The organism is Sporosarcina sp. P3, from assembly GCF_002743415.1.
Lineage (GTDB): Bacteria > Bacillota > Bacilli > Bacillales_A > Planococcaceae > Sporosarcina > Sporosarcina ureae_A.
This window is the reverse complement of record NZ_PDZE01000006.1, coordinates 115,343-173,013: the sequence shown is the minus strand read 5'-3', so window position 1 is coordinate 173,013 and position 57,671 is coordinate 115,343. Positions and strand designations below refer to the sequence as shown.

At 40.3% G+C, this 57,671-nt stretch carries 54 protein-coding genes, 2 tRNA genes and 1 pseudogene (2 of these 57 running past the window's edge); 52 read left to right on the top strand and 5 right to left on the bottom strand.

Annotation, left to right across the window (positions count from 1 at the left end):
• The 12 genes from uvrC to CSV61_RS09705 form a co-directional block, all read left to right on the top strand.
• Positions 1-542, top strand: the end of a protein-coding gene (gene uvrC / locus CSV61_RS09760; RefSeq protein WP_099639061.1) for an excinuclease ABC subunit UvrC. Its footprint begins 1,261 nt before the window's first position; the window shows 542 of its 1,803 coding nt (coding positions 1,262-1,803); its start codon lies beyond the left edge, outside the window; its stop codon occupies positions 540-542.
• 416 nt (positions 543-958) lie between these two features.
• Positions 959-1,567, top strand: a complete 609-nt coding sequence (locus CSV61_RS09755; RefSeq protein WP_083032070.1) for a succinate dehydrogenase cytochrome b558 subunit — start codon at positions 959-961, stop codon at positions 1,565-1,567.
• 49 nt (positions 1,568-1,616) lie between these two features.
• Positions 1,617-3,371, top strand: coding sequence for a succinate dehydrogenase flavoprotein subunit (gene sdhA, locus CSV61_RS09750; RefSeq protein ID WP_099639060.1), 1,755 nt, complete (start codon positions 1,617-1,619; stop codon positions 3,369-3,371).
• Positions 3,368-4,162 carry a succinate dehydrogenase iron-sulfur subunit gene (gene sdhB / locus CSV61_RS09745; RefSeq protein WP_199173611.1) on the top strand — a complete coding sequence of 265 codons (795 nt, stop codon included), beginning with the start codon at positions 3,368-3,370 and terminating at the stop codon, positions 4,160-4,162. The genes sdhA and sdhB overlap by 4 nt, the downstream gene beginning before the upstream one ends.
• A 280-nt stretch (positions 4,163-4,442) precedes the next feature.
• A complete protein-coding gene (locus CSV61_RS09740) occupies positions 4,443-4,892 on the top strand; it encodes an acyl-CoA thioesterase (RefSeq protein WP_099639059.1) in 450 nt (149 codons plus the stop codon).
• 75 nt (positions 4,893-4,967) lie between these two features.
• The gene (locus tag CSV61_RS09735; RefSeq protein WP_037561560.1) at positions 4,968-5,180 is read left to right on the top strand and encodes a helix-turn-helix domain-containing protein; all 213 of its coding nucleotides are present in this window, start codon (positions 4,968-4,970) and stop codon (positions 5,178-5,180) included.
• A gap of 190 nt (positions 5,181-5,370) precedes the next feature.
• On the top strand, positions 5,371-5,778 hold the full coding sequence (locus CSV61_RS09730; protein ID WP_099639101.1) for a MarR family winged helix-turn-helix transcriptional regulator: 408 nt from the start codon (positions 5,371-5,373) through the stop codon (positions 5,776-5,778).
• Between the two features lie 9 nt (positions 5,779-5,787).
• Positions 5,788-6,576, top strand: a complete 789-nt coding sequence (racE, locus tag CSV61_RS09725; RefSeq protein ID WP_083032060.1) for a glutamate racemase — start codon at positions 5,788-5,790, stop codon at positions 6,574-6,576.
• Between the two features lie 129 nt (positions 6,577-6,705).
• A complete protein-coding gene (rph, locus tag CSV61_RS09720) occupies positions 6,706-7,464 on the top strand; it encodes a ribonuclease PH (RefSeq protein WP_099639058.1) in 759 nt (252 codons plus the stop codon).
• On the top strand, positions 7,461-8,075 hold the full coding sequence (locus CSV61_RS09715) for an XTP/dITP diphosphatase (RefSeq protein ID WP_099639057.1): 615 nt from the start codon (positions 7,461-7,463) through the stop codon (positions 8,073-8,075). Before rph ends, CSV61_RS09715 begins: the two co-directional genes overlap by 4 nt.
• A complete protein-coding gene (locus CSV61_RS09710; RefSeq protein WP_099639056.1) occupies positions 8,072-8,563 on the top strand; it encodes a metallophosphoesterase in 492 nt (163 codons plus the stop codon). The genes CSV61_RS09715 and CSV61_RS09710 overlap by 4 nt, the downstream gene beginning before the upstream one ends.
• A 73-nt stretch (positions 8,564-8,636) precedes the next feature.
• Positions 8,637-8,710 (top strand) — tRNA-Arg (locus CSV61_RS09705).
• A 453-nt stretch (positions 8,711-9,163) separates the two neighbouring features.
• Here the strand turns inward: CSV61_RS09705 and CSV61_RS09700 are convergent.
• On the bottom strand, positions 9,164-10,972 hold the full coding sequence (locus tag CSV61_RS09700; RefSeq protein ID WP_099639055.1) for a helix-turn-helix domain-containing protein: 1,809 nt from the start codon (positions 10,970-10,972) through the stop codon (positions 9,164-9,166).
• Positions 10,973-11,210: 238 nt separating this feature from the next.
• Between CSV61_RS09700 and CSV61_RS09695 the strand changes: the two genes are divergently transcribed.
• The 15 genes from CSV61_RS09695 (at position 11,211) to CSV61_RS09625 (ending at position 26,810) form a co-directional block, all read left to right on the top strand.
• Positions 11,211-12,350, top strand: a complete 1,140-nt coding sequence (locus CSV61_RS09695; protein WP_099639054.1) for an acyl-CoA dehydrogenase — start codon at positions 11,211-11,213, stop codon at positions 12,348-12,350.
• A gap of 42 nt (positions 12,351-12,392) precedes the next feature.
• Positions 12,393-14,360 carry an acetate--CoA ligase gene (locus tag CSV61_RS09690; RefSeq protein ID WP_099639053.1) on the top strand — a complete coding sequence of 656 codons (1,968 nt, stop codon included), beginning with the start codon at positions 12,393-12,395 and terminating at the stop codon, positions 14,358-14,360.
• Positions 14,361-14,459: 99 nt separating this feature from the next.
• Positions 14,460-15,821, top strand: coding sequence for an acetyl-CoA carboxylase biotin carboxylase subunit (locus CSV61_RS09685; protein ID WP_099639052.1), 1,362 nt, complete (start codon positions 14,460-14,462; stop codon positions 15,819-15,821).
• Positions 15,822-15,839: 18 nt separating this feature from the next.
• Positions 15,840-16,052 (top strand): acetyl-CoA carboxylase biotin carboxyl carrier protein subunit, encoded by a 213-nt coding sequence (locus CSV61_RS09680; protein ID WP_083032037.1) that lies wholly within the window; start codon positions 15,840-15,842, stop codon positions 16,050-16,052.
• Between the two features lie 23 nt (positions 16,053-16,075).
• The gene (locus tag CSV61_RS09675) at positions 16,076-16,981 is read left to right on the top strand and encodes a hydroxymethylglutaryl-CoA lyase (protein ID WP_199173612.1); all 906 of its coding nucleotides are present in this window, start codon (positions 16,076-16,078) and stop codon (positions 16,979-16,981) included.
• 13 nt (positions 16,982-16,994) lie between these two features.
• Positions 16,995-17,777, top strand: a complete 783-nt coding sequence (locus CSV61_RS09670; RefSeq protein ID WP_099639100.1) for an enoyl-CoA hydratase — start codon at positions 16,995-16,997, stop codon at positions 17,775-17,777.
• 26 nt (positions 17,778-17,803) lie between these two features.
• Complete coding sequence (locus CSV61_RS09665) at positions 17,804-19,348, top strand: acyl-CoA carboxylase subunit beta (protein WP_099639050.1); 1,545 nt, start codon at positions 17,804-17,806, stop codon at positions 19,346-19,348.
• 395 nt (positions 19,349-19,743) lie between these two features.
• On the top strand, positions 19,744-20,154 hold the full coding sequence (locus CSV61_RS09660; RefSeq protein WP_099639049.1) for an SRPBCC family protein: 411 nt from the start codon (positions 19,744-19,746) through the stop codon (positions 20,152-20,154).
• Between the two features lie 277 nt (positions 20,155-20,431).
• Positions 20,432-20,803: an iron chaperone gene (locus tag CSV61_RS09655; protein ID WP_099639099.1), complete on the top strand. Its 372-nt coding sequence runs from the start codon at positions 20,432-20,434 to the stop codon at positions 20,801-20,803.
• 42 nt (positions 20,804-20,845) lie between these two features.
• The gene (locus tag CSV61_RS09650) at positions 20,846-21,244 is read left to right on the top strand and encodes a VOC family protein (protein WP_099639048.1); all 399 of its coding nucleotides are present in this window, start codon (positions 20,846-20,848) and stop codon (positions 21,242-21,244) included.
• A gap of 318 nt (positions 21,245-21,562) precedes the next feature.
• Complete coding sequence (locus tag CSV61_RS09645; protein ID WP_099639047.1) at positions 21,563-22,054, top strand: DUF2975 domain-containing protein; 492 nt, start codon at positions 21,563-21,565, stop codon at positions 22,052-22,054.
• A 15-nt stretch (positions 22,055-22,069) separates the two neighbouring features.
• Complete coding sequence (locus CSV61_RS09640) at positions 22,070-22,300, top strand: helix-turn-helix domain-containing protein (RefSeq protein WP_099639046.1); 231 nt, start codon at positions 22,070-22,072, stop codon at positions 22,298-22,300.
• A 278-nt stretch (positions 22,301-22,578) separates the two neighbouring features.
• Complete coding sequence (locus CSV61_RS09635; protein WP_099639045.1) at positions 22,579-24,531, top strand: hypothetical protein; 1,953 nt, start codon at positions 22,579-22,581, stop codon at positions 24,529-24,531.
• A 107-nt stretch (positions 24,532-24,638) separates the two neighbouring features.
• Positions 24,639-26,327 (top strand): FAD-dependent oxidoreductase, encoded by a 1,689-nt coding sequence (locus tag CSV61_RS09630; protein WP_099639044.1) that lies wholly within the window; start codon positions 24,639-24,641, stop codon positions 26,325-26,327.
• Between the two features lie 129 nt (positions 26,328-26,456).
• Positions 26,457-26,810, top strand: a complete 354-nt coding sequence (locus tag CSV61_RS09625; protein WP_099639043.1) for a DoxX family protein — start codon at positions 26,457-26,459, stop codon at positions 26,808-26,810.
• A gap of 53 nt (positions 26,811-26,863) precedes the next feature.
• Here the strand turns inward: CSV61_RS09625 and CSV61_RS09620 are convergent, their stop codons facing one another.
• Positions 26,864-27,706: an Rv1352/Rv1906c domain-containing protein gene (locus tag CSV61_RS09620; RefSeq protein ID WP_099639042.1), complete on the bottom strand. Its 843-nt coding sequence runs from the start codon at positions 27,704-27,706 to the stop codon at positions 26,864-26,866.
• A 190-nt stretch (positions 27,707-27,896) separates the two neighbouring features.
• Here CSV61_RS09620 and CSV61_RS09615 point away from each other — a divergent pair, with 190 nt between their 5' ends.
• From CSV61_RS09615 to CSV61_RS09580, 8 genes and pseudogenes are all read left to right on the top strand, one after another.
• On the top strand, positions 27,897-28,856 hold the full coding sequence (locus CSV61_RS09615; protein ID WP_099639041.1) for a ring-cleaving dioxygenase: 960 nt from the start codon (positions 27,897-27,899) through the stop codon (positions 28,854-28,856).
• Between the two features lie 149 nt (positions 28,857-29,005).
• Positions 29,006-29,650: pseudogene (locus CSV61_RS09610) on the top strand (DUF3885 domain-containing protein).
• A 221-nt stretch (positions 29,651-29,871) separates the two neighbouring features.
• The gene (locus CSV61_RS09605) at positions 29,872-30,270 is read left to right on the top strand and encodes an SET domain-containing protein (RefSeq protein WP_099639040.1); all 399 of its coding nucleotides are present in this window, start codon (positions 29,872-29,874) and stop codon (positions 30,268-30,270) included.
• A gap of 61 nt (positions 30,271-30,331) precedes the next feature.
• Positions 30,332-30,405 (top strand) — tRNA-Arg (locus CSV61_RS09600).
• A 944-nt stretch (positions 30,406-31,349) separates the two neighbouring features.
• Positions 31,350-33,806: a penicillin acylase family protein gene (locus CSV61_RS09595; protein WP_099639039.1), complete on the top strand. Its 2,457-nt coding sequence runs from the start codon at positions 31,350-31,352 to the stop codon at positions 33,804-33,806.
• A gap of 759 nt (positions 33,807-34,565) precedes the next feature.
• Complete coding sequence (locus CSV61_RS09590; protein WP_099639038.1) at positions 34,566-35,342, top strand: SDR family oxidoreductase; 777 nt, start codon at positions 34,566-34,568, stop codon at positions 35,340-35,342.
• 57 nt (positions 35,343-35,399) lie between these two features.
• Positions 35,400-37,172 carry an acyl-CoA dehydrogenase family protein gene (locus CSV61_RS09585; protein WP_099639037.1) on the top strand — a complete coding sequence of 591 codons (1,773 nt, stop codon included), beginning with the start codon at positions 35,400-35,402 and terminating at the stop codon, positions 37,170-37,172.
• Positions 37,173-37,185: 13 nt separating this feature from the next.
• Positions 37,186-38,160 carry a quinone oxidoreductase family protein gene (locus CSV61_RS09580; RefSeq protein WP_099639036.1) on the top strand — a complete coding sequence of 325 codons (975 nt, stop codon included), beginning with the start codon at positions 37,186-37,188 and terminating at the stop codon, positions 38,158-38,160.
• A gap of 192 nt (positions 38,161-38,352) precedes the next feature.
• Here CSV61_RS09580 and CSV61_RS09575 read toward each other — a convergent pair whose 3' ends face one another.
• On the bottom strand, positions 38,353-39,429 hold the full coding sequence (locus CSV61_RS09575) for an LCP family protein (protein WP_099639035.1): 1,077 nt from the start codon (positions 39,427-39,429) through the stop codon (positions 38,353-38,355).
• Between the two features lie 23 nt (positions 39,430-39,452).
• Positions 39,453-40,088 carry a DUF1232 domain-containing protein gene (locus CSV61_RS09570; protein WP_099639034.1) on the bottom strand — a complete coding sequence of 212 codons (636 nt, stop codon included), beginning with the start codon at positions 40,086-40,088 and terminating at the stop codon, positions 39,453-39,455.
• Between the two features lie 485 nt (positions 40,089-40,573).
• Between CSV61_RS09570 and CSV61_RS09565 the strand changes: the two genes are divergently transcribed.
• Positions 40,574-41,200: an HD domain-containing protein gene (locus CSV61_RS09565; RefSeq protein WP_099639033.1), complete on the top strand. Its 627-nt coding sequence runs from the start codon at positions 40,574-40,576 to the stop codon at positions 41,198-41,200.
• Between the two features lie 375 nt (positions 41,201-41,575).
• Here CSV61_RS09565 and CSV61_RS09560 read toward each other — a convergent pair whose 3' ends face one another.
• Positions 41,576-41,764, bottom strand: a complete 189-nt coding sequence (locus tag CSV61_RS09560; protein WP_099639032.1) for a hypothetical protein — start codon at positions 41,762-41,764, stop codon at positions 41,576-41,578.
• A gap of 139 nt (positions 41,765-41,903) precedes the next feature.
• On the opposite strand from CSV61_RS09560, the gene CSV61_RS09555 reads away from it, so the two are divergent.
• The 16 genes from CSV61_RS09555 to lon all read left to right on the top strand — a co-directional run.
• Positions 41,904-42,533, top strand: a complete 630-nt coding sequence (locus CSV61_RS09555; RefSeq protein WP_099639031.1) for an SIMPL domain-containing protein — start codon at positions 41,904-41,906, stop codon at positions 42,531-42,533.
• A gap of 57 nt (positions 42,534-42,590) precedes the next feature.
• The gene (locus tag CSV61_RS09550; protein ID WP_158233826.1) at positions 42,591-43,094 is read left to right on the top strand and encodes a diacylglycerol/lipid kinase family protein; all 504 of its coding nucleotides are present in this window, start codon (positions 42,591-42,593) and stop codon (positions 43,092-43,094) included.
• On the top strand, positions 43,081-43,548 hold the full coding sequence (locus tag CSV61_RS09545; RefSeq protein WP_099639029.1) for a diacylglycerol/lipid kinase family protein: 468 nt from the start codon (positions 43,081-43,083) through the stop codon (positions 43,546-43,548). Before CSV61_RS09550 ends, CSV61_RS09545 begins: the two co-directional genes overlap by 14 nt.
• 290 nt (positions 43,549-43,838) lie before the next feature.
• Entirely contained in the window at positions 43,839-44,840 is a 1,002-nt protein-coding gene (locus CSV61_RS09540) for a LacI family DNA-binding transcriptional regulator (protein ID WP_099639028.1), read from the top strand.
• Positions 44,841-44,857: 17 nt separating this feature from the next.
• Positions 44,858-45,814 (top strand): sugar kinase, encoded by a 957-nt coding sequence (locus CSV61_RS09535; protein ID WP_099639027.1) that lies wholly within the window; start codon positions 44,858-44,860, stop codon positions 45,812-45,814.
• Positions 45,815-45,891: 77 nt separating this feature from the next.
• Entirely contained in the window at positions 45,892-46,896 is a 1,005-nt protein-coding gene (locus tag CSV61_RS09530) for a TRAP transporter substrate-binding protein (RefSeq protein ID WP_099639026.1), read from the top strand.
• A gap of 71 nt (positions 46,897-46,967) precedes the next feature.
• Positions 46,968-47,450: a TRAP transporter small permease gene (locus CSV61_RS09525; RefSeq protein WP_099639025.1), complete on the top strand. Its 483-nt coding sequence runs from the start codon at positions 46,968-46,970 to the stop codon at positions 47,448-47,450.
• Positions 47,447-48,721, top strand: a complete 1,275-nt coding sequence (locus CSV61_RS09520) for a TRAP transporter large permease (protein WP_099639024.1) — start codon at positions 47,447-47,449, stop codon at positions 48,719-48,721. Before CSV61_RS09525 ends, CSV61_RS09520 begins: the two co-directional genes overlap by 4 nt.
• Before the next feature lie 15 nt (positions 48,722-48,736).
• The gene (locus CSV61_RS09515; RefSeq protein WP_099639098.1) at positions 48,737-49,756 is read left to right on the top strand and encodes a zinc-binding alcohol dehydrogenase family protein; all 1,020 of its coding nucleotides are present in this window, start codon (positions 48,737-48,739) and stop codon (positions 49,754-49,756) included.
• A gap of 12 nt (positions 49,757-49,768) precedes the next feature.
• Positions 49,769-50,398: a bifunctional 2-keto-4-hydroxyglutarate aldolase/2-keto-3-deoxy-6-phosphogluconate aldolase gene (locus CSV61_RS09510; protein WP_199173610.1), complete on the top strand. Its 630-nt coding sequence runs from the start codon at positions 49,769-49,771 to the stop codon at positions 50,396-50,398.
• 2 nt (positions 50,399-50,400) lie between these two features.
• Positions 50,401-51,471 carry a mannonate dehydratase gene (gene uxuA, locus CSV61_RS09505; RefSeq protein WP_099639022.1) on the top strand — a complete coding sequence of 357 codons (1,071 nt, stop codon included), beginning with the start codon at positions 50,401-50,403 and terminating at the stop codon, positions 51,469-51,471.
• A gap of 2 nt (positions 51,472-51,473) precedes the next feature.
• Positions 51,474-52,310 (top strand): SDR family oxidoreductase, encoded by an 837-nt coding sequence (locus tag CSV61_RS09500; protein WP_099639021.1) that lies wholly within the window; start codon positions 51,474-51,476, stop codon positions 52,308-52,310.
• Between the two features lie 149 nt (positions 52,311-52,459).
• Positions 52,460-53,425, top strand: coding sequence for a hypothetical protein (locus CSV61_RS09495; RefSeq protein WP_099639020.1), 966 nt, complete (start codon positions 52,460-52,462; stop codon positions 53,423-53,425).
• Between the two features lie 243 nt (positions 53,426-53,668).
• Positions 53,669-54,955: a trigger factor gene (gene tig / locus CSV61_RS09490; RefSeq protein ID WP_099639019.1), complete on the top strand. Its 1,287-nt coding sequence runs from the start codon at positions 53,669-53,671 to the stop codon at positions 54,953-54,955.
• A gap of 210 nt (positions 54,956-55,165) precedes the next feature.
• Entirely contained in the window at positions 55,166-56,434 is a 1,269-nt protein-coding gene (gene clpX, locus CSV61_RS09485; protein ID WP_099639018.1) for an ATP-dependent protease ATP-binding subunit ClpX, read from the top strand.
• A 130-nt stretch (positions 56,435-56,564) separates the two neighbouring features.
• Positions 56,565-57,671: the start of an endopeptidase La gene (lon, locus tag CSV61_RS09480; RefSeq protein ID WP_099639017.1), read on the top strand. Its footprint extends 1,215 nt past the window's final position; only the first 1,107 of its 2,322 coding nucleotides appear in the window; its start codon is at positions 56,565-56,567; its stop codon lies beyond the right edge, outside the window.

The window sequence follows — 57,671 nt, the reverse complement described above, 5'->3', positions numbered from 1 at the left end:
CACATGACGACTACGGTGCAATGCGTGAAGTCGTGAGAAGACGCTATACACGTGTATTAAAGGATCAATTGCCTTTGCCTGATTTAATCGTTATTGATGGTGGAAAAGGACAGATGGAAATTGCTCGGGAAGTGCTAGAGGATGAACTAGGCCTCTCCATTCCGATAGCTGGATTGGCGAAAGATGATAAACATAATACAGCACAGTTGCTATATGGTCATCCGCCAGAGATTGTTCCGTTAAAGAAGACAAGTGAGGCATTTTATTTGCTGCAACGTGTTCAAGATGAGGTCCATCGATTTGCTATTACATTCCACAGACAGCGGCGGGGGGCGTCTTCACTAACTTCTTCACTGGATGGAATTGAAGGGGTTGGCCCGAAACGTAAACAGCAATTACTGAAACACTTTAAAACAGTGAAGGCCATTCGTGAAGCAACACCTGAACAATTGAAAGAAGCAGGGATGCCAAAGAAAGTCGCCGATGAGTTACTTGCCCATTTCCAACAACCTGAGACAGCTGAAAAGCCCCTTACTGAATAAAGTCGAGGGGCTTTCATTGACATATAATGTTTTTCTTCCATATTATTGCTAGGCGTTTATTTTCACTACACATTCTGAGAATAATTGGTGAATTAAATTAAAAGCGTAAATTTCATGAATAAATGAGTGGAGTAGGGTATTGGAAATAAACGCTAATCTCTCAAATCCTTATTTCTATGGGCTTCAAACTATGTCAAGCAGTGTCGGATCGTAAGAAAAGCAACGCGTTATTCGACGTTGTTAGAAAAATCATAATCTACTATAAAAAGCACACAGCGTCTTGACCTGTCCAATACAGAGGAGTACAATATACATGTTATCATATTGTACCATGAAGAGAGATACTGGCGAATGCGAACTAGATAGAGAACCGCATCATGACAGTATAATCTCAGAAATAAGGGAGGGTAAAAGACTTGTCGAAAGAAACAGATTTTTTCTTACGCCGTCTACATTCGTTGCTTGGTGTAATTCCAGTTGGACTATTTGTTGCCCAACACTTAGTTATTAACCATTTTGCAACGCGCGGTGAGGAAGCATTCAACACAGCATCTAATTTTATGGGGAACTTGCCGTTTGTATTGTTCTTGGAATGGTTTATTATTTACATTCCACTCATGTTCCACGCGTTTTACGGAGTGTACATAGCTTTCTCAGCGAAATACAATGTGGGCAGTTATAGCACTTTTCGTAACTGGATGTTCACATTCCAACGTTTCACGGGTGTATTCCTTGTCATCTTCATTGCTTGGCACGTATACGAAACTCGTATTCAAAAAGCGCTTGGAGCTGAAGTAGACTTCAACATGATGGCCGATATCTTATCGAACCCACTTATGCTTGTATTCTACATCCTAGGTATTCTATCTGCTACTTTCCACTTAGCAAATGGACTTTGGTCTTTCTGTGTTACATGGGGAATTGCACAATCACCAAGATCACAAAAAATCGTATCGTATATTACAATCATTGTATTCCTAGTACTTTCTGTAATTGGAATTCAAGCACTTCTAGCTTTTGTGTGAATAACTAACTAACTAATGAAATTACGTATAATTGAGGAGTGACACAATAATGGCAAAAGGCAGATTGATTGTCGTCGGTGGAGGACTAGCTGGACTAATGGCTACCATCAAATCAGCAGAAGCTGGTGTACCGGTTGACTTGTTCTCGCTAGTACCAGTAAAACGTTCCCACTCCGTATGTGCCCAAGGCGGCATTAACGGTGCTGTAAACACGAAAGGTGAAGGCGACTCGGTCGACATTCACTTTGACGATACAGTTTACGGTGGAGACTTCCTAGCGAATCAAAAACCAGTACAAGCAATGACGGCAGCAGCTCCTGGAATCATCCATTTGTTGGACCGTATGGGCGTTATGTTTAACCGTACGCCAGAAGGTCTCTTGGATTTCCGTCGTTTCGGTGGTACACTTCACCACCGTACAGCGTATGCAGGTGCGACAACTGGACAACAGTTACTTTATGCTCTTGACGAACAAGTGCGTTCGCATGAGGTATCTGGATTAGTACAAAAATACGAGCATTGGGAATTCCTTGGAATCATCAAAGATGAAGAGGGAACATGCCGCGGTATTAAAGCACAAAACATGAAGACAATGGAAATCCAAGCATTTAAAGCGGATGCTGTCATCATGGCAACGGGTGGCCCTGGTATTATTTTCGGTAAGTCTACGAACTCTGTAATCAATACAGGTTCTGCGGCATCGATCGTATATCAACAAGGTGCAAAATATGCAAATGGTGAATTTATTCAAATCCACCCAACAGCAATTCCTGGGGACGACAAACTTCGTCTCATGAGCGAATCAGCACGTGGTGAAGGTGGGCGTATTTGGACATATAAAGATGGGAAGCCTTGGTACTTCTTGGAAGAAAAATATCCGGACTACGGTAACTTAGTTCCTCGGGATATCGCAACACGTGAAATCTTTGATGTATGCGTAAACCAAAAACTAGGTATCAACGGTGAGAACATGGTGTACTTGGATCTATCCCACAAGGATCCTAAAGAACTTGATATTAAACTCGGTGGAATCATCGAGATTTATGAAAAGTTCACAGGAGACGATCCGCGTAAATTGCCAATGAAGATTTTCCCAGCTGTTCACTATTCAATGGGTGGACTATGGGTAGATGATCATCAGCAAACAAGTATCCCTGGCCTATTCGCAGCAGGTGAATGTGACTTCTCGCAACACGGTGCAAACCGTTTGGGAGCGAACTCCTTACTATCTGCAATCTATGGTGGTATGGTCGCAGGACCGTACGCAATTGATTACATGAAACATTTGAAGAGAACAGCTGATGAATTACCAGCAACGATCTTCGAAGAAGCAGTGAAAGAAGAACAGCAGAAATGGGAAGACACTCTCAAGATGAATGGTACAGAGAATGCGTACGTACTTCACAGAGAGCTAGGCGAATGGATGACTGACAACGTAACGGTTGTTCGTTTCAATGATAAACTGAAGCAGACAGACGATAAAATTGTCGAGTTACTTGAGCGTTATGAAAATATTAATATTACGGATACACAGCAATGGTCAAACCAAGGAGCTATGTTTACACGCCAGCTGAAAAACATGCTTTATCTAGCACGTGTAATTACTTTAGGCGCATTGAATCGTGATGAAAGCCGTGGCGCGCACTATAAGCCAGAATTCCCGAATCGTGACGATGAGAACTTCTTGAAAACAACAATTGCGGAATTTGACGGAGTTTCTGCACCAATTATTTCGTATGAAGATGTAGATACATCTCTTATTCCTCCACGTATCCGTGATTACTCAGCGAAGAAAGGAGATTGATAAAAGTGAGCGAACAACAAACTGCAACTGCTACAAAAACTGTCGTATTTGACATTCAACGTCAAGATACTGCCACTTCAAGCCCTTATGTAGAAAGATTTGAAGTTCCATACCGTCCGAATATGAACGTAATTTCGGCTCTAATGGAAATCAGACGTAACCCAGTAAATGCCAAAGGTGAAAAAACAACTCCTATTAACTGGGATATGAACTGTTTGGAAGAAGTTTGTGGCGCATGTTCAATGGTGATCAACGGTCGTCCTCGTCAGTCATGTACTGCGCTGGTTGATCAGTTAACACAACCTATTAAACTTGAGCCTATGCGTACATTCCCAGTCGTTCGTGACTTGGTTGTTGACCGTGAATTCATGTTCGATTCGTTAAAGCGTATCAAAGCATGGGTTCCGATCGATGGTACGTATGACCTTGGTGAAGGTCCTCGTATGCCTGAACGTAAACGTCAATGGGCATATGAACTATCTAAATGTATGACTTGCGGTGTATGTCTAGAAGCTTGTCCGAACGTAAACGACAAGACGAATTTCATGGGTCCTGCATTAATGTCACAAGTGCGTCTATTCAACGCACATCCAACTGGTTCAATGAACAAAGACGAGCGTTTGGCTACTGTTATGGGAGACGGAGGAATCACTGAGTGTGGTAACGCACAAAACTGTGTAGTTGCATGTCCTAAAGGTATTCCGTTAACGACTTCTATTGGAGCAATTGGCAGAGCAACAACAATCCAAATGTTTAAGGACTTCTTCGGAAGTGACCATCAAGTAGATTGATTTCTATAAATAAAGCTGTCCAGGAAGTCTATGACTTTCTTGGACAGCTTTTTTAGTGTTTACTGCTTTTCAATTTATGGTAGGGAGAATAGGTTGATGAATGGATATAGAAGTCTAAGGTTGCTCCCTTAGAGAATGCTCTTTGTTTGAGCTATTATTTCCGCCTGGTAACCAATTGACATTGCGTTAACAGTAGCGTCATAAATGTTATTTGACGTCAATTTGTATTTTGCTATAATAAAGTAATGAATAGTTATTCATTATGAAGGAGTGCGGATCAATGAGAGAAAGTTATATTGAGGATTTGGAGCAATGGGTCGAAGGATTTCATTTTCACGCCAATGTTTCCGTTCGTTTTTCAGAGACGGATATGTATGGGCATCTGAACAATACAAAGGTATTTGCCTATTTTGAATATGCTCGAATCGAGTATTTGAAACATGTAAATCTTATGGAAAAGTGGATTGATCCAAAGGGCACAACTATTCCAATAGTAGCGGATTTACAATGCGATTTCGCAAAGCAAGTGTACTTTGACGAAAAGTTACAAATCCATGTGAAAGCCAATAGTATGGGTACGAGTTCAGTTGATTTGCATTATATGGCTAAGAATGAACGTAATGAAATCGTCTTAACAGGTAGAGGTGCTATCGTTCAAGTGGGTAAAGGTGATGGAAGACCCGTAGCATGGATGGAAGAAGAGAGAAGGATGTTCCTAGAAAACTCGTAAAAGCCTACACAGACGCCCTTACGCTTACATATCCTAAGGGGAAAGCGTAAAGAGGAGGGGCGCATCTTGGATGAAATGCAAAACCGTTCTTTATTAACAAATCGAGAACGACAGATTTTCACTTTGCTGGTAGATGATTTTACAACAAAAGAAATTGCTGGACAATTGACTATTAGTGAGAAAACCGTACGAAATCATATTTCAAATACGATTCAAAAACTGGGTGTATCAGGTAGAGCACAAGCAATCGTCGAATTATTGCGATTGGGAGAATTACGGCTGAACTAAAATGATGTTCAACTTAGAACAGTAAACCAATTTAGTGCAATCCGTGTCAATTATTTCTTCTCTAATATAAAACAAAGGAAAAATTGTTGCGTTCATCAATGAAAACGGTACAATGAAAAGATAGGACTCATTTCAGGGAGCTGATTTTTTGTTGAATGAACAACAAAACGTACCAACTGATATCGTAAAAATGGAAAAAGACTTGCGATACATTGCGTCCATCATCAAGGAACAAGGTCGAAAAATATTAAAGAAGTCTACCATTACACCTCCACAATTCAGCGCTCTTCAATGGTTATTAGAACATGGTGATATGACCATTGGAGATCTATCCAATAGAATGTTCTTAGCATTTAGCACAACGACTGACTTAGTAGACCGGATGGAAAATAGTCAGCTAGTGAAACGTGTGCGAGATGACCAGGACCGCCGGGTTGTTCGTGTTCATTTATTACCTGAAGGAATACGGATTATTGAAGAGGTCATACAGAAGAGACAAGAGTATTTGCAAGATGTTTTTGTGAATTCAAATGAGCAGGAAATTCAGCGATTTTCAGAATTGCTAGCCACACTACATGAACAGATGACAAAAGATTGAGGGATTACATTGAACGCACCTATTGGAGTAATTGATTCGGGAGTTGGCGGACTGACAGTTGTAAGAGAGTTACGCAACTACCTACCGAATGAACCTATTATTTACATTGGCGATGATGCACGTTGTCCGTACGGTCCTCGACCAGCGGAAGAAGTGTTGCAATTTACAATGGACATGGTCAACAGCTTAGCGCAAATGGGTATAAAAATGCTCGTTATTGCGTGTAACACCGCGACTGCTATCGCGCTAGAAGAAGTACGACAGCAATTTGATTTTCCTGTTGTCGGTGTAATTGAACCAGGGGCCAGGGCGGCTGTCAACGCGTCTGAAACAGACGAAATTGCTGTGCTTGGTACGGAAGGCACCGTGAAAAGTAAAGCGTATGATCAAGCAATACACAGTCTAAAACCAGAAGCCAAAGTTCATTCACTTGCGTGTCCGGAATTTGTGCCAATTGTTGAAAATGGGGAATACCGTACACAGGCAGCTAGAGACATAGTCGATCAGACGTTACTGCCTTTGCGTAACTATCCATTTGATTCTGTGATTCTTGGCTGTACGCATTATCCATTATTACAAGAACATATTGAAGCGCATTTCTCTAATCATAAGAATGTTATTTCTTCAGCGGCGGAGACTGTGATTGATGTGGAACGGATTCTTGCAGCAAAACAATTACGATCCACTTCAGCAGAAGAGCCGATATTTTACACAACAGGCTCAATAGAAAAGTTTCAAGCTATCGTTGAAGATTGGCTTGCTATTCCACAGCCAGACGTCCGTAATCTGACTTTATAACAAGTAGTGCAGTACCCGAAAACAGTACATCGTTTTCGGGTTTTTTGCTGTGAATATGGTAAGATGGATTGAATGTAGATTAGATGAACTAATCACACCAAATAAATGTATCTAAATGGAGGATATTGCATGCGACACGATGGAAGAGCGACTGAAGATATTCGAACAGTAACAATTGAGAAAGATTATTTGATTCACCCAGAAGGTTCCGTACTGATATCAGTTGGAAATACGAAAGTGATTTGTACAGCGACGATTGAAGAGCGTGTACCGCCATTTATGCGAAATAGTGGAAAAGGGTGGATCTCAGCTGAATATTCCATGTTGCCACGCGCTACAGGACAACGGACAATCCGAGAATCTTCTCGTGGTAAAGTGGGCGGTCGCACGATGGAAATTCAGCGTCTGATAGGACGAGCTTTGCGTGCAGTCGTTGATTTGGATGCGATTGGAGAGCGTACGATTTGGATCGATTGCGATGTCATTCAGGCGGATGGAGGAACGCGTACATCATCCATTACAGGTGCATTCGTTGCATTGGTCATTGCTGCAAATAAATTGCAAACTGAAAAAAAGCTACCCGTATTTCCGGTTCGTGATTTCTTAGCTGCTACAAGTGTAGGGAAACTATCTGACGGTCAATTGATCACGGATCTCGATTATGTAGAAGATTCTTCAGCTGACGTAGATATGAACGTGGTGATGACCGGACAAGGCCAATTCGTGGAACTACAAGGAACAGGCGAAGAAGCTACTTTTTCTCGCGCAGAAATGAATGATTTATTGACATTGGCTGAATCGGGAATCGAACAATTGATTGCGATTCAAAAAGAGGTATTAGGGGAATTGGCGGATAAGATCGGACAACAGGCAGGCGATGCACTGTGAAAGAAGTATTGATCGCAACGAATAATAAAGGGAAGGCGAAAGACTTTGAAGTTCTCTTTCGCCCGTTAGGTATCACGGTGCTAACATTGCAAGATATCGAGAAATCGATTGATGTAGAAGAGACGGGAACCACTTTTGTTGAAAATGCTGTACTAAAAGCCGAAACTGTTGCAAACTTACTGGGAAAAGTAGTGATCGCGGATGACAGCGGGCTGGAAGTTGATGCACTGAATGGGGAACCAGGCGTTTACTCTGCGCGCTATGCAGGCGAGCCTTCGGACGATGAAGCGAATATCGATAAGTTGCTAGCTAACCTTGTGGAAGTGCCTCAAACGAAGCGGCAAGCTCGTTTTCGATGTGTTTTGGCGATTGCGGGTCCTGGTATCCAGACGACTACCTATTCTGGTAGCTGTGAAGGTGTCATTACAGATCAAAGACAAGGAACAAATGGATTCGGCTATGATCCAATATTTTATGTACCTAGTAAAGAAAAAACGATGGCAGAATTATCTGCAGAAGAGAAAAGTGCCATCTCTCATCGCGGGGCAGCTTTAACCCAGTTAAAAGAACAACTACCAGAATTTATCACACGGATAGAGGGAATGAAATGAAATTACTTGTTTTAAGTGATTCACATGGCGACTTGCATACAGTGGAGCAGATTAAATCTTTGCAAGCAGACGCAATCTTCCATTGTGGCGACAGTGAATTATCGGCAACAAATCCACTGCTAAATGGAATCCATATTGTTCGTGGTAACTGTGACAATGATGATCGATTGCCAGCAACTATTGTACAGAAAGTGGGCGATGAGACGGTATTCATCGTCCATGGCCATGAACACGACGTCAAGCGCTCTATGCTCACCCTTTCTTACGCGGCAGCTGAGCAACAAGCAACCATCGCTTTATTTGGACATTCACATTTATATGGAGCGGAGATGATTAATGGTGTGTTGTTTGTTAATCCGGGAAGCACCATTCAACCACGTGGCGGTCGGGAAGCATCATACGCAGTCATTGAAATTGCCGATGGTTATACTGTGAGTTTTTATAGTATGAACCACGATTTATTAGACCGAACTAAATTAAATAAATAGTTTTTTGAAATAGTGTTGACTTTTATTTGCGTTATGCATATAATAGTTCTTGTGCCTGTGGTTGCAGGTGTTTGTCTCAGTAGCTCAGCTGGATAGAGCAATGCCCTTCTAAGGCATCGGTCGGGGGTTCGAATCCCTCCTGGGACGTAATGAAGTCTGTAGAGATAGATAAATTAAAAAGCGCTGTAAACGTTGAGAAACTAACGTTTACAGCGCTTTTTACTGTGATGGTTACGTATCATAATACTATTTAACATTCGTCCGGCCAGACAGGGAGGCGAGGACAAAAAGACTGTCGCAAAATCCTGCCTAACAGAATACCGTAGCGATGAGACAATCCAGTTTTTTTCTCATTCCTATTTAGCAATTTCAAGCCGAATGGTATTTTATACAAAAAAAGTTTTGAACGTTAGTACGATAACTTCCCTGAGACATAGATTGATGAATGCTTCGTATCTATTGTGTAAGTCGCTAGTAGCACCGCTGAATGACCAGCAGTATGGAGTTGGTTATGGCTTACAAAGTTCATAATGTGAAGGAACTGAGATGTATGCTTTCCAACGATATGAGAAAAAACAGTAACAAGGAGCCGGTCCCTTGTTACTGTTTGATATAGTGGTAAATATTCCCGGCCAATTGAATGTTAAACAATTGCTGGCCATCTGTCAGGTCGGTTGAAAGAATTTCCTCAATCCGTTTCAGGCGGTAGTTCAGCGTGTTTGTGTGGATATGAAGGGCGACAGCGGTTCGTTTGATGTTTTGGTTTTGACGGAAATAGGTCAGTAATGTTTGCAGCAAGTCCCCTTTACGAGCTTGTTCGTATTGGATGAGCGGGCCGATGACTTCATGCACGAAATCGAGCAGCTCTTCTTCAGAATTCCGTAAGATGAAGCGCTGGATACCAAGGTCTGTGTAGGACAGTGCGCGTTCTTCGAAATGGTAGTTTTTCATGAATGTGATGCATTTTTCAGCCTCTTTGAATGATTCGTGTACATCAGCGAGGTTTGGCTTCATTCTGCCAATACCGATCGTGATGTCGATTTCGCTGTATATTTTTTCGATTTCCTGCTGCAAGTGCAAGGCGAGTTGTTTAATGCTGCCTACTGGGTTTGCTACCTGCAGTTTGGCAGGGAAGGAGAATAGAGCAGCGATCTTGTTTTGGTCAATGAGCGCAGCGCCTTGCGAGTTCTTTCCTAGGAAGCATTTATTCGTCATATGAAACAGATCGTTGATGACGTTTTCGCTAATAGCTCCGCGCTGCAGGTTATCTTTATTTTCGACGCTGACGCTGACAGCGATGTAGTTGCGGTTCAAGTCGAACTGTAGATTTTTTGCCTGCTTCATTAATGTGTCATCGATTGTTTGGCCCGATAAAATTTTCGCCATGAATTCGCCTTGTAGGCGCTGCTGTGTTTCGCAGACAGCCTGTTCTTTGACGAGCTCGAGCATGATGACCGTACAGATGTGTTCGAGCGCGTTGATTTCGGCTTCTCCAATAGGGTCTTTTGAGACGATGATGAGCGTGCCGAGTGGCTTTCTTTTCGATTGCAACGGTAGCCCAATGAATTGATAGTTTTCTAGGCCTAGCGTAATATCTGAGACGCTATACGGACTGTTGAGCGACTGGGCGTTTTGTTTCGCAAAATGTAGCAGTTCGCTTTTCATTTCACTTGAAATAGGCGTGCGGCAGGCAGAAGCGGTCAGTTCGTCCATCTCATTGAATAGGAAAATATGTTCACCGATCGTTTGGTAAATATAATCTATGATAGACTGGATTCCCTCTCCGTTAACGACGAGATTAGCGATATTGCGTTGTGTTTCGATTGAGCGGGACAGCTCTTGGACAGTTTTTTTCTCTTTATGATGAATACTTGATTTTTCAAGCGCAATGGCGGCTTGCTGGGCAATTGCTTCTAACAGCTGCATATCCTCTTTTTTGAAGTGAAGCGATTGATCGAATGAATCAAGCGTAATGACACCGATGCATGTTCCTTTCAATAAAATCGGAGATGAAATGACTGAAGTGAAATGAAAACTACTTGAAATAGATTCATCGAGCAGCATCCGATTGCTAGGAGTAAGTGTATCAAGCGCCTGTTTAATTTCTTCTTCATTTTTGAACACTAGCCCTTTTTCCGCTTGAAATGTCATGCCTGTCATCGATTCACCGCTGCTTAATTCAATCGATTTAAAGATTTGCGGATAAAATAAACCTTGTGCTGATTTGGCCATCAAGCACTGTTGTTGCTGGTCGAAAACCCAAATTGAACCGCCTCCTGCTGCTTCTACTGCGGAAATTGCTTCATCAATAATCGAATCGAAAATCGTTTCGATATCTAATGAAGAGTTAATGACAGTGGAAACATGTACAAGAGATTTGAGCTGCCGGCGAGTTAAAGTGTCTTGCATAATTGATCATCCTAACTCTATAGTATTTTGTGGTTTTTGTGTAAAACACACAAATTCTTTCGGGAAATTACACATAGAATTAATTGTTTGTATTGTTTATAATTATAGGTGAATTGGAAATAAAATGAAAGCTTGTGTATTGAAAATATACGCATAGATGAAAGCGTTTGCAATGTGTGTGCTAACGGAACGATGTATGGCAATGAGGGAACGTAAAAGAAGAATGGAGGTATTTACTATGAATTTTGATTTGACGGATGAACAACAAATGGTGCGCAAGCTGGTTCGCGAGTTTGCGGAAGCGGAAGTGGCGCCTGGTGCGGATGAGCGTGATCGTACAGGAGAATTTCCGAAAGAGATTTTTGAAAAGTTTTCGGAGCTCGGTTTGATGGGGCTACCTTTCCCGGAGGAGTATGACGGGGGTGGGGCGGATACGACGAGTTTTGCAATCGTCACGGAAGAATTGAGCCGTGTCTGTGCATCGACAGGTATCACATATTCTGCGCATATTTCACTTGGCGGAGCGCCGCTTCACTTATTCGGCACACCAGAGCAAAAAAAGAAATATTTAACACCGATTTGTACAGGCGAATCGTTCGGAGCGTTTGGATTGACGGAGCCGAATGCAGGGTCAGATGCGGGCGGTACAGAAACGACAGCTGTTCTTGAAGGCGATGAGTGGGTCCTTAACGGTTCGAAATGTTTCATTACGAATGCGAGCTATGCGAAACATCTTGCTGTGACAGCGATTACAGACCGCTCGAAAGGTACGGACGGCATCAGCGCATTTATCGTGCCGACTGATGCACCAGGGTTCACGGTCATTTCAAACTATGAAAAAATGGGACTTCATTCTTCTAATACGACGGAATTGATTTTGGAAAACGTCCGTGTCCCGAAAGAAAATCTTCTTGGCGAACTTGGAAACGGTTACAAACAATTTTTGGCGACGCTTGACGGCGGACGGATTGGTATCGGTGCGATGGCTGTTGGCTTAGCGCAAGGAGCGTACGAGAAGGCATTGAATTACGCACAAGAGCGAAAACAGTTCGGCAGAAGCATTTCAAATTTCCAGGCGATTCAGTTCAAACTTGCGGATATGGCGATGAATATCGAACTGGCACGTAATATGGTCTACAAAGCAGCGTGGCTAAAAGATCAAGGCCGCCCATTCAAAAAAGAAGCGGCGTTTGCGAAATTATTCGCTTCTGAAATGTGTATGCGCGTTTGCGATCAAGCGGTTCAAATTCACGGTGGCTACGGCTATATTAAAGAATACCAAGTCGAGCGTTTCTTCCGCGATGCGAAACTTTTAGAAATTGGCGAAGGCACGTCCGAAGTTCAGCGCATGGTCATTGCGAAACAAATCGGCTGCTGATTTTTGATGGGATTTTCAATGAATTGATAAAGGAGCGATTGAATGGATATTGAACGAGTTTTACAAGTAGCGGCGAATAGTAAACTTATTTATCCTAGTGAAGAAAAGGCGCGCTCGACTTCAATTGGTAGCGCAGAAGCTTTCCAAGAACTTCTCCGGCAATCCCAAGAAGATCCAGCTACATTTTGGGATCAGCAAGCCCGTGAGCTCGAATGGTATGAACCGTGGACAGAGACGATCAGCGGCACGCTTCCTGATTTCAAATTTTTCGTTGACGGTATGACGAATCCGAGCATCAATTTACTTGATCGGCATATACAAAACGGTGCCGGTAACCGGACAGCACTCATTTGGGAAAGCGAGAACGGTGATTCGAAGTTTTACACGTATTCGATGCTTCTTGCGGAAGTGAACCGTTTTTCCAATGTTCTTCGATCGTTCGGCGTGAAAAAAGGCGATTGTGTCGCGATTTATCTCCCGAACTTGGCGGAAGCGGTCATAGCGGTGCTTGCGTGTTTCCGTGTCGGAGCGATTTACAACGCAGTTTTTTCAGGCTATTCCGAGCGTTCTTTATCCGACCGGCTAGCAAGCTTTGAACCGAAAGTCATCGTCACAGCGGATGCGACAGTGCGTCGCGGCAAAGAAATCCGCTTGAAAGAAAAAGTCGATCAAGTGGCGCCTTCTACTTCTTCAGTTGAAGCAGTCATTGTCGTCAATCGGATGGGCATTGATATTGATATGCAAGAAGGCCGCGATTACTGGTGGCATGAGCTGACGGAAAAAGCGAGCATTCATTGTGAACCCGAGCGCCTTGAAGCCAATGAGAATGGCATCGTTTTCTATACGAGCGGCACAACAGGTAAGCCGAAAGGGATCGTGCATTCAGGAACGGCATTCGTCGTGCAGAACTATGTCTATGCGAAGTACCATCTCGATCATCGCGATGATGACGTATTTTGGTGCACGGCGGATATCGGCTGGCTAACGATGCATATTTGGGGCATCGTGGGGTCTCTTGCGAACGGCGTCACGACAATCGTTTACGAAGGAGCAATCGATTATCCGGAAAAAACGCGTTTTTATCAAATCATTGAAAAATACCGTGTCAATAAATTATTCACCGCTCCAACAGCATTGCGCATGTTAAAGAGCATGGGCGAGAAGCCGATCGAGCAGTTTGATTTATCATGTCTTGACGTGATCGCACTGGTCGGTGAGCCGTTTGATGCGGAGACGTGGCAATGGACATATGAAGTGCTCGGTAAGAAAAAAGTCTATATTAACAACACGTGGGGACAGACCGAAACAGCCGGCTCGCCAATTGCAGGAGCAGCCTGGCTGACACCGATGAAACCAGGCTCTTCTGGTCCATCGTTTTTAGGCGCGGTGTTCGACGTGGTCAATGAAGCCGGTGAACCCGTGAAAGCCGGGCAACTCGGAAACTTGGTCATTAAAAAGCCGTTCCCGATGCTGTGCCGGACGATTTGGAGAGAGCCGGAACGTTACTACGGTTCATACTACAGCCAAGTCGACGGTAGCTACTACGCAAGCGATCTCGCGCTAATTGATGAAGACGGTTATATTTGGGTAGTCGGCCGTTCCGACGATGCGTTCAACGTCGCAGGCCATCGTTTGAGCACAATGGAAATGGAAAGCGCTGTACTTGAAAGTGCAGGTGTGGCGGAGTGCGCAGTCATAGGTGTGCCAGATGAAATTAAAGGCGAAGTGCCTGTCGTTTTCGTCTGCCTTTCTGAGAATGCACCAGACGGACAGGAAGTCGTAGAGCGGATTAAAGAAAACATCATCCGTCAGATCGGAAAAATTGCACAGCCGAAAGAAATCGTTATAACCGATACTCTGCCGAAAACGGTGAGCGGAAAAATTATGCGCCGCTTGATTAAGGAAATTGTTACGACGGGTAGTGTCGCAGGCGATGTGACAGGACTTGAAGATCCGTCAACAGTTGCGGAACTTCAGAGCGTCATGGAAGCGAAAACTGTGGGCAAATAAATGAACAGCGGAGCCGGTCATTTGGCGGCTAACCTCCTATTCTCCTAAATAGATGCATAGAAAAGCTTGATTACACGATAAATGGAAAGGGTGAACACTATGTTTAAAAAGATTTTGATTGCGAATCGCGGGGAAATAGCGGCCCGTATCATGCGTACATGCAGAGAGCTCGGTATTAAGACCGTTGGTGTCTATTCGGAAGCGGATGCGGATGCTGTCCATGTCAAGCAAGCAGATGAATCCTACTTGCTCGGTGGACCACGTGTAACGGAAAGTTATATGAAAATCGATAAAATTTTAGAAGCAGCGCATCAGTCGAAAGCAGAAGCGATCCATCCAGGTTATGGTTTGCTTTCTGAAAATGCTGAATTTGCCCGTCGCTGCGAAGAAGAAGGATTTGTGTTCATCGGGCCTTCGCCTGAAGTTATTTCTGAAATGGGTAGCAAAATTGCGTCGCGCAAAGCGATGGAAAAAGCGGGTGTTCCGGTCGTGCCGGGTGTCACTCGTTCGCTTGCAGACGCGGAAGATGCGATCGAAGCGGCGGAAACTATCGGTTACCCCGTTATGCTGAAGGCGTCTGCAGGCGGTGGCGGAATCGGTATGCAAGTCGTCTATAGCGCTGACGAAGTCCATAAAGCGTTCGAAGGCAATCAAAAACGAGCGTCTGATTTCTTCGGTGACGGTGCAATGTATATTGAGAAACTCGTCGAGAAGCCACGCCATATCGAAATTCAAATTTTAGCGGACAATGAAGGAAATACAGTGTACTTATGGGAGCGCGAATGCTCCATACAGCGTCGCCATCAAAAAGTATTGGAAGAAGCGCCATCTTCATTCATTTCAGAAGAGACCCGAAGAAAAATGGGCGAAGCAGCAGTAAAAGCAGCGAAGTCTATCGGCTATAAAAACGCAGGCACGATTGAATTTTTAGTCGACGCAGATCAAAACTTCTACTTTCTTGAAATGAATACAAGACTCCAAGTAGAGCACCCGATTACGGAAGAAATTACGGGGCTTGACTTAGTGAAAGAGCAGCTTCATATCGCTGCGGGGAAAACACTTTCATTTACGCAAGAAGACGTCAAGCGTGACGGGCACGCAATTGAAGTACGGATTTACGCAGAAGATCCGAAAACATTTTTCCCTTCACCAGGGACGATTACGAAACTGGAGCTACCGGAAGGGCCGGGCATACGCCACGAATTGTCAGTCCACAGAGAGTCGGTCGTTACACCGTTTTACGATCCGATGATCGCGAAACTCGTCGTCAAAGGTACAGATCGTAGCGAAGCGATCGACCGGCTTCAGGAAGCACTTTTAAACTACCACATCGAAGGCATCAAGACGAATATTCCGATGCTCCAGGAAGTAGCAGCGCATGAAGCATTCCATGTTGGGGATACGACGACGGAATTCGTGGAAAAATATTTAACAAAGAAAAAACAAAAACAAACGAAGTGACTCTTGGGAGGAATTACGATGACAGAAATTACAGCAAGCATGGCAGGGAGCGTTTGGAAAGTACTTGTAAAAGCAGGAGACGAAGTAGAAGAAGATCAAGATATTGCTATCTTGGAATCGATGAAAATGGAAATACCGATTGCTACTGATTTTGATGGTGTCGTAAAAGAAGTAAGAGTGAACGAAGGTGAATTCGTCAACGAAGGAGACGTCATCGCAGTCATTGAATAATTCCTATAGAGGGAGCTGAAATGATGAAATGGCCTGAAACGATTACGATTAAAGAAGTCGGACCGCGTGACGGACTGCAGAACGAAAAAATCTTCATTCCGACCGAAGATAAAATGGCTTGGATTAATATGCTGTCCAAAAGCGGACTGCCATCGATTGAAGTGACGTCTTTCGTCAATCCGAAATGGATTCCAGCACTTGCGGACGCAGGTGATGTGATGGCGGGTATTAAGCGAGAATCGGGCGTTTCTTACTCGGCCCTCGTCCCGAACCGCCAAGGGCTTGAACGGGCTTTTGCATCGGATATCGATGAAGCAGCGGTGTTCATGTCGGCGAGCGAAACGCATAATTTGAAAAATATTAATAAAACGATCGCGGATACACTGCCTGTTTTAAATGAAATTGTTCAAGACGCGAATGCGGCAGGTAAGAAGACGAGAGGCTATGTGTCAACAGTGTTCGGTTGCCCGTACGAAGGAATGGTCGATACGGAAGCGGTCGTCCGCGTGTCGGAATCACTGTTTGACATGGGCATTGACGAATTATCGCTGGGTGATACGATCGGCGTTGCGAATCCACGGCAAGTCCAGGAAATGCTTGACGTGCTGCTGAAACGTTTTCCAGCAGACAAATTGGCTATGCATTTCCATGACACGCGTGGGACAGCTTTAGCGAATGTTTTAGCGTCGCTTGATATGGGCATTACAGTGTTCGACAGTTCAGCTGGCGGGCTAGGTGGTTGTCCGTACGCACCTGGTGCTTCAGGCAACGTAGCGACAGACGATTTATTGTATATGCTACACGGCATGGGTATTCATACCGGTGTCGATGAAGAGAAAATTTTAGCGGCATCCATGTTTATTCAAGAAAAAATCGGCAAGGTGCTTCCAAGTAAAAATTTGCAGGCTGCCGGTGCACATGATAAATGAAGGATGTGAAAAAATGGAAAATAAAGTGGTATATGAAAAGCGCGACGACGGAATTGCGGTCCTCTTATTGAACCGTCCGGAAGCGGCAAATGCATTGTCAATCGAGATGCTGAATGGGCTTAACGATGCGCTGGTGGAGTGCCGCTATGACCGGGAAATCCGGGCTATTATCATAACGGGCGCTGGCGAAAAAGCTTTTTGTGCAGGTGCTGATTTAAAAGAACGTGCAGGAATGAATCCGGTCGATGTGCGCAAGACAGTTTCATTGATCCGCCAGACGATTAACGGCATTGAATCACTGCCGCAGCCAGTCATCGCCGCAGTCAACGGCGTTGCGCTCGGTGGCGGGACAGAACTGGCATTGGCGTGTGACATCCGAATTGCAGCAGAGTCGGCAAAGTTCGGACTAACCGAAACTTCGCTCGGTATTATACCGGGAGCCGGCGGTACGCAGCGTCTACCAAGGTTGATCGGCAAAGGACGGGCAAAAGAGCTTATTTTTACAGCGCGTAAAGTGGAAGCGGCAGAAGCATTGGAAATCGGGCTCGCTGAATACATTGTGCCGCTCGATCAGCTGATGGAAAAGGTGCTTGTCGTTGCAGGACAAATTGCAGCGAACGGTCCACTTGCTGTCACGCAGGCCAAGTTCGCGATCGACCATGGGTATGACGTCGATCTGCAGACAGGACTCGCGATCGAACAGAACGCCTATGAAGTGACGATTCCTTCAAAAGACCGACTTGAAGGACTGCAGGCATTCAAGGAAAAACGCAAACCTGTATACACTGGCGAATGATGAATAATCATAAGGGAGGCAAGACTATGACAACAGATACGAAATCTTTGCAGCAAACATTGAATGAAAGAGTAGAGCAGATTAAAAAAGGTGGCGCACCGAAATACCATGACAAAAATGCGGAACAAGGGAAAATGTTCGTCCGAGATCGCTTAAAATTGTTATTCGATTCAGAACTTGAAATTGAAGACGGCCAATTTGCGAACTGCATGGCGGGCGATCTTCCTGCTGACGGTGTTGTTACAGGCATGGGGAAGATTAACGGCCAAGTTGTTTGCGTCATGGCGAATGATTCTACAATCAAAGCAGGTTCATGGGGCGCACGAACAGTGGAAAAAATTATTCGTATCCAGGAAACCGCTGAAAAATTGAATGTGCCGCTCGTTTATTTAGTTGATTCAGCAGGCGCACGGATTACGGATCAAGTCGAAATGTTCCCGGGTCGCCGTGGTGCAGGGAGAATTTTCTACAACCAAGTAAAATTATCCGGCCGGATTCCGCAAATCTGCGTCTTGTTCGGACCGTCAGCTGCTGGTGGTGCATATATCCCAGCTTTTTGCGATATCGTCATTATGGTCGACAAAAACGCTTCGATGTACCTTGGATCGCCGCGCATGGCTGAAATGGTCATCGGCGAAAAAGTAACGCTCGAAGAAATGGGCGGAGCGCGCATGCACTGTTCCACTTCAGGATGCGGCGATGTGCTAGCGAAAAATGAAGAAGATGCAATTGCAGCGGCCCGGAGATATTTATCGTATTTCCCGGCAAACTTCTCAGAAAAGCCGCCTGTACGTGATGCAGTAATGCCGAAACAGCTGGATAAGGCACTGGAAGAAATTATTCCAAAAAATGAAAACGCTCCGTTTAATATGCACGACTTGATCAAAGGGATTATTGATGAAGATTCATGGTTTGAAATTAAGAAACTGTTTGCAGGCGAGCTTATTACTGGCCTTGCGCGCATCGACGGTAAAGCAGTCGGCATTATCGCCAACCAGCCGCGTGTTAAAGGTGGCGTGCTATTCCATGACTCTGCCGACAAAGCGGCAAAGTTCATTAACCTTTGCGATGCATTTCACATTCCGTTATTGTTCTTAGTTGACGTACCTGGATTCATGATCGGAACGAAAGTAGAGCGTGCGGGCATCATCCGCCATGGCGCGAAAATGATTTCTGCAATGTCAGAAGCGACAGTGCCGAAAATTTCCGTCATCGTGCGCAAAGCGTATGGAGCAGGGTTGTACGCCATGGCTGGGCCGGCATTTGAGCCGGACGCGTGTTTAGCTCTACCAACTGCTTCCATCGCGGTCATGGGACCTGACGCGGCGATCAACGCAGTCTACGCAAATAAAATTGCCGCATTGCCTGAAGAAGAGCGCGCAGCGTATATTGAAGAGAAGCGCAACGAATACAAAGAAGATATCGATATTTACCATTTAGCTTCAGAAATGATTATCGACGGCATCATCCCAGCAGATTCACTGCGCGATGAGCTGATTACTCGCTACGAAGCGTACGCGACGAAATACATTCAGTTTACAGACCGCAAGCATCCCGTGTATCCGGTGTGATGGCAAGTGGCAGGCATCTGTCAAGGGGCTTTTAATTAATTATTTAAGTTTATATTTTCGTGAATTGGTAAATAGAACGTATACACACAGTACGCAAACTATCGCTATGATTGCATTTTCATATTTTTATGAGGCGTAATAGGTTGAAATCTAGAGGCGAATTAAAAAGGCACGGTAAACATTGTCAAATCAATGTTTACCGTGCCTTTTTGTATAGGAATTCAAATAGCCACACTAAAAAGCAAAAAAATAAAGAATTACTCTGAAAGAAAAGACTGAACGCGAATTTAATTATAGGTAAGTGAATAAAGAGGTGCCAATTATGCCTAGAATATACAATGACACGACACTAACCGGTGTCACCATTTAAAAAAGTGTTATCGGAGGAATGGACAATGGCAGATATAACAGTAGATTTTCAATTTTCAAGTTCAATTGAAGAAGTGTGGAAAGCATTAACAGATTCAGAAATGCTGGCAAAATGGATATGGAAAAATGACTTTACACCAGTGATCGGAGAAAAATTCCAATTTCGTTCTGAGCCAAATGAATGGTGGGATGGAATTATTCATGGCGAGGTGCTTGAAGTAGAAGAGCCTCATATCTTATCTTACACTTGGGCAAGTGCCGGAGAAACGACTACAATTACATGGACATTATCAACAAATTCAAATAGTGCTACACATGTGTATTTTGAACAAACTGGTTTCAGTAAAGAAACAAAAGCGACTAAAGGAGCTATTGAAGGAGCAAAATACAGTTGGATGAATTTTGGGGATCAACTTAAACAAATAGTAGAACAATGATTGCATATGGCTTTAGCTAACTAAACAAGCTCTGATAGCGTATAATAAGTAAAGATAAACAGCTCACTAAATGGTCCTCTTTGCTAATTAGTGTTCTGTTTTACGATTTAAGGACAACTGGAATCTATACATCTACTCTATTCAGATAGCAATCAATCATTTTTATTCGAAGATGAACTAGAAAGTATGGCTGAGCAAGCATCGACAGGTGTAACGTATTTAAATCCAGGAAAGATGTTGTTATAAAAGGTTAGTAATTACTTTGGGAGGGATCTACATAATGGTTTTTTCAAAATACTTAGCAAGCATTGATAATCCAGACCATCGTGATCGGATAGAGGAAATTTTGAACTGGGTTGCTAATGAATTTCCCGATTTGGAACCAATAATCAAATGGAATACACCCATGTTTTCTGATCATGACACATTTATTATTGGTTTTTCTACAGCTAAGCATCATATAAGTGTTTCACCTGAACCGGCAGGGATAGCGAACTTTGCAGATGATATTGCACAGCTCGGCTACAGTGCGACTAAAGGTTTGTTTAGAATTCGGTGGAATGAACCGATCCATTACGAATTGCTTAAGAAAATTATTGAATTTAATATTCAAGATAAAGCAGATTATACTAGTTTTTGGCGGAAATAGAACAGTAAAAATAAAGTTTATGTAAAGAAAGGAAAGTTTAATGTGAAGGACATAAAGCCATTTTTAATGTTTCAAGGTGGGACCGCGGAAGAAGCTATGAAATACTACACTTCTCTCATCGAGGATTCAGAAATTAAAAGCATTACTCGTTACGGACCTGAAGGACCTGGTGAAGAAGGTACAGTATTTCAAGCGGTATTTTCATTAAAAGGACAGGAGTTCATGTGTATCGATAGCCATGTTGATCATGAGTTTACATTTACACCATCCTTCTCTATTTATGTAACATGTGATACTGAAGAGGAAATTGATAGTCTGTATGAAAAAATGATGCAAAATGGCACAGCACTCATGCCGATCAACAATTATGGGTTCAGTAAAAAGTTCGGATGGCTAAATGATCAGTTCGGCATTTCTTGGCAGTTGAATTTGCCAGAGTAATTCAGACGCAAATGGTCTGTGAGATATTTCACAATTGGCTACTTAACTAAAGTATGTAGGTTTTTTATAGACAATATAAACAGTAAACGCTGACTCATTTATAAAATATAAATGGGTTAGCGTTTTTTTATCGACAGTATTGTTGAAGTTTTATGAAAGTAAATCCAAGTTTTTTTGTCTATTTTGGTGTAATCCAGACGGAAGGGATCATACAAGTTAAATAGATAAAGTATTACTGTACAACATATATTTATTGATAATCGATAAATATATGTTAAAATGAAATTTACAATATAAAAGGTAAGTGAGGTGCTTTTTATGAAACGAGGAACGACACTGTTTTTAAAAATAGCCGTTGTCTTTATTGGTATTCCAGTTCTAGCTTTATGCATATTTTTATTGCCACAGGTAGCTAGTGAAGCAAGTGAAGCAGCAGGAAGAGGTTGGGATTTTGTATATGTGGTATATAGTATTTTACTAGTCATGTATATTTCGGTGATCCCATTTTATTTTGCATTGTATCAAACCTTTAACTTATTAAGGTTTATTGACAAGAATCTAGCTTTCTCCGAGTTATCTGTTAGGTCTCTAAAGAAAATTACATACTGTGCGATCACAATCAGTGGCTTGTATGTAGTAGCCTTTCCATTCATCTTTATAATGGCAGAGATAGACGATGCCCCAGGACTGATAATAGTCGGAATGATCCCTATTTTTGCTTCCATGGTGATTGCGGTGTTTGCTGCTGTTCTTCAAAGGCTTTTAAATGAAGCTATAGATATAAAAGAGGAAAATGATTTAATAGTCTGAGCTGAGGTGAGTAACATGGCAATTATCATCAATATTGATGTAATGTTGGCTAAAAGGAAAATGAGTGTCACGGAACTTTCTGAGCGAGTTGGAATTACTATGGCAAACATTTCAATACTGAAAAACGGCAAGGCAAAAGCGATTCGACTATCGACTTTGGATGCGATTTGTAAGGCTTTAGAGTGTCAGCCTGGAGATATTTTGGAATATAAAATGGATGAAGACACTGTAAGCCCAGTAGATTAGAAAAAGTTATTCAATTACCAGGCCTATAATTCAACAGATAATAATAAAATACTAAAAGATATAGAGTATTTCCGTGAAATATGGAATGCTCTATATTTTTGTCTATATCAAAATAGATGGATCGACCTGTTGAAGGTCCTAAGTTGAAACTACGATTTCTAGTAGAGAAAATAGGCTAATCGCGATATGATAGGAATAGCCCAAACTTTATTATTTCTAGGATAGAGTTTGTTATTCGTACAGATCAACTCGTTGTCAGATGTTAAGGGGGAATTAGTTTGGATATTTATCAAGAGTTTTCAGCGCGACACTTTGGGGCTTATTTGGATTCGGAAGAGTTCTTGAATTATATGTTGCGTCAGTGGTTGCTAAAAGGGCGTCATTTGGATGTGTGTCATGTCATCGACCATCCTTCGTTTACGAAAGTGATTAACGAATGCCGGAATGATGAACGGTACGCATTGCTCGTAGAACTATCTGACTTGTATGGCAGTGAAATTACTTTAGCGAGCCAATATAATGAAACTTTACTCGCGCTAGCTTATGGGGAAGAATTCGATCCGTTTGAGTTGGATCAGGATACTAAAGCTAAAGGGGATTGGCGGTACCATCTTTGGTTCTATTTCTTCAATAATGAAGGGTATGTGGCGGAATCCTGGCAACTGTTCAATTCAAAAATATATCCGTTATGTGCAACATTGAATAACACACGTGCTGATCACATGCAGACGCTTGCTAGGTATTTCAATGAACTTAGTGTATTAATGGATAAAACACGAGACCCCGATATTTTGGAAAGCGTAACGAAAAAGACCATCATGAATCTGTATGACCTATTTTTACAAGTTGTGCACAACGATACATTGATCGACATTCCGACGAAGCGGAGTTTTTGTAAACGTTTGATTCATATGATGAAGTACAAGAAGATGCACAGTATTGGTCTGGAATTCTATATTACTTTCAATGATCTATTCGATCTAAATGATATACCAACCGTCATTAGCTTGGTAAATCTTTCTAAGTCTGCCTATGATTATCACGCGGTACATGTTTTGCACGGTGATATGCAAGCAGTTCAATATCGCATCGAGAAATATAAAGGAGATATCGTTTCCCAGTTAACGAACATTTCCGAGTACATATTACGCATGAAGAACGTAATTGAGGAGCAACATGGTGGGAAGATCAATGAAGATTCCTTTATACAGGCCGATTTCAATTTTTTCTTTTACGAATGTGGGATTGAAGAAATGTGTACAGCAAATTTTTCTGAATTACCGTTTGAAGATCAAGACGCTATACTAAGAAACTTACTGAATGCAATGATTTGTTTTTATAAGGCGGATAAAACATTAACTTCAGAAGAAGGCAATGTAAAAGAACCTGCTTTGAACTTATTGATAGGCTGGGAATTAGGAAATGAAGGTATGAAGTTAAGAAACCGTATCCTATCGTTGATACCTGACGAGGGAATCGGATACCGCGAGATTATGATTTCGGATGCCCTGACCCAATTAGATCAATATCTGACAGAGTTTTATTTGAATGATTTATCTCCAGCCGTGGAAGCGGTCCTACAAAAGGCTGAGCAATACGATCTGGAACCAATTGACCCTAAACAAGCGATGACGCTGCTAGAAGAGACCTTTACATCACTGCATCCCCAGAGTGCGTTGATTTTCAATAAAGAAGAGAAAGAACGCTTTGAATTAGCTGGTAAAAAACTGCCACAATTATTGAAATCCAACGAAGTGAAACGACTAGTAACGACTGCAGAAGTGAAATGGCATGAACTTGAAAGTGACTCTCAATCAGAAAGTCACCAAACCAGTCAAAAAGCGGCTTTTATTACAGCTGATTATGTAAAGGCAGTGGAAGAGTTCTTCAGTCATGTTCTAGTTAAAGCTCGCGCTGATAAACAGACGATGCCCTTAATAGATGTAGCGATGCCAGAATCAGGATTGACCTCTGTCGAGATCGGCAGTGAAGAGTACTATCATTATGTCACGCTCGGTAGTTTCTATCATTATATTAGTGCAAACGGGACGAGTCTATTGAAGGAAAGTGTAGATAAAGTACATGTCGTAGAGTACCTCACACACTGGGTTAATAGTATTCGTGCTTCTTCATTCGATAAAGAGGCGGAGTTGACAATCGAGACGGCACAAGTTTTAAGAAGAGAAACGATGATCCTACTTAAGCGCCTGGTTGCAGACTTTGCGAATTAATTCTCAAGCTACAAATAAACTATGAACCCTAAATCAATTCGTTGACTATATACCTGCAGGGGTATATAGTTTTCTTAAGATGAATGACTAAATAAGGGGATGGCAAGATGAAGATTGTAGTAATAGGTGGAGTAGCAGGTGGAGCTTCAACAGCTGCACGTATTCGACGTATGGATGAGCAAGCGGAAATCATTATGTTTGAAAAAGGTCCACATGTTTCTTTTTCTAACTGTTCTTTACCGTTTTATCTCAGTGGAATTGTAGAAGATAGCGACCAGCTCGTATTAATGGATCCGGTAGCTTTTAAAAATAAATATAATATCGAAGCGCGTGTTAAACAAGAAGTGATAGCGATTAATCGTAAAGAAAAAACGGTGAGTGTTTCGCATCTGCTGACAGGAGAAACGTATGAAGAGAGCTACGATCGACTAGTGCTCTCTCCAGGAGCAAGTCCAATCGTTCCCAATTTGGACGGTGTAGATTCGAAACACGTTTTTACTGTTCGAAACGTAGAAGATATTGAGCGTCTGAACAACTATGTAGAAACGAAAGACATAGACAATATAGCGGTCATCGGTGGTGGATTCATCGGTGTAGAAGTGGCAGAGAACTTAAAGCTCGCCGGACGGAATGTCTCAATAATTGAATTTGCTAACCAGGTCATGATGCCTTTTGATTATGATATGGCTCAAATATTGCATAAGGAACTAATGGATAAAGGGATTGAAGTGATTGTAGAGGATGGATTGGCGAAAATCGATGATAGCCATATTACCTTAAATTCTGGCAAGCAAGTGGATGCCCAAGTGGTTGTCCTAGCAATTGGTGTTCGTCCCGAGACAACGCTTGCGAAAGAAGCGGATCTTGAAATTGGAGAGCTTGGCGGTATTAAAGTAGACGCCAATTACCGGACAAACGATCAATCGATTTATGCAGTGGGAGATGCCATTGAAGTGTATCACCAGTTACTTCATAAACCGACGAGACTGGCTTTAGCGGGTCCTGCTCAACGTCAAGCACGTGCCGCAGCGGACCATATGTATGGTATACCTCATCAAAACAAAGGCGTCATCGGTTCATCAAGTATCCAAATTTTCGACTTGGTAGCAGCTTCTACAGGTCTCAATGAGAAAATGGCGACTTCTGCAGGAATCCAGCATGACAGCGTGTATATTATTGCACCCGATAAAGTTTCCTTAATGCCTACTAGTAACCCACTCCATTTCAAATTAGTTTTTGAAGTACCGACAGGGAAAATATTAGGAGCTCAGGCAATTGGTAAAGGAAATGCGGATAAGCGGATTGATGTCATCGCGACACTCATCTCGATGGGTGGAACGCTAGAGGATTTAAAAGAGCTTGAGCTGACCTATTCACCTATGTACAGTACAGCTAAAGACGTTGTCAACCTAGCCGCACTTGTTGCACTTAATATTCTATACGGTCGTTATGAGCAAGTTCATGTTTCAGAAGTGCGTGAACTAGTAGAGCGAAACGCTGTAATTATTGACGTGCGTGAGGAAAATGAATTTGCGAGAGGACACATATTAAATGCGGTCAATATTCCACTCAGCCAACTCCGTGATCGTATGGAAGAAGTGCCAAAAGATGTGCCTGTTTATGTTCATTGCCGTTCTTCACAACGTAGTTACAATGCATTGATGGCCTTGCAAAACAGCGGTTTTGATAACATTGTGAATATATCAGGTTCTTTCCTCGGTATATGCTTATATGAATACTTCAATGATGTGGTCTTGGATCGAGAGAAAATTGTGACAGAATATAACTTTAATTAACCGTAGTATATGGCCTAGGCTCTTCGTCAGAGCTTGGGTCTTTTTTATATACTATATATTTGATTTAGTTTACGAAGAATGCATAAAGGGCACTAGCAAAGTAGAAGAAAAGTTAGGAGACTATAATGTATGAAAAAAATTGCTTTATACGTGTTTTGCCTGTTATTTTTAGCGGCAGGAATCGGTCACTTCGCAATAGAATCAGTATTTACAAGCATGATGCCCGAGTGGGTACCGTTTAGAAACGCCGTTGTGTACATATCAGGTGTAATGGAAATCGCATTGGCTATTGGATTATTCATGAAGCGGACACGCTATGTTACAGGTTTTTTAATCGCTTTATTTTTAGTAGTTGTATTTCCGGTTAATATATATATGGCTTTTACAGCTGAGAATTATGATGTATCCGCAACAGCACTGTGGCTAAGGCTTCCGCTGCAATTTGTATTGATTTGGTGGGTATTGAAAGTACGAAAGGTCTAAAAGTCTAAAAGCAAAAGAACACACAAAACCAAAAGAAGTTTTGTGTGTTCTTTTTATTGTATTTCTAAATAAGCATTCCGGATCGTCAGATATTCACCGTTCTTTATGTCAATAGATGTTTCACCTTCTACTACATCGCTTATGAGAAGATCCATCATATCCTGTCGGCTATTTTTGCTGATTTCATAAAATCCTATATCGCTTTGATCATCTACCAACAATGTATAAGAACCAGCGGGAATATCTGTACCTACTTTGTACTGGCCATCTTTATATATTCCATTTTCCGGTTTAATACTAGGTGCGGAAGCTACAGGATACATTTCTCCACCTTTTAGCGTAAAGTATTCTCCTTGGTGTAAGGTTACGTATGTATGAGAACGTCCATCCAGTGCAACGTTGAATACAATACTGTCAGGATTGCCTGATTGATCCGTAGTGTTTTCCAAGAGTGTAACGCCATTAGAGAAAACGAGGTACTCACCTGGTTCAATATCAGTCCCTACATGATATGTACCATCTGTAATGGAAGTCACAGTGGACGGGTTGGTTTGTTTTTTCGGTTCTGTTGGCTTAGGTGTTGTTGCTGACGACTGTGTCGAAGTTGCACCAGAAACAGTGTTAGATGGCTGTGTAGGCTCTTCTTTCATTGGTTCATCAGGTTTTGTTGCATCTTTTTTGGTTTCATTCTCTTGGGGCTTTTCCTTCTTGGCATTTTCTGAGTGTGTAGATTCATCAGATGGTTCTGTTGGTTTTTCTTGTGTCGGTGTTTCGATTGAAGCTGGCTTTTCTGTTGTAATTTCAGGCGTTTCTTTGTTGCTAATAATGGCTATAATTAATGCTACGAGTAATACAGCTGCACCCGCTACAACCCACCATATTTGTTTTTTATTCATATAGTATGTACCCTCACTTTTTACATTGTATCTATATAATACATGATAATCCTTGACAGAATCTACCTATTAGGTAGTTTATTAAGCAAAGAAATTGATTGTTTACCAGCCTACCTATAAATTGAAACGTAACCAAGTAGTCAAAGATGGGGAACAGCTAGTAAGAATGAAATCTTAAGGAGGAATTATGATGAAAATTAAAGGTCTTCACCATATGTCAGCTATTACAGCGGATGCGAAGAAAAATTTAGACTTTTATACGAATGTTTTAGGAATGAGATTGGTGAAAAAGACTGTCAATCAAGACTCACCTTCTATGTATCATTTATTTTATGCAGACGAGAAAGGGAATCCTGGAACGGACGTGACGTTTTTCGAAATTCCCCGTGCTGGAAAGACATATGCTGGAACAAACAGTATCTCTGCTACTTCGCTACGTGTACCAACTGATCAAGCGTTGAAGTATTGGAAATCCAGATTTGAAGAATTTCACGTACCGCACGAAGAGATACGAGAGCAAGCAGGGAGATTCGTGTTGTCTTTTCAAGATTTTGAAGGTCAAAGACTCGTACTGATTTCAGATGAAAACAATACAGGTGTTGCAGGGGGCATTCCATGGGATCAGAGTCCTGTACCAAAAGAATATGGCATCGTTGGATTGGGACCTTCACGGTTCACTGTGGAAAACGTAGATGAAACGACAGCGCTTCTCACAAATATTTTAGGGTTTGAAGAAAAGGAACGTTATGCTTCTGAAACTGAAGGGCAACCCGATATTATTATTTTTGAAACGGGCGAAGGAGGAACCGGGGCTGAAATCCACCTGGAACAACGAACAGATCTTCCACGAGAACGTCCGGGAAGAGGCAGTGTTCATCATATTGCATTACGTGTGGAAGATGAAGATGAATTAAATGAATTTATTCATAAGTTGAATGACAATGGCATTCCCAATTCTCAATATGTAGATAGATATTATTTTCATTCAGTCTATTTAAAAGATCCGAATGGTTTGACGATTGAAATAGCCACGGATGGACCGGGGTTTGCTACGGATGAGGAAGTAGAGCATTTAGGGGAAAGCTTGGCATTGCCGCCATTCCTCGAACATCGTCGTGAAGAAATCGAAAGTCGTTTGGAACCTTTGTGAGAGGTGTATGTTTAATTCGTTATTACATTTGAAAGAGAAAGTTCAGCGCAAGAAGTAAATTTGTTGTGCTGAACTATGAAGATACGTTGAAAGAACAACGAGATTTTGCGTAAACCATCATGTAGATATCCGTACCGGAGAGTGAACTAGTGAATACTTTAGAAAAATACTTGACTGAATATTTTACTGAGATTGAATTGGCCCCTGCTCTATTTTACGAAACAAGTAAAGCTATTCGCTTTGAAATTTCACAATCTATTGCGTTTAGTGAGCCCGATTTCTTAAAACAAGCATTTTATCGATCCATTACGTTTTTTGAAGCGGTATTTGAAAACGAAGATGAAATTATGGTGGTCACGGATGTCCATACAAACAATCATTTTCTACGTGAAAGACCATTGAACGTTTATTCTAAGTATATAAAACGAAAAGAATTGGTGTATAAATTACGGTTTTCTACAATTCCCAATCCCCATGGTCATGAGGAGGAAGGAATTCTCACGCATCGATTTATGCTTACTTGTAAGAAACGGGATATTCGGTATAAGCAATTGCTGAAAGCGATTTGTTATGAAGATTTTGCTGATCCCACAACCATTTTAAGACGCAACCCTGAAAGTGATTAAGATATTTTCTTCGTCAACTTATCGAAAAACATCATCTATCATCTATACGATGATCGAGGGTGTGATATCATAGCGGCTGACAAAGAATCTATTCGATATCTCTATGAACAATACTCGGATTGGATTCTTGATTATGATAAGCGAGAGGTAGATAAAGTTTTTGCATAGAAAAATAGAGATTTTATGTATGGAATGTATGGAGTCAAATGTCTATTCAGGTCAGTTGCAACACCTGTAAATTATACGTAAGTGTACAGTCGGCATTTATCTGTTAACAGGAAGTAACTGCTGTTGGAGTCCGTTTTTATTTATAAGAAAAGAAAACAGCAATCGGATGGATTTAGTGGTATACTAGCCAAGTATAATTTACAAGCGAGTAGGTGAAAGACATGATCGAAGTAAAACTTTCTCCGATTGGTGAAGGGGAATTCAATAAAGGAGTATTCGCGAAATGCGATATTAAAGAAGGACAGCTGATACACGAGGCACCTGTTATCTCCTATCCAAATGAACAACATCAACATATTGAAAAAACCGTTCTAGCTGACTATGCTTTTGAGTATGGAGAAAACCATACGGCGATCTTGCTTGGCTACGGAATGTTATTCAATCATTCCTATGAACCGAATGCAACCTATGATATTAATTTCGATCACCATACATTTGATTTCTTTGCTTATAAAGATATCAAAGCTGGCGAAGAGATTTTGATTAACTATAATGGCGACGTAGACGATGATGAACAGTTATGGTTTAATGAAGATTATGATGGTACCGCTAATGATTAATTAAAAGCATGAGAACACTTTGAGTCAGCAAATGAATCGAAGTGTTTCTCATTTCTATCATGTCCTAGTAGCTCAGCTGGATAGAGCAACGCCCTCCTAAGGCGTAGGTCGGGGGTTCGAATCCCTTCTGGGACGTAATCAAGACATTTTAGAAGATGTCAAGAAACTTATAGAGTGCTACAAACGTTGTAATCACAACGTTTGTAGCTTTTTTGTTTTTAATGAAGTCGTTAGTAAACGACGGTAAATTAAACCACTGTACACATTTACTGCATCATATCTCGAAAATAGCGTTTGTACTCATTCCATCATCTACTAGTTCATCTGTAATGATATGTGCATAATACTTCAATGCGGTGTGAATGTTTTTGCGCCTTAACCTCTTGGAAACATACTATACGGATAACTCTCTATACAATAAGATATTTGCGTAATGTATGACTTAAATCATCAATCGAAATCAATTCGATATCTAGACTCTTAAGCGTATTTTGTAAATAAGGTGTTATCTTCATTCCTGTTCTTGGCAGTCTCAGTTAGAGATGATATCATCTGTGAAATCAAAGTAAGGGGAGCAATCCGTTTTCCTACAAACTTTGCGGTCTGTTTCCTCTTCGTAAGGTTCTCCTTTCTCAGAAATCCATCTCAACTGCTATCTAAATTTCTTTTAAGTACAGTTAATTCCAAAATATATAATTTCAATATCCGCGACAAGTTTAAGTGCTGAAATACACCCTTTTATACCTACTTCAATTAAATATTTAACGAACTAAAGACTGAATATTTTTAAAATTATTGACTTACAAATGCGGATGTATATAATGAAAAATACGGTTATCGTTTTAAAACCGTTATACAACTGAGGATTTCATATACCTTTATAAAAACGATGATTCGATGGCGAGTAGATGGGGGGGGCACAATGTTAAAATATAGATCTCTATTTATAGGGAATGAAAGCGTTATCACCTAACAAAACTATATTGAAATGTGGATATTTCAATATAGTTTTCTAGATTAGTAAGTACAAACATAGTTTGAATTAATTGGTAGCATAAAAATTGATAGGGGGTATTTTATTGAAGCGCTCAATGAGGTTATTTACACATACGGCACTTATTTTAGTTTTAATCTTTTTATCTGCCTGCTCAAAAGAGGATGAATTGTTAAATGAAAATGTACAAGCAGGTTCCAAAGCTGTTGAAGTCCATCGCGATGAATTTGGAGTACCACATATTTATGCGGACTCGATGGAAGACTTATATAAATCTTATGGTTATGTAATGGCACAAGATCGACTTTTTCAGCTAGAGATGTTTAAACGGGCTAATGAAGGAACAGCTGCGGCAGTGTTTGGGGAAGAGTATCTAGCGCATGATGAAAAGATCCGACGTGATGGACATACTGATGAGGCGATTCAGAAAATGATTGATAAGATGGATCCTTTTGCGAAGGAAGTTATTGAAAACTTTTCAAGTGGGATTGACCGCTATGTCGAAGAGGCCATGGAGGATCCTAAAAATAAATTATCAAAAGAATTTGAAGAGTATGATCTGAAACCTGGCAATTGGACAAGTGTAGACGTTCTTCGCTTGTACATGGCATCTATGACGGCTTTCATGGATCAGGAACAAGAGCTTGAAAATGCTTCTATTTATGCCAAATTGTTAGATGAATACGATGAAGAAAAAGCGCAAGCAATCTTTAATGATATGGTTTGGATAAATGACCTAGATGCACCAACGAGTTCGGATAGCGATGCATCAATTGGTGAAGGGACTCCTTTTGCAAATGCTAAAACGCTAGATCAAGTGGCATTTGCAGGCGAGGCTGTCTCTTCAATGCGAGAAGATTTTATTGAGAAACGACAGGAACTAGGAGTTCCATTAAAAGTAGGAAGTAATGCAGCGATTATTGGTGCTTCAAAGTCAGAATCCGGTAACCCAATCATGTTTGGTGGACCACAAGTAGGTTTCACAGCACCTGGATTTATTTATGAAGTCGGGCTTCATGGTCCAGATCTTGATATTCAAGGTTCATCATTTATTGGATATCCATTCATTATGTTCGGTGCGACGAATGATTTTGCCTTTACAGCAACCGCTGGATATGGTGATGTATCAGATATTTTTGAAGAAGAAGTCAACCCCGAAAATCCAAACGAGTATAAGTTCAATGGAGAATGGGTTGAATTTGAAAAAAGAACGGAAAGTATTGATGTGAAGAATGATAATGGAGAGATTGAAACGGTCACTCGAGAATTTCAAGATAGTGTTCATGGCCCCATTATTTTTAAAGACGATAATAACACCATTGCATACAGTAAAAAGTGGGCATTTCGAGGAACTGAAGCAGACAGTTGGGCAGCTTATTTAAAGATGAACTATGCAAAGAGTCGAGACGATTTTGCGACTGCTGCAAGAGAGTATACCATGTCATTGAATTGGTTTTATGCTGATAAAAACGATGAAATTGCTTACTATCATGTCGGTCAAATACCAGAGCGGGATGAGCGAGTAGATTGGCGTTTCCCAACGCCAGGAACAGGTGAATATGAGTGGAAAGGTTTTCTAGACACAGCAGAAAATCCACATGAGGTCAACCCTGAACGTGGTTTTGTAGCAAATTGGAACAACAAACCTGCACCCAACTGGAATACGAATGAACAAAACTATATGTGGGGCGCAGATCACCGAAATCATCAATTTATTGACAGAATTAGTGAACGAAATAAGCTAACGATGGAAGATGTAAATGAAGTAAACTATGAAGCAAGCTTTGTTAATTTGAGGACACGTTGGTTCAAGCCATTTTTGCTAGAGGCTCTTTCAGTGAAAATAGATAGCGATCCTAAATATAAGGAAGCTTACTCTATTTTGGAGGATTGGAATAATTTAAATGAAGATAAAGACAATGATGGCCACTATGATTCAGCCGGTGCAACAATTATGAAGGCCTGGTGGGATCAGTTCTTTGTGAATGTTACAGAGGAGGATATTGGTAAGTTTTATGAAGAGATGAGACCATTTGTTGACCATCGATCAGGTGGATCAAGTTTATTGACCCATCTTGTACAAGGAGAGAAAGCTGCGTTACAAGTAGAAAATGATTGGTTAAAAGGACGTAAAATTGAAGAAATTGCACGTGAAAGTTTCGATCAAGTTGTAGTTGAGCTAGAAACAGAATATGGTGTGTCTATGAAAGATTGGATCATGCCAATTGAGACGATGACATTCGGAGCTAAATCGCTTATAGGGGTGCCGCATGGACTCGGAGATCAGCAGCCAATTATTTTTATGAATCGCGGGAGTGAAAATCATTTTGTGGAAATGACAGAGAATGGCCCTGTGGGCATGAATATTACACCACCTGGCCAGGTAGGTTTCATTAAACAAGATGGTGAGTATTCACAACATTATAAAGATCAAATTGAAATGTTTAAAAACTTTGAATATAAACAAATGTTATTTGAGAAAGAGGATGTTCTAGAACATGCTGTAGAGACATTTGAAATCGATATTCAAAAAGAGAAATAGGTTGAATTAGGTTTTATTATGAAAGAATTTTAGAGGGAACTTAAAACAGAAACTGGGAGAAAAAATATTTTTCTCTCATTTTTTTTTATTAAGGAACGCGAGCGGATTAATTATATATATAGTTTAAAATCAAAAACTCTTCCGTAGTGGCTATTAGAAATAGAAAGATGAAATCACTGACTTAGCGTAAGTTGCCGATCGCATTGCAATTCCATTGAATTGTGATTGACTCATACAAATTAAACTAAGCTTTGCTAGGGACGGGGGTGTAAAAGGGTTTTGCAAGTTGATGATAAATGTTTAAATAGTTTTTGCTTGTTAATGGATTTGCTAATTCCCTCTTACTATGAAAGTGCTTCTTCGTTATAAAAGATAATGTACCAGTCAATAGATACGTAATCTGTACGTAAATTATACGTATTAAATAGTTGAAACCTTATTATATAAGGCGTAGGCCGGGGGGTTCGAATCCCTTCTGGGACGTCCTAAATAGGTAGCAAATATTGCATGTTAAGATCCTTCTAACTTTACTGTGTTAGAAGGATTTTTATTATGAGTTTTAAAAACTAATTTTTATTCTACCATAATATTCTTCTCGGTTAAGTTGTACGAGGTGAAAGTAAAGCCTTGCTAAATAATAGCTAAGCGTTTAATATGATAATTATATCTTTTTATTCTGAACATACCAACTGGTTAGTACGTAGAAGTTTTTTTATGCAACGAAGTAAAATAGCTATTTATAGAAAAGGGGAAATAGACATGACTGTTCTAGACTTGTTTAATTTAAAGGGTAAAACAGCAGTAGTTACTGGTGGCGGAAGAGGATTGGGTGCACAAATTGCAAGGGGTTTTGCAGAAGCGGGAGCGAATGTTGTGGTCTGTTCGCGCAAGGTAGAATCTTGTATGGCCATGAGTGAAGAGTTAGAAAAGCTAGGTGTGAGATCAATAGGTTTAGCTTGCGACGTGGCCAATGAAGAAGATGTGAAGAGAGTAGTTGAAGAGACCGTAAAGGAATTTGGAACCATTGATATTCTGGTGAATAATAGCGGTGCCACATGGGGTGCACCGACAATAGATATGCCGATCGAAGCTTTTCAGAAAGTGCTGAACGTAAACGCAACGGGAACATTTATCATGAGCAGAGAAGTGGGAAAAGTCATGATCAAGCAAAATAGCGGAAAAATCATTAATATTGCTTCAGTTGCAGGACTTGGCGGTACACATCCAGATTTTATGGATACGATTGGTTATAATACTAGCAAAGGTGCAGTCATTGTATTGACTAAAGATTTGGCAGCAAAATGGGGACGATATAATATTAACGTGAATGCAATTGCCCCAGGATTCTTCCCAACGAAAATGTCGAATGTCACCATTGAAAACGGTCGTGAGTACATTTTAAATGGCACACCATTAAATCGATTGGGTAACGAAGATGATTTAAAAGGTATAGCTGTATTTTTAGCATCAAAAGCGTCTGATTACATGACGGGGGACGTATTGGTGGTAGATGGTGGTATGAGTAGCCAAATCTAGTAAGCGAAAATCGGGACGAAGTCTTCACATGTATTATGGATAAAGGAGAGAACATACATGTCTAATCAAAATCAGCTCTACCATGGTGCTGCTTTTCTATATCGCCCAACTTTACCACATGAAGTATTTACTCCAGAAGAATTTACTGACGAACACCATATGATTGCACATACAGCAAAAAACTTTATACAAAAAGAAGTACATCCGTGGAATAAAGAAATTGAAAAACAAGATTTTGCTTTAGTGAAATCATTGTTAACGAAGGCAGGAGATCTCGGTTTATTAGCACATAGTATACCGGAAAAATATGGCGGGCTAGGTCTCGATAAAATTACTAAAGGACTCGTGGGTGAGCATTTAGGCTCTGCGGGGGGATATAGTGTGGCGCATTCCAATCATACATGTATAGCTACACTACCTATCACGTATTTCGGGACGCAGTGGCAAAAAGAATACTATTTACCCAAATTGGCATCTGGTGAATTTATTGGTGCTTATTGTTTAACAGAGCCCACTTCAGGTTCTGATGCATTATCGGCAAAAACAACAGCTAAGTTAAATGAAGAAGGCACACATTACATGTTGAACGGCTCCAAATTGTATATTACAAATGCTGCTTTTTCCGATACATTTATCGTGTATGCAAAAGTAGACGGTACATCATTTACCGCATTTATTGTAGAGAAAGATTTCCCGGGAATTACTCTTGGCCCGGAAGAGCAGAAAATGGGGATCAAAGGTTCATCCACGACTGCAGTATACTTTGAAAATTGTGAAGTTCCTGTTCGTAATCTACTGGGAGAAGTGGGGAAAGGTCACCATATTGCATTGAACGTACTCAATTTAGGGCGTTTTAATTTAGGTTCTGCAACAATGGGGGCTTCTAAATTTAGCATGAAGTTAGCAATTGATTATACAAAAGAGCGCAAGCAATTCGGAAAATCTATCGCTGAATTTACTGCTACAAAAGAAAAGGTAGGGGATATGACGACGCGGATTTATGCTGCAGAATCACTTCAGTACCGAACTGCCTCTCTTTTAGAGGATGCACTTGGTGATATGGAGCATTCAGAGGATCATCGTCTTCTTGCCAAACGCATGATGGAGTATGCTGTAGAATGTGCGATTTGTAAAGTATATGGTTCTGAAACACTAGATCGAGTAGCCGATGAGTCATTGCAGCTTCACGGAGGGTACGGGTATATCAAAGATTATGCAATTGAACAAGTGTACCGTGATTCACGTATTAATCGAATCTTCGAAGGGACGAATGAAATTAATCGGTTGCTCATTCCAATGTCCTTACTAAGTCAAGCATCTAAAGGGATGGTTCCACTTCAGGAATTGGTAGAAGAAGCGAGTAAAGCACTGACCCTCCCAGCAACTCTCCAAAGCACTGAACTTTCAAGAGAACAACAAGCAGTTGCGTTAGTAAGAAATATTTACTTACTTAGTATCGGCCTCACCTATCAAAAGTATGGAGACAATATTGTGAATGAGCAGGAAGCTCTCATGAAACTTGCCGATCTAGCAATTGATCTCTATGCAATGGAATCAGCTGTCTTACGGACAATTAAGGCGATAGAGTCTTCACATATCAAATCTGTCTCGCTAAAAATTAACATAACAGAAGTGCTTGTGACGGATACATTGCTACAAGTAGAAATGAATGCGAGAAAACTACTTTCTAGTATTGTTTCAGGAGATTCTAAAAAATATATTTTGAACAATATTTTTAATAGATGTAGTGAATTAATGGTTGAAAATACAGTGGAAACAAAACGTGAAATTGCAGACGCAGTTAACCAGGCAGAAAATTATATTTCATAAAGGGGAAGATGACATGAAAGCAATTCAATTAGAACAGTATGGAGGGCCAGAAGTTCTTCAACTTGTAAAAATAGATAAACCAGCTGTAGGGGATCAAGATGTACTTGTGGAAATTAAAGCCATTGGTGTGAATTATGCAGATGTTGCACGCCGTGAAGGAAAGTATGTAGTACCGACACCACTTCCTTTTGTTCCGGGAGCTGAGGTGGCAGGGGTTATTACGGAAGTCGGGAAAAACGTGAAGCGTTTTAAGCCAGGTATGCGAGTAGTATCACTCATTGAATCGGCAGGCTATTCCGAATATGCAGCAATCCCAGAAATGACACTTGCACCGATTCCAGACGGCGTGGAATATACCGACGCAGTCGCGCTACCTCTTCAAGGTCAGACGGCTTATCACATCTTAAAGACTATGGGGCGATTAGAAAAAGGAGAAACAGTTCTTGTACATGCAGCAGCAGGTGGTGTAGGAGCGATCGCAGTGCAATTAGCAAAACTGTTTGGTGCCGGCAAAGTTATTGCTACAGCGAGTAGTGAGGAAAAGCTAGCACATGCAAAAGAAATGGGTGCAGATCATCTAGTCAACTACACAGAAGAAGGCTGGGAATTAAAAGTACGGGAACTGACGGATGGTAAAGGTGTAGATGTGGCGCTAGAGATGGTCGGGGGAGACATATTTAGAAAAACACTAAAATGTCTTGCACCATTTGGACGCATGGTAGTCTTTGGTGCGGCAAGCGGAGAACGGTCTCCAATGGATGCCGGAGAATTAATGCAACGGAATCAATCTGTCATTGGCTTTTTCTTGCCGCAAATTATGAAAAACTTTGAAGTATATCAAAATAGCTTTAAAGAGTTACTAGACTATGTACGAAATGGAGACCTACAACTAACAATAGGTGGGACATTTGATTTGGAAGAGGCGGCAGAAGCACAGCGACAATTGCAAGGTAGGAAGACGATGGGGAAGTTAGTGTTAACCACGTAATATAAAACAGAAAATGTAAATTGAATTTCATGTAGGATCACAGGAAATGTTTCATATCTTTGAAGAGCTAAATGAATGAGGCTAGGTAAAAAAGAAATCCATTCTGGTATATAATTAATATAACGAAAAAATAAGCTGTTCCGGTCTGTTGGATGACTGGAACAGCTTATTCTTCTGTATACGTATACCGTTTTAGAATTGCTGGTCTTGATTATATGGTTGATCTTCTGCATATTCTCCATCTTGTTCGCTTCCATCGTCTACGGATTCATCCTCGATCGATAAAAACTCTCGTAATGCTTGTTTGTTCTGTTCTAAGTTAATCTCGAGAACAGCACCAACGTCTGTGCGTAGGTCCCCAAATGATCCTTCTACAGGAATACGCAGTGATTCCATTTCGTTATTCTTTCCGCCGGTCAACATGCCTTTAGCAATAGTGAAGATAGTTTTACTGTCGATGTTCGTATCAATATATGGATCAATAACACCCATTAGCTTTGGTATATTGACGAGCGTTTGTAGACTCATCGCTTCGTCTTTTAGTTTTGCTAACGCTTCTTGCTGACGTTCCACACGACCGTAATCACTGTGGATGTCGTGGCGGAATCGGACGTAACCGAGTAATTGATCTCCATTTAATCTTTGCAGGCCAGGGTAGAGCGTTAAACCTAAGCCGTGTGACATCTCATATGGAATATCGACTTCAATACCGTCAGGTGCAATGACATCGACGATTTTAGAGAAACCTTCGAAATTAACAATCGCGTAATATTGTACATCCACGTCAAAATTATGCTTAATTGTTTGTCGGACTAATTCAGGTCCACCAAGTGCATAAGCAGCATTGATCTTTTCCATGCCGTGGCCTGGAATGTCGACATATGTATCACGCATTAGAGAGATTAACTTTACTTTGTTTGTTGTCTGATCGTAGTGGCCAATCATTAAAGCGTCTGAACGAGTATCATCTTCATCGCCTCTTGCGTCATCACCGATCAATAATACGTTAATTTCACCGAATTGTGATTCGCTACCTTCAAAGTCGTCAAAGGCGGAATTTCTATCAGAAAAAGTATTACTGCTATCGCTAAGTTCTGTATGTATTTCATTTGTATTGCCACCATTCGCAAGGGACAGGCCGTTGGAATATTGTGCAGCAACATATCCGCCACCCGCTAAAAGTAGCATAGTGAATACCATGAATAGTAACCGTTTATATTTTCTTTTAAGTTTTTTCTTACGACGCTTTCCAGTTTCTTTGTTTTCCATTAATGTCACACCTACTCATCTGATTATGTATTCCTTGTTAGTACGCTTGAAGCAATTTGGACCGCGATCGCATCATCCAAATACCCGACCGCAAAAATGTAATCGGGAATGATATCCACAGGGACTATAAAGTACAATAATGCACTACCGATCACAGTTAGATCACGTTTTGCAACATCTTGCATTGTAAACCGGGTAAATAAGTCTTTTATTTGATCGATGAATGGACCTACTCCGCCTGCCTGTTTCAACTTCTTATCGAAGTCATATAAAATTCTGTTTCTTCCTTCCGTCGTCTGAACATACGCTTCGTAACTTGTAAGTTGAAATTGAACTTTTTCGATAGATAGATCCGCAGATAGAAGTTCCGACGTGTTGACCAAATGTTGAATGGTTTCATCATAATCAGAACGTATCGTGTGTTTAAGATCAACCGGATAGCCCGCCGCCTGAAGTAGTTTGGCTAATGGGATTTCCAAAATGCTCGCAAATTTCTCTAAATGGTCTAGTGTTGCTTTGCGCTTGTCGTTGATAATCCTAGAGATAGTTGAAGTATCAATATCTGTAAGTTCGCTTAGTTTGCGCATGGACAATGAACGTTCTTTTAAAACATCACGCAATAATTGCCCGATAGACAGACCAAGACTACCTTCTGACATGACACTACCCCTCCATTTCTACAACAACTGTTAAAATATCTACTTCTTTAAAAGAATAATTGTTTGTTGGCAAATTGTCAACGGTTATAAGTAGGGAACTTTTTTTGTCGAAAAACGTCTGCATTTGACTCTGTGAAGTTTTTCTGAAATCTCCATTGATAAATTTTATCGTGTCTTCCATTCAGTATCTGAGAATGATCACGTATGATTGATCGTTCAAGGAACCGTAAACAGGTTGAGTAGGGTTGTTCATCAGCACATAGTACGATAAAACTTGGCAGAGAAGGTATTCACGACGCGGATGAACGTGGTAAACTCTATTACACGGGAGTATCCAGAAGTTTAGTAAGCTCTTCTTAAAAATGAGAGACATCGGTAATGATTCGTTTCGATAATAATGAAGTGAACTTTATATGTCATCACAAGGAATTGATTTTCAAAAAGGTATCCGCATATAACTAATGTAAAAGAGGGGAAGGAATCCAATGCAAGATATGATAGCGAAATGCAGGTTAGAAGTCGAAGGCATTTACAATCAATTTGATGCGAGTCATGATCTCGACCATATTGATCGCGTAATGAAAAATGCAGAGAAAATTTTAGCTACAGAGCCAAGAGCCGATGAACTAGTTGTACGATTAGCAGTTCTGTTGCATGACGTGGAAGATGCGAAATATGAAGAGATGCAAAAGGTTACTACAATGGAATTGCTTGAAAAAATAGGTGCGACCCAACAGATTACAGATAACGTGATGTCTGCGATTGAAAGTGTATCCTTCAGTGGCGGCAACGCAAAAGATATTACATCGATAGAAGGCGCTATTGTCAGAGATGCTGACCGCTTAGATGCCATCGGGGCAGTAGGGATTGCGCGTGCATTTGCATTCGGTGGAGCCCGCGGCAGGAAACTTTATGATCAGCGAGAAGAAGCGCGAATGGATATGTCAGAATCAGAATATCGAAAAAAAGAAACAGCTACAGTTACGCATTTTTATGAGAAGTTATTATTACTAAAAGAATTGATGGTCACGAAAGAAGGCACCCGTTTAGCGAAAGAACGACATGACTTCATGGAAAATTTCTTGCATCAACTAAAAATAGAAATCGATTGAAAAATAGATTGCCAATTTTGAACTCGATAGGATAGAATGAAGTAACTAGCAATCATAATCTATCCGATAGAGAAAAAGGTGACGTCTTGGACAGAAATAATCGATTATTCATCATTACACTCGTTGCCATCGCCTTGTTTACATTAGGTGGATTCGCGGTACAAAAAGGACTCATCACATTGTAGTATGAAAACGAATATTCAAAGCTCATCGGTCATAATAGATCGTGAGCTTTTTTATTTAGGTTGAATGATTCAACAATAGTAATTTTGAAACTAAAATCGGGTAACTACTAGATATATCTGATATTTCGACATGTACATTATAGGCTTTTTACTACTTTTGTAGTCGTGCCCGTTCCCGTACCCTAATGCTTTACTTCTTCTGTCTAATCTCGCTCAGTAAGTCATCGATCTGTTTCTGCATGTTAGTCAATTGATCTTCTTCAACTTCCTCATCTTCGAATGCAAGATAAGCAGCAAGTGCAGAGAGCGCTTGGCCAAATAAGCCGATAGATTCACCAAGCAATGCTAATTTTGCGAGTTGTTTTTCTCTTTCACGCATAGGCATCCTCCTTAGCCCTTTCCTTTAATTTATGATGAATAATTTATTGCCGTTCAAGCGCTAGAACAACAAAAAGAAGTATAAATAGATTCAGGTATTGCATAGAAATGATCATACTGTAAAAAGGAGAGTGTTCTACATGTATTACGAACAAGAAACACGGACGATTACTGTATTTGGTGAAGGGGCAGTGAAAGTCTCGCCTAGTACGGTTCATATTGTACTATCTGTTATATCTAGAGGTACGGAACTCGCAGAAATCCAACAAGAAAATGCTAGACGAATGAATCAAGTAATTCAGTCGTTGCAAAAGGCGGGAATTTCGGAAACGTCTATTCAAACGATTGATTTTCAAATCCGACCAGTCTATGAATACATCAACGGTGACCAGCGCTTCCAGGGCTATGAAGTCGTTAACTCCATTCGCATTACAAGTAACGAACTTTCGCAAACAGGTGAACTCGTCGATCTTGCAGTCAAAAATGGTGCGAATCAGATCGGCTCAATTGAATTCACGATGCCCGATCAAGATGAACAATATCAGCAAGCATTAGCGCTAGCCTTGCAAGATGCGGAGACAAAAATGATTACAATTGGGACTTCGTTGAAATTACAGAACCGGCCAATTCCAATGAAAATTGAGGAACAGCACACGTCCCAACCGGTAGCATTCCGCGCGATGGCCATGGCGGATACTGGTAAAACACCAATCGAATCCGGAACGATTACAATCAGCGCAAGTCTGCAAGTGAAGTATCAAATCGTCTAGTAAGTCAATTGACAGTCTGCTACTATGATGAAAAGGCTTTCGAAAGAGGCGGTCCGTATGGATGTACATTTCATCATCAATGAACAAGCTGGAGACGGCAAAGGAGCCAAGCTATGGGCTAGCTTGCGGAAAAGTATGCGCTATCCATTTCATCTCACGGAGCGACGTGATCATGCGAGAGAACTGGCACAGCAAGTTGCAGGACAAGCCAATGCGTCATTGTTGCTCGTCGTGATAGGTGGAGATGGGACAATCCATGAAGTGCTAAATGGTGTAGCAGGTTATCCTCATGTAACAGTCGGCATAATGAAAGCTGGGTCTGGTAATGATTTTGCAAGGGAGTTTCCAGCATTCGCCAGCTTGCAGGAAGTGGAATCGTATATAGCAATAGAGCCAATTAAACGGAAAACTGTAGACTTTGGCTCCGTTCAATTGAGCAACACACATCAACGCTATTTTGCAAGTAACTGTGGTTTTGGCTTGGATGCGGATATTTCATTGGCAGCTAGTCAGTCTACTATTAAAAGGACTTTAAATAAATGGAAGCTTGGCAGCATATAAAAGGACTTTAAATAAATGGAAGCTTGGCAGCATAGTGTACGCTTTGACTGTAGTGCATAGTTTACTAGCCTTTAAACCTTTTAACGCAAAAATTCAAATCGGTTCGGATACCCGCGTGTTCCACAACGTTTGGATGATCACCGTCAGCAATCTAAAATATTACGGTGGCGGTATGAAAATTTCGCCTCACTCTGTATATGATGATGGAGAGTTCGAGCTGACGGTCGTCCATTCTATTTCTGTATTAAAATTTCTAGCGGTTTTTTTAACTGTATTCAATGGAAATCATACGAACTTAAAAGGAGTTTCTACTTATAGTAGTGATAAATTCATCGTGGAGATGGATCGTGCAGTAGGTTGCCATACCGATGGGGAATACCTGGGGACAACTATTAGTCAGCCAGTCATTTGCGAAGTAGATCAGCAGAATTGGTATGTGGCGGATAAAAAATGAAATAAATTGATACATTATATAATTTGAACTTAAATATAGCACACATGACAAAGAGAATTTATTATATTGATTACGTAATAGGAACATTAGGTAGTTATAAACACACTGGGATCCTTTGAATCTGGCTACTATCTATTTGAATGAAGTTTTGTGGTTCATATTGAAATTGTAGCAATTAAAAATATTTAAATAAAATTCTAAAATCTATTGATTTTGGAAGCGCTCGCATTTATACTTTTACTAAACCGGTTTACTAAACCGATTTAGTAAATGGGAAAAGGTGAAATAAAATGAAAGTGACGATGGCTGACGTAGCAAAAAAAGCAGGCGTCTCTAAAAGTACTGTTTCACAATTTATGAATAAGAGATATGAGTTCATGGCTGAAAAAACAAAAGTGAAAATACAAGAGTCCATTGAAGAGCTTGGGTATATTCCGAACAACATAGCAAGAAGTTTAAAAATGAAAGAATCGAACACGATTGGTATCATTGTAGCAAATATATTACATACTTTTTCCACTGAAGTTATTAGAGCCATTGAAGATGTTTGTGAAGAAAAAGGAGTACATGTCTTTGTTTGTAACGCTGACGATAATCCTCAAAAAGAACGTTCTTACATCGATATGTTGCGTGCTAAACAAGTGGATGGACTCATTATTTTCCCTACAGTAGGTAATGAAGATCTTTATGCTGATCTACGAAAAAATAATTTTCCCATTGTATTTGTAGATAGAAGAACAGAAAAATCGTATTATCCTACGATAATGCTAGACAATCATAGAGCTTCTGAGATAGCAATTGATCAATTTATTGAAGTAGGAAAGAGAAAAATAGCAATTGTATCTACTTCGATTGAGAGAAAAGTAATACCTCGAATTGAGAGAATTGAGGGTTACCAGAATAAAATGAAAGCGTGCTCTTTACCAATTAAAGAATCTTGGATTGTAGCGACTGAAAGAGAAAAAATTATGGATGCTCTTCAAGTGGTATGGGATAAAGAAGATAAACCCAATGCATTCTACGCAATTAACGATTTAGCACTAATGGAATTAATGAAATTCATAAAAAAAAATAACTTATTGATTCCCCAGGACATTAGCGTAATAGGACTGGATGACTCTCCTTTTTTGGAAGTTTTTACGCCAGCTATAACCGTGATTAAACAACCAACTTTTCAAATGGGAATCGAGGCAGCTCAGCTACTATTAAAAATCATTCATGATAAAGAGATACCCGATGAGTTGGAAGTGCAAAGATATATGCCGCATTTATTGAAAAGGGAGTCTGTATAAGATAGGGAGTTATGAAAATGTCTACTGATTTTAATGTATTAACAATTGGTGATGCAATGATTACGATGGATCCTATAACAAAAGGTCCCATGAGATTCGTTACACATTTCGAACGAAAAATGGGTGGTGCAGAATTAAACTTTGCTATAGGTTGTTCGCGCTTGGGCTTAAATAGTAAGTGGATTAGCCGGTTAGGCCAGGATGAATTTGGTAAAGTAATTTACAATTTTGCACGCGGTGAGGGAATTGATGTAACGGATGTTGATTTTGTTGATGGATATACAACATCTGTAAATTTTAAAGAGGTTAGAGAAAGTGGCGAAGGTAAGACGTTTTATTACCGTCAACAATCACCTGTTCTAACACTAAGAATAGAAGATATTAATGATCATTTATTGGATTCTATCGATCTATTGCATATTACAGGAGTATTCTTGGCAATCGATCCACAAAATATTGCCATCGCTAAACGCTTGATGACATTAGCGAATGAAAAGAGTATTCCTGTATCATTTGATCCGAATATACGTTTAAAACTATGGACTATTGAAGAGGCAAGAATAGCTTATTTTGAAGTCTTTCATCAAATCGATATTCTATTGACAGGTTTAGATGAAATTTATTTAATTTTAGACGACAGTTCGGAAAAGTCGTTGGTCAAATTAGCAAATGATTATGATATTACGGATTTGGTCATTAAAGATAGTTCTAAAGGTTCTAGGCTCTATAAAAATGGACAGTGGTTTTCTTCACCGGCATTTAAAGTCCCAGTAATTGATACAGTAGGTGCTGGTGACGGCTTTGATGCTGGGTATGTTTATAGTTATTTAAATGGTTTGGAACCAAACGAGGCTTTACGATTTGCGAATGGTGTTGGAGCACTCGTCGTAAGCGTTTTAGGAGACAATGAAGGGCTTCCTTATTTAGATGAGGTGCAAGCGTTTACATCAGGCACTAAAGAGATCGAAAGGTGAAAATATTGGAAGGGGTGATTAAGAGATTCTAATTAATAATTCGTTTTTCTACAACTATTATAAAAGGGGCGAATAACATGGGAAAAATTAAGTGGATGGCAGGTTTATTGATTGCAATTTTGATGCTAGCAGCTTGTGGAGCAGATAATACAAGTGATTCAGCAGAAGAAAAAAGTGATAAAGTGATTAAATGGAAATTAGGGCATTTAGCTGATGAAAATCATATTTGGCATAAAACTGCTTTGAAATTTGCCGATTCGGTTAAAGAAAAGACCGATGGCCAAATGGAAATTGTTATTTATCCAAATAACTCTTTAGGTTCAGAGACAGATACGATTAATTCTATTCAAGCTGGATCAGCTGATATGGTTGTTTCAGGCGAAACGTTGCAGAACTGGGCTCCAAAAGCTGCCCTAATGGCTGTACCTTATGCATTCGATGGAATTGATCACGTGAAAAAAGTGGTTGAAGGGGATGTAGGTAAAGAAGTTGAAGAACAAATTACTGAAAAGGCTAAATTAACACCTCTTTATTATCATACAAGAGCACCAAGAAATTTAACGTCTGATAAAAAAATTCAATCATTAGCTGACTTGAAAGGTTTCAGTATGCGTGTACCAAACGTTCCTTTATTCTTGAAAGTTTGGGAAGCAGCTGGAGCGAAACCACAAGTTATTGACTTTAACGAAGTTTTTACTGGTTTACAGCAGGGAGTTATTATGGGACAAGAAAATCCAGTCGATTTAATTCAAAGTGCTGGTCTGTATGAAGTTCAGAAATATGTGAATCGCACGGAACATGTATATTCATGGATTTATGTACTAGTTGGGAATGATCAGTATAATGCCTTGACTGAAGATCAGAAAACAGCAGTTACAGAAGCTGCTGCTGAAGCGCAAGCATACGGAGATTCACTATATGATGAAACAATTACTTCAATTGAAAAAGACTTAGAAGATAAAGGCATGGAATTTGTGGATGTAGATCGTGAAGAATTTGGTGAAGCCATGTTACCGGCAGTTAAAAAAGCATTGTCTGAAGAGCAAAATGAAGTGCTAGAAAAAATTCTTGAAGCTAAGTAATTTAGAAGCAATAGGCACAACTAATTAACACTTGGTTGTGTCTTTCCTTAAGAAAGGAAGTTGACGCAATTATGTTGAAATTAGTAGAGCGTATCCTGGGCATACTTTCCATATTAAGTCTCGCTGGAGTTATCATTGTAGTAACTATACAGATTTTATCTAGGTTCCTGCCTTTTTCATACATATGGACAGAAGAATTAACGCGTTATTTTTTCTTGTTCGCTATTAGTTTTGGTACACCATTAGCTCTGATGCGAAATGAATTTATTAATGTTGATCTACTAATTAATAAAATGAAAAGTAGTGTTAGAAGATTTTACGATGTTGCTATTTATATCACCATTTTAGTTTTAACATTGGTTATTTCCATAGAAGGATATAAGTTTATGTTGCTAGGACATAATCAACGCGCGGCGACATTACCGATCCAGATGTCTGTTGTGCATGCATCGATTTTTCTAATGGGATTGTTCCTTTCAATATTTGCTGTTGTGAAAATTATACAACTACTACAAAATAAAGAACTTTATGTAGATGGGAGTGAAGAAGAATGATGGCGTTAGTTCTATTCCTATCTTTTCTTGTATTAATATTTATTGGAGTGCCAGTTGCGTTTAGTTTAGGATTATCTTCACTCTTATATTTGTTTATTAACGATATGTCGTTCTCAATTATTCCTCAAAGAATGTTTGGCGGACTCAACTCCTTTGTTTTACTATGTATTCCAGGCTTTATTTTAGCAGGGAATTTAATGAATGCTGGCGGAATTACTGATCGTATTATTCAGTTTGCAAATAACTGCTTTGGTCATATTAGAGGTGGATTAGGGTTAGCAAACGTCGGTTCATCTATGGGTTTTGCAGGTATTTCTGGAACAGCGCTTGCTGATACGGCAAGTATTGGGGCAGTCATGATACCCGCAATGAAAAAAGAAGGATATGGAGCAGGTTTTTCTGCCGCTGTCACGGCCTCATCATCTACAGTAGGACCAATTATTCCACCATCTTTGCCGATGATTATTGTAGGTACACTAGCTTCAGTATCTATTGGAGATCTCTTCTTAGCGGGAGCAGTACCGGGTATACTTTTAGGCATAGGGCTGATGATTCCTACGTATTTGATTTCTGTAAAGAGAAATTATCCTAAGGGCGATCGTAAGTCATTGAAAGAAATAAGTAGTAGTTTCTTAGGAGCATTTTGGGCTCTCTTCATGACAGTCATTATACTAGTTGGTATTTTAGGTGGTATTTTCACACCTACAGAAGCTTCTGTTATCGCAGTGATATATGCATTAGTAATTGGGATTTTTGTTTATAAAGAATTACCAATCAGAAGAATACCGGAAATCATGTTAGATTCTATGACGAGTACGGCGTCTATCATGTTATTAGTAGGATTTGCTAACTTATTCGGTTGGATTATGGTGAGTGAACAAATTCCGCAATTAGTTGCGAGTACAATTTTAGGTATTTCAAGCAATCCCATCATAGTTATTATCTTAGTCAATATTTTATTGCTATTTGTTGGTACCTTTATGGAAACCATTGCAGCACTCGTTATCCTATTTCCAGTATTACTTCCTGTGGCTATGGAAGTGGGTATGGACCCAGTGCAGTTTGGTGTCATGATGGTCTTAAATCTTGTGATCGGATTAACAACTCCTCCAGTTGGTGTTTGTCTGTTCGTTGCGTCGCAAATAGGGAAGGTTTCTATAGGTAAGACTACAAAAGAGTTACTTCCTTTTCTCGGTGTTAGTTTAGTTATATTGTTATTAGTATCGTTCGTGCCGCAAATTACATTATATTTACCAAGTCTATTTAAGTAGGTGTAGAAATTGAAAATTAAAGCAGTGCAAGTACCTGAAGCACATAAATTAATGATTATTGAGAAAAAATGTCCAGAGATAAAAAATGAATTTGATGTACAAGTAAAGGTGAAGCGTGTAGGGATTTGTGGCTCTGATATGCATATCTATCATGGCACGAACCCTTTAGCAACGTATCCCCGCGTAGTGGGACATGAAGTAGCAGGAGAAGTTACCGCAATAGGTGAATCAGTAAGTACACTCCAATTGGGAGATCACGTTGTAATCGAACCCATATCATTTTGTGGGAAATGTTACGCATGTAGAAAAGGTCGTCAAAATGTTTGTAAGCATCTTTCAGTTTTTGGTGTACACGAAGATGGTGGTATGCAAGAAACGATTGTTCTTCCGGAAAGGCAAGTTCATCGAGTGAATAAGGATCTTGATTGGGATGAAATTGTTTTAGCGGAACCTTATACAATCGGCGCGCAAGCAGTTTTCAGGGGGAATGTTGAAGCAGGTGACACCGTTTTAATTCAAGGTTGTGGCCCTATTGGAATTTGCATTTTAAAGATGGCTAAATTAGCAGGCGCTATTGTAACCATGACGGATTTAGATGAAAAACGTTTACAGTTTGCAAAACAAAATGGAGCAGACTATATCATAAATGCAGGTAAGGCTTCTGTAGAAACTGAAGTAATGAAGATTACTGAAAGTGAAGGTGTGAATGTTGTAATAGATGCTGTGTGTCTTCCGTCAACATTTGAACTAGGTGTGCAAGTTGCTTCTCCAGCTGGTACCGTAGTGGTACTTGGCTTTGATGAACGTGCTGCTTCTATCTCTCAGCTTCCTATAACAAAAAAAGAATTAGAAATTGTAGGTTCTCGTTTGCAGACCAATCAATTCGAAAAAGTAATTACTCTATTAAATGAAGGAAAGTTAACTCATGATGGGTTAATAACACATAAATTCGCACTGAAGGATGTTCAACAAGCATTTGACTTTATCGAGAACAACCCTGATCAAGTACGCAAGGCTTGTATTACGTTTGACTAAGGAGATATGAATATGCTTCCAAAACACCAAGTGATTAATCATATTATGAAACAAAAAGTTGTGGCGGTTATTCGTGCTGCCAATGCAAATGAAGCAATAGCTATTTCGAAGGCGGCTATTTCAGGTGGTATTTCAGTAATTGAGCTAACATTTACAACTCCTTTTATTGAAGATGCATTTAAAGGTTTAGTAGATGAAGATGCTGTGATAGGTGCAGGAACAGTTTTAGATCCAGAGACAGCGCGTATTGCCATTCTCGCAAACGCTAAGTTCATTGTTAGTCCACATTATGATAAAGAAATTGCGAAAATGTGCAATCGCTATGCTATTCCTTATCTTCCTGGGTGCATGACCATTACAGAAATGAATAAAGCTATGGAAGGTGGCTGTGATATTTTAAAGCTGTTTCCAGCCAATCAATTTAAGCCTTCTATAATTTCCGCGTTTAAAGGACCATTACCACATACTCACTTCATGCCCACGGGTGGCGTATCTCTAGATAATATAAGCGATTGGTTACAAGCAGGAGCCGTGGCTGTTGGTATTGGTAGTGATCTTACCAAAGCTTATAAAGCTGGAGGTGAAGAAGCTGTTCGTAAACTGGCGGAAACGTATATGGAAAAAGTTAAGGGGGTTAAATGACAATGAATATTACTTTTCGATGGTATGGTAGAAATAACGATACAGTTTCGTTGGAACAAATCAAACAAATCCCAGGAACAAAGGGAATAGTTTGGGCCCTTCACCATAAACAAGCTGGTGAGTTATGGACGGAAGAAGAAATTCAAGACGAGGTTTCATATATTCAATCCTATGGTTTTCACGCAGATGTTGTGGAAAGTGTTAATGTTCATGAATCCATTAAATTAGGGTTGCCTGAACGTGATGAATTGATAGAAAACTATAAGCAAACGATACGCAATTTAGCAAAAGCAGGTGTTAAAGTAATTTGTTATAATTTCATGCCTGTATTTGATTGGACGCGTTCTGATTTACATCATCCGCTTCCAGACGGTTCGACTGCTTTATTTTATGAAAAAGCAAAAGTTGAAGGAATTGACCCTCTGGAACTTATTAAATCAGTTTCAGAATCATCTACGTTAACAATGCCAGGATGGGAACCTGAACGGTTAGCTAAGATTACAGATTTATTGGAAGCTTATAAAGAAGTCAATGATGAAAAGTTATGGGATAATCTTTCCTATTTCTTACATGCTATTTTACCTGTTGCGGAAGAATGCGATATCCAAATGGGCATACATCCGGATGATCCACCATGGCCTATTTTTGGTTTACCAAGAATTATTACAGGTGAGGAAAGTCTTAAAAGGTTATTATCTATCTCAAATTCACCTTCGAATCGAATTACGTTTTGTACAGGTTCATTAGGGGCAAATCCCAAAAATAATATGGTCTATCTCGCTGAAAAATATGCTCAGTATGCTCCGTTTTCTCATATTCGTAACGTTAAAATATTTGACAATGGTGATTTTATCGAAACGTCTCATTTTACGGAAGATGGTTCAATCGACATAGCTGGAGTAGTGAAAACATTAGCAGAACAACAATACGAAGGCTATATACGACCTGATCACGGCAGGCATTTATGGAATGAAGATTGTCGTCCAGGCTACGGGTTATACGATCGTGCGTTAGGTATTATGTATATGCTCGGACTTTGGGATGCATATCATAAGAAAAATGAGGTGAAATAACTTTGCAGACCATTCATCAAAACTTACAAAATAAAGTGGCTGTAGTAACTGGCGGTAGTGGGGTTCTCTGTTCTGCTATGGCAATGGAGTTAGCCAGACAAGGTGTCAGGATAGCTATTATCAACCGTACATTGAAAAATGGTCAGCTAATAGCCACTGAAATTCAACAAGCAGGAGGACAAGCAATAGCGGTTGAAGGTGATGTTCTAGATAGATCTTCATTAGAAAAAGCAAAAAATCTAGTCATTTCACATTTTGGAAAAGTAGATATTCTTATAAATGGAGCAGGCGGTAATCATCCTGATGCAGTTACTTCTGAAGAGATATACAGTGGGAATGAAGTAGAACAATCTTTTTTCCAGATGAGTGAGGCAGGGTTATCAATGGTTTTTGCTAGTAATTTCACTGGGACGTTTCTAACTAGTCAAGTTTTCGGTAAAGTACTTTTAGAACAAGAATCTCCTGTTATTTTAAATATCTCTTCAATGAGTGCGTTTTCACCGATGACAAAAGTACCTGCTTATAGCGCGGCGAAATCAGCAATCAATAATTTCACCATGTGGATGGCGGTTCATTTCGCTGAATCTAATCTACGTGTCAATGCTATAGCGCCAGGTTTCTTCTTGACAAAGCAAAATCATGACTTATTAATTGATGCTGATGGAAATCACACACAGCGTTCTAATAAAATCTTAAATAGTACACCTATGAAACGCTTTGGTAAACCTGAAGACTTGCTTGGTACAATGTTATGGCTTGTTGATGAATCATATTCCAGTTTTGTTACTGGGATTACTGTGCCTGTAGATGGTGGTTTTATGGCCTATTCGGGTGTGTGATTTATTACGAATAGCGTAAAGGTTATTACATAATCTTTGCGCTATTTGTGTTGTCAGATAATCAGGTACTCGTATAGAAACATCTTGAACTAGAAATGTTTTTAGTTGCTGTGCTATAGTGAAAGGAACAAAGCAGGCAGGTGATTACAATGCAAAAGAAGCGCAGACAAGTTATTAGAAAAGGAAATGTGGTTGTTTTCCCTGGAACACTCGAACGTCTCCACCAGCAAGGCAGACAAGCAATGGAACGAGATCTACATGAAGAGGCAGTCCGAAATTTCGAATCTGTATTGGAAATTAATCCTGAAGATTACACAGTTTTCGATGGCTTAGCTATTTCTTTATATGAAATGAAAGAGTATGAACGAGCGAAAGAATTTACCCTTCTCGCTATGCAAAACCAAGCAGGCGATTACATAGAATTACTTGAGCTTTATCTTTCAATCTCGATTCAGTTACAGCAATACGCCGAGGTAGAGCTGACGATACAAGGTTTGTTAGAGAAAGAAATCATCCCGGATTATAGCTTGCAGAAGTTTCAATACTTACGGGAATTGAATAACCGATTATCTGAACGTTATGAAGAACCTTCCATTGAAGACCCCTCTATTACAAGCGAACAATTTTACCAATTGGGATCGTTGGAGCAACAGGAATTCTTATTATCGTTGCAACATCAGAAATTACAGCCGCATATACCGTTGCTAGTAGAGGTGATTGAAGCAAAGGATTCGTTACCTGTGGTCAAAACTTATGCATTGATGTTATTGCAACAAGCGGGATACCAAGAGTCGCTAGCTGTTCGAAAATACCACTTCGAAACTGAAGCGAATCCATCAAGATTAGTATCACCCGAAGAAGATCAATTTATTGGAGAAGTGCAGTTTCTCGCAAAATCGCAATTTGAGAAAGACCCAACCGCTAGTGAGCTGGTTGTCAATCTGATCCTTAAGTACAGCGTCTTATTGTTTCCGTTCCACTGGGGTCCTTACACAGCGGAAGAGGTAGCGGGAGCGTATGTCGCGTATACAAAGCAGTTATTGTATGGCAAGCAGACAGAGGAATCTTCATTACTCACGTTCATACGTTCGGTGGATGAAGAAATGGAAAACTGACAGTGATTAATTCTTGAAAGATGAATAGACTATGTTATACTAAAATGGTTGTCAACTGCTTATCTGTCCTCAGTAACGTTGTCGCTACTTACAAGCGAAACAAAATAGGCTGATTCAGGTAAAGCCTTCAAAGAGTGTCGGAATTTTTTTAGGACGTACAGAAAAAATGAGATACAATCAGTAGAAGGTATAATTGATTAAAATAAAAATAAAAGTATTGCAAATGATTTGGAGGTCATACATATGACAGTTAAATGGGAAAAATTAGAAGGTAGTGAAGGGAAACTTACGTTTGAAGTTTCCGTAGATCGTTTCAACGAAGCATTAGATGAAGCGTTCAAAAAAGTAGTGAAGAAAGTACAGGCACCTGGTTTCCGTAAAGGGAAAATGCCACGTAAAATGTTCAACAAAATGTACGGTGAAGAATCACTTTACAACGATGCAATCGATATCGTACTACCTGGAGCATACTCTGCTGCAGTAGACGAAGCAGACGTTGATCCAATCGCTGCGCCTGAAATTGACATCGAAAAGTTAGAAAAAGGCGAGCCTGTCGTTTTCACTGCTATCGTAGCTCTTAAGCCAGAAGTTAAGCTTGGTGAATACAAAGGTCTTGAAGTAACTCGTCAAGCAGTTGAAGTAACAGACGAAGAAGTAGACGCACAGCTTGAACAACGTACTGAAGCACTAGCAGAAATGGTAGTTAAAGAAGACGGCGTTGTTGAAAATGGCGATACAGCTACAATCGATTTCGAAGGATTCGCTGATGGCGAAGCATTCGAAGGCGGACAGTCTGATAACTACGAACTTGAAGTAGGTTCTGGTTCATTTATTCCAGGATTCGAAGAGCATGTAGTCGGCATGAAAACAGGAGAAGAAAAAGAAATTGAAATTACTTTCCCTGAAGAATATCATGCTACTGAATTAGCTGGAAAGCCTGCTACATTCAAAGTGAAAGTTAACGAAATCAAGTCTAAAGAAGTTCCTGAACTTGATGATGAGTTAGCAAAAGAAATCGACGAGAGCGTATCTTCAGTAGAAGAACTACGCACGAAGTTAAAAGAAGAAGCTGAAGAAGTGAAAAAGAATGATTCTGAAACAGCTCTTCGTGACGATTTAGTAGAACAAGCTGCAAGCAACGCTGAGATGGACATTCCACAAGCCATGATCGATTCAGAAACGGATCGTATGATGCAAGACTTCGAACAACGTCTACAAATGCAAGGCATGAATTTGGATCTTTACTTCCAGTTCTCTGGTCAAGACGAACAAACACTTCGCGACCAGATGAAAGACGACGCATTAAGCCGCGTTCGTGTTTCATTGACACTTGAAGCAATCGGTGCTGTTGAAAATGTAGAAGTTCCAGAAGAAGAAGTAAATGCTGAACTTGAAAAGATGTCTGAGCAATTCGGTATGGAAGTTGAGCAAATCAAGACGACTCTTGGTGGCACATCTGTACTTGAGAACGATCTTCGTTTCAATAAAACAGTACAACTACTTGTTGACAACGCTAAAATCATCGATTAATCTTTCAATATGATTGTAACAAGGTACGGTTTGCCCGTACCTTGTTTTTCTTAAATAAAAGAACTTCATGTATAGACGTGAGGAAACTACATAAGCTAGAACATGAATAATGATACATATCAGGCTGGTAGTTATCGGTCATTAAGTTCTAAATAGTTGATTAAGTCATGTTAATCTTGTAGTATATTCACTTGAATAGGGGTGAGCATAATGTTCAAATTTAATGATGAAAACGATAACCTTAGCTGTTCTTTTTGCGGAAAATCTCAAGAGCAAGTCCGTAAACTAGTAGCAGGTCAAGGTGTTTATATTTGTGATGAATGCGTTGAACTTTGTGCGGAAATCGTGGAAGAGGAAGTAGGTCTTGAAGAAGGCTTCGAGCTAAAAGACGTTCCAAAACCAAGAGAGATCCAAGGTATCCTCGATGACTATATCATCGGGCAAGATCGCGCAAAGAAATCACTCGCAGTAGCGGTATACAATCATTACAAACGGGTAAATTCAAGCAGTAAAATTGATGAAGTCGAGCTGGCTAAATCCAATATCGTCTTAATCGGCCCAACTGGTAGCGGTAAAACATTACTTGCGCAAACGTTGGCTCGTATTTTGGATGTACCATTTGCGATTGCAGATGCGACTTCATTAACTGAAGCAGGTTACGTTGGGGAAGACGTAGAAAATATTCTCTTGAAGTTGATTCAAGCAGCGGACTTCGATATTGATAAAGCTGAAAAAGGAATTATCTACATTGATGAAATCGACAAAGTAGCTCGTAAATCTGAAAATGCATCGATTACTCGTGACGTATCTGGGGAAGGTGTACAGCAAGCATTACTGAAAATTCTCGAAGGAACAGTTGCTAGCGTACCACCACAAGGCGGTCGTAAGCACCCACATCAAGAATTCCTGCAAATCGATACAACGAATATCTTATTCGTCGTAGGCGGAGCATTTGATGGCATCGAAGATATCGTGAAACGTCGTATCGGTCGTAAAGTGATCGGTTTTGGTTCTGAATCCAAGCAAGAGATCAATGAAGAAGATAGCCTATTGGCTAAATTGATTCCTGAAGATCTCCAGTCATACGGTTTGATTCCAGAATTCATTGGCCGTTTGCCGGTAATCGCAACTCTTGATACGTTAGATGCTGATACATTGTATCAAATTCTAACGGAGCCGAAGAATGCGATTGTAAAGCAATACCAAAAGATGGTCGAGCTGGATGATGTAGAACTTCAATTTGAAGATGACGCATTGATCGAAATTGCGAAAGAAGCGATTGCTCGTAAAACGGGGGCACGTGGACTTCGTTCGATTATCGAAAATATCATGTTGGATGTAATGTATGAACTTCCTTCACTTGAAGAAGTGAAGAAATGCATCATTACTAAAGACTCTGTTCTTGGCAAGTCGACTCCGATCTTGTACAGAGAAGATGGATCTATATACGAATCAGATAGCGAAAAAAATACCGCATAACGCCGAAAAGGCAAAAAGGCCGGCTCCACCGATGCGTATCTTATACGTTCGGCAGTCGGCTTTTTCTTACATAAGATTTTATTTAGGTAATACACATACATACACATAATTTATTTGGAGGTGGCTTATCATGCCGACGATTCAAAAACAGAACATCCCATTATTGCCACTTCGCGGAGTGATAGTTTATCCGACGATGCTCTTGCATATCGATGTAGGTCGAGAACGCTCAATTTTCGCCATTGAGCATTCATTAGCAGGTAATCATCAGGTTTTCCTTGCGACGCAGAAGGATTTAAGCTTAGAAAATCCGGAAAAAGAAGATTTACATGAAATAGGCACTCTAGCGAATATCAAATCAATGACTCAATTACCAAATGGTACGTACCGTGTGTTGATCGAAGGCATACATAGAGCAGAGTGGAGCAGTTACCGAGAAGCTGACCTGTATCCAGTTGTCAATGTCACATGTTACGAAGAGAATGAAGAAAAAGATGCGGAAGCAGAAGCATTGATGCGTTCACTTGTTGCACAGTTCAAACGATATGCGAAGAATAGCAAACGGATTTCTGAAGAAACATTGGAGACGGTTGAAAGCATTCAAGAACCGGGTAGATTAGCGGATATGATTGCATCGAACTTACCGTTAAAACTAACTGCCAAACAAGAAGTACTTGAAATTCTAGACGTCCCTGATCGTTTGGAATGGCTAATCAGTCGAATGTATAATGAACAGGAAATCATGGAGCTTGAACAAAAAATTAATGAACGCGTGAAGGAAGCCATGGAACGCACACAAAAAGAGTTTTACTTACGCGAACAATTAAAGGCGATTCAAACTGAGCTAGGCGATAAAGACGGTAAAGGTCTTGAAGTGTCCGAACTGAAAAAGAAAATCGAAGAAGCCAATATGCCGCAGTCTGTGAGAGAAGCAGCAGAGCGTGAACTGGAACGTTATGAAAAAATTCCTTCTGCTTCAGCTGAAAGTGGCATCATTCGTAACTATATTGAGTGGCTGATTATGCTACCATGGACTCATGCGACAAAAGATCGACTAGATTTGTCTCGTTCAGAAGAAATATTGAATCGTGATCATGAAGGATTAGAAAACGTTAAAGAACGAATTCTCGAATATCTTGCTGTTCGTCAGATGACCAATTCTTTGCGCGGACCGATTCTTTGCTTAGATGGCCCTCCAGGAGTAGGTAAAACTTCATTAGCCCGTTCTATCGCTGAA

What these genes read in the sequence shown, in the direction of transcription:
- sdhA (WP_099639060.1), top strand. Translation starts at nt 1,617, where the DNA reads ATGGCAAAAGGCAGATTGATTGTCGTCGGTGGAGGACTAGCTGGACTA.
- CSV61_RS09740 (WP_099639059.1), top strand. Translation starts at nt 4,443, where the DNA reads ATGAGAGAAAGTTATATTGAGGATTTGGAGCAATGGGTCGAAGGATTT.
- CSV61_RS09735 (WP_037561560.1), top strand. Translation starts at nt 4,968, where the DNA reads ATGCAAAACCGTTCTTTATTAACAAATCGAGAACGACAGATTTTCACT.
- CSV61_RS09730 (WP_099639101.1), top strand. Translation starts at nt 5,371, where the DNA reads ATGGAAAAAGACTTGCGATACATTGCGTCCATCATCAAGGAACAAGGT.
- rph (WP_099639058.1), top strand. Translation starts at nt 6,706, where the DNA reads ATGCGACACGATGGAAGAGCGACTGAAGATATTCGAACAGTAACAATT.
- CSV61_RS09710 (WP_099639056.1), top strand. Translation starts at nt 8,072, where the DNA reads ATGAAATTACTTGTTTTAAGTGATTCACATGGCGACTTGCATACAGTG.
- CSV61_RS09700 (WP_099639055.1), bottom strand. Translation starts at nt 10,972, where the DNA reads ATGCAAGACACTTTAACTCGCCGGCAGCTCAAATCTCTTGTACATGTT.
- CSV61_RS09695 (WP_099639054.1), top strand. Translation starts at nt 11,211, where the DNA reads ATGAATTTTGATTTGACGGATGAACAACAAATGGTGCGCAAGCTGGTT.
- CSV61_RS09690 (WP_099639053.1), top strand. Translation starts at nt 12,393, where the DNA reads ATGGATATTGAACGAGTTTTACAAGTAGCGGCGAATAGTAAACTTATT.
- CSV61_RS09685 (WP_099639052.1), top strand. Translation starts at nt 14,460, where the DNA reads ATGTTTAAAAAGATTTTGATTGCGAATCGCGGGGAAATAGCGGCCCGT.
- CSV61_RS09680 (WP_083032037.1), top strand. Translation starts at nt 15,840, where the DNA reads ATGACAGAAATTACAGCAAGCATGGCAGGGAGCGTTTGGAAAGTACTT.
- CSV61_RS09675 (WP_199173612.1), top strand. Translation starts at nt 16,076, where the DNA reads ATGAAATGGCCTGAAACGATTACGATTAAAGAAGTCGGACCGCGTGAC.
- CSV61_RS09670 (WP_099639100.1), top strand. Translation starts at nt 16,995, where the DNA reads ATGGAAAATAAAGTGGTATATGAAAAGCGCGACGACGGAATTGCGGTC.
- CSV61_RS09665 (WP_099639050.1), top strand. Translation starts at nt 17,804, where the DNA reads ATGACAACAGATACGAAATCTTTGCAGCAAACATTGAATGAAAGAGTA.
- CSV61_RS09660 (WP_099639049.1), top strand. Translation starts at nt 19,744, where the DNA reads ATGGCAGATATAACAGTAGATTTTCAATTTTCAAGTTCAATTGAAGAA.
- CSV61_RS09645 (WP_099639047.1), top strand. Translation starts at nt 21,563, where the DNA reads ATGAAACGAGGAACGACACTGTTTTTAAAAATAGCCGTTGTCTTTATT.
- CSV61_RS09640 (WP_099639046.1), top strand. Translation starts at nt 22,070, where the DNA reads ATGGCAATTATCATCAATATTGATGTAATGTTGGCTAAAAGGAAAATG.
- CSV61_RS09630 (WP_099639044.1), top strand. Translation starts at nt 24,639, where the DNA reads ATGAAGATTGTAGTAATAGGTGGAGTAGCAGGTGGAGCTTCAACAGCT.
- CSV61_RS09625 (WP_099639043.1), top strand. Translation starts at nt 26,457, where the DNA reads ATGAAAAAAATTGCTTTATACGTGTTTTGCCTGTTATTTTTAGCGGCA.
- CSV61_RS09620 (WP_099639042.1), bottom strand. Translation starts at nt 27,706, where the DNA reads ATGAATAAAAAACAAATATGGTGGGTTGTAGCGGGTGCAGCTGTATTA.
- CSV61_RS09615 (WP_099639041.1), top strand. Translation starts at nt 27,897, where the DNA reads ATGAAAATTAAAGGTCTTCACCATATGTCAGCTATTACAGCGGATGCG.
- CSV61_RS09605 (WP_099639040.1), top strand. Translation starts at nt 29,872, where the DNA reads ATGATCGAAGTAAAACTTTCTCCGATTGGTGAAGGGGAATTCAATAAA.
- CSV61_RS09590 (WP_099639038.1), top strand. Translation starts at nt 34,566, where the DNA reads ATGACTGTTCTAGACTTGTTTAATTTAAAGGGTAAAACAGCAGTAGTT.
- CSV61_RS09585 (WP_099639037.1), top strand. Translation starts at nt 35,400, where the DNA reads ATGTCTAATCAAAATCAGCTCTACCATGGTGCTGCTTTTCTATATCGC.
- CSV61_RS09580 (WP_099639036.1), top strand. Translation starts at nt 37,186, where the DNA reads ATGAAAGCAATTCAATTAGAACAGTATGGAGGGCCAGAAGTTCTTCAA.
- CSV61_RS09575 (WP_099639035.1), bottom strand. Translation starts at nt 39,429, where the DNA reads ATGGAAAACAAAGAAACTGGAAAGCGTCGTAAGAAAAAACTTAAAAGA.
- CSV61_RS09570 (WP_099639034.1), bottom strand. Translation starts at nt 40,088, where the DNA reads ATGTCAGAAGGTAGTCTTGGTCTGTCTATCGGGCAATTATTGCGTGAT.
- CSV61_RS09565 (WP_099639033.1), top strand. Translation starts at nt 40,574, where the DNA reads ATGCAAGATATGATAGCGAAATGCAGGTTAGAAGTCGAAGGCATTTAC.
- CSV61_RS09560 (WP_099639032.1), bottom strand. Translation starts at nt 41,764, where the DNA reads ATGCGTGAAAGAGAAAAACAACTCGCAAAATTAGCATTGCTTGGTGAA.
- CSV61_RS09555 (WP_099639031.1), top strand. Translation starts at nt 41,904, where the DNA reads ATGTATTACGAACAAGAAACACGGACGATTACTGTATTTGGTGAAGGG.
- CSV61_RS09550 (WP_158233826.1), top strand. Translation starts at nt 42,591, where the DNA reads ATGGATGTACATTTCATCATCAATGAACAAGCTGGAGACGGCAAAGGA.
- CSV61_RS09540 (WP_099639028.1), top strand. Translation starts at nt 43,839, where the DNA reads ATGAAAGTGACGATGGCTGACGTAGCAAAAAAAGCAGGCGTCTCTAAA.
- CSV61_RS09535 (WP_099639027.1), top strand. Translation starts at nt 44,858, where the DNA reads ATGTCTACTGATTTTAATGTATTAACAATTGGTGATGCAATGATTACG.
- CSV61_RS09530 (WP_099639026.1), top strand. Translation starts at nt 45,892, where the DNA reads ATGGGAAAAATTAAGTGGATGGCAGGTTTATTGATTGCAATTTTGATG.
- CSV61_RS09525 (WP_099639025.1), top strand. Translation starts at nt 46,968, where the DNA reads ATGTTGAAATTAGTAGAGCGTATCCTGGGCATACTTTCCATATTAAGT.
- CSV61_RS09520 (WP_099639024.1), top strand. Translation starts at nt 47,447, where the DNA reads ATGATGGCGTTAGTTCTATTCCTATCTTTTCTTGTATTAATATTTATT.
- CSV61_RS09510 (WP_199173610.1), top strand. Translation starts at nt 49,769, where the DNA reads ATGCTTCCAAAACACCAAGTGATTAATCATATTATGAAACAAAAAGTT.
- uxuA (WP_099639022.1), top strand. Translation starts at nt 50,401, where the DNA reads ATGAATATTACTTTTCGATGGTATGGTAGAAATAACGATACAGTTTCG.
- CSV61_RS09495 (WP_099639020.1), top strand. Translation starts at nt 52,460, where the DNA reads ATGCAAAAGAAGCGCAGACAAGTTATTAGAAAAGGAAATGTGGTTGTT.
- tig (WP_099639019.1), top strand. Translation starts at nt 53,669, where the DNA reads ATGACAGTTAAATGGGAAAAATTAGAAGGTAGTGAAGGGAAACTTACG.
- clpX (WP_099639018.1), top strand. Translation starts at nt 55,166, where the DNA reads ATGTTCAAATTTAATGATGAAAACGATAACCTTAGCTGTTCTTTTTGC.